Raw genomic sequence first — 57,671 nt, forward strand, 5'->3', positions numbered from 1 at the left:
TAACGTACGTAGTAGTGTGTTGTTTTTTTATTTTGTTTATTTTTTAGAATATTTACTCATTTTTGTGGACAGTATTTTTTTTGCGAGTTACTCTTGTATTAAGTGTATAAAGAAAATTGCATTTTACTGCTAGGGGGGAAGAGTGTGTTAGAAAGGATGTCTTTTTTTGCAAAATTGTGTAAGGTAGATGAAAATCCAGAGTTAGGAATGTGGTTACTTTATGGGACGATTATTATATTAAGTGCTCTCGTTTATAATTTAGGGTTTGCTAGAAAGTTGTCTGTACTAAAAAATATTGTGATATACATATCATTAGCAATTGGATGCACAGTATTAACCTTTTTTGCTGTGTTTTTACCTGTTGGAGAAGGGCTTGTTGTAGCGGCAATTGTACTTGGAATTTATAGAGTGCGTTTGCGTCAAGCGAAACAACAAAAAGCAGGCTGAGGAAGGGGAGTTTTCATGCGTTCAGTACAAGATGCACTATATAATTGGTTAACAATTAAAACAGTTGCGGAAGCACGCCCAGATGATAGTGCTGCAAAAGAAACATATTTGTTATTTCAAAATATGATATATGAAGAACATAAATTAAGAAATGTGGAAGTCGAAAAGAACGAGGAAATGTATTTAATTACATATGAAATGAATGGAGAACGGAAATCTGCAAGGTTCCCGTTAGAAGCCATTGATTGTTTTTTGGATCAGATGAATCGTGAACCAGAAAAATATAAATAAGTCCTTATCTATATGAGTAAGGACTTATTTACATTTTACCAATCATCTTCGATTTTTTTATCACGATATAATCGGAAATTACCACTTGCATGACGTTCCATTGTACGCTCTGCAATTCGTTCCGAACATTCCATGCACATATATGTATGAATAGGGCGATTACGCAGTTTTTTTGCCATAGGATTTTCATCATCTAACATATCTTTTTTATCACAAATCATACATTTGACTCTCATTTCGTCACCTCAATACGAATTCTATCAGTATAAGTATATCATGGAAGTATAATGTTTTTGAATAATAGTGGGAAAAAATAATATTTTCGCAATTCAAAAAATAAGTTATGATAAGGATATACCAAGTATGTTTGGAGGTGAAAATATGGCGAATGTAGTAGAGCCTACCTTAACAGAGGATTTAGTACAAACGTTGCGTAAAGAGTGTATTGTTATGATAGCAACGACAGATTTCGAAAAGCAAGTTCCTAACGTAAGTGCTATTTCTTGGGTGTATGCAGTGAGTGAAACTAGTATTCGATTTGCAGTAGATCAACGTTCACGTATTGTGGAAAATATACGTCATAATACAGGTGTGGTATTGACTATAATGGCGAATGAATCCGTATTTTCTATAAGTGGTGCAGGTGAAATTTTGACAGATAGAATGGAAGGTATTTCTCTAAAATTAACTGTAATAGAAGTAAAGGTGCAAGAAGTGCGTGATGTTATGTTTTATGGAGCAAAACTTGCAATTGAACCAACATATGAAAAAACATATGATCTTCGGGCAGCGAAAAAGCTGGATAACGAAGTGTTAGTAGGGATAAGAGAATTATAAAGATGCTAAATAAGAAATTCGTTTATTCACTTTTGTAGTCGGTTATTGTGATTTAACGTTAATAATTATAATAAAAAGTAATATATTGAATAGAAATGAATAAAGAATAAATAAAAGGTTTAATGACTATGATTTTCGATTCTACCTCGTTTACACGGTACATATAATTATAACAATGGTTCGTCCATATTTTATGGATGAAACCCTTGTTCTACAAATTTAAAAGTGGAGTCAGGGGGTAACAGGTTGGATAAAATTTATGTGTTAGATACGAATGTACTTTTGCAGGATCCTTTATCTATTTTTTCATTTGAAACCAATGAAGTAGTGATTCCAGCAGTTGTATTAGAAGAGGTTGATTCGAAAAAACGTTATATGGATGAAGTAGGACGAAACGCTCGTTATGTATCTAAGTTAATAGATAAATTTCGTGAAATAGGAAAGCTGCATGAAAGTATCCCGCTAGAAAACGGCGGAACATTTCGTATTGAATTGAACCATCGTTCATTTGTGCAACTACAAGATATTTTTGTAGAAAAAACAAATGATAATCGAATTTTAGCTGTAGCAAAAAATCTATCTTTAGAAGAACAGGAAAAAGAGGACGGGAAGTCTGTTATTTTAGTAAGTAAAGATGTACTCGTAAGAGTAAAAGCTGATGCAATTGGTTTGAAGGCTGAAGATTATTTAAGTGATCGCGTAATTGAAGTAGAAAATATATATTCTGGTTTTTTAGAAGGATATATATCAAAAGAACAATTGGATTATTTTTATGAGAAAGGTGAATTGCCTCTATCTGAAATTGCGAATCATCCTTTTTATCCAAATCAATTTGTAGTGATGAAAGATGCATTAGGGGGCTCTAGTTCTGCTCTTGGCATTGTGGATCACTTAGGTAAGAAGGTAAAGAAACTTATTTTTCACAATGAACAAGTGTGGGGGATACGACCACGAAACGTGCAGCAAATTATGGGATTAGAATTGTTGCTTCGTGAAGATATTCCGCTTGTAACGTTAACGGGGAAAGCCGGCACAGGAAAAACGTTACTTGCGTTAGCTTCGGGACTTATGCAAACAGAAGACTTAGGGTTATATAAAAAATTACTTGTGGCAAGACCAATTGTTCCAGTCGGAAAAGATATCGGTTATTTACCAGGAGAAAAAGAAGAAAAGTTAAGGCCATGGATGCAGCCAATTTTTGATAACCTAGAGTATTTATTTAATACGAAAAAGCCAGGAGAGTTAGATGCTATTTTAGCTGGAATGGGTTCGATTGAAGTAGAGGCCCTTACTTATATACGCGGGAGAAGTATTCCAGATCAGTTCATTATCATTGACGAAGCACAAAATTTAACAAAGCATGAAGTGAAGACGATATTAACTAGGGTAGGGGAAAAGAGTAAGATTGTATTGATGGGAGATCCTCAGCAAATTGATCACCCATATTTAGATGAATATAATAATGGCTTAACGTATGTTGTAGAGAAGTTTAAAGAACAGCGTATTAGTGGTCATGTGAAGTTTGTTAAAGGGGAGCGATCTAATTTAGCTCAACTAGCAGCAGATTTATTGTAAAAAGGAGTGAGCTTAAGCTCACTCCTTTTCTTTAAATAATTGTAAATTTACGGATGTTACGGATTGGATTTTGTTGATTAGATCCATCATTGAAATAGAGATGAACAGGCCCGTCTTCTTTTAATGGTTTTCCTTCTTTTGAAAAGCCTAGTATAGCATTTTTGACAGTTTCTAATGGAAGTGTCATTGTATGATCTACCGTTTCAATTTCAACTTGCGTAGCGTCCTCTAAAATTTCAGCGTTAGCAAGGAATGGATGAAATGGTATACCAAATGTTCCAGTAATCAGCTGTTCTTTTTTATATTTCTTCACACTTTGTTGTATTGGAGGAAAAGCGGCACCATCACGGATTTCGCGATCCCAATGTTCTGAAGTGTTTTTTAAATAAGTTTCTAGTTCAGACGTGTTTTCTCTAGTTTCATCAAAGTAAGTTGTCAAATCTACTTTTCGATCATCAAAGATCCAAACAGTTGGATCAATAGTGATTGGAAAACGTACTTTTCCGTTAATAAATAAAATTTCGCTCATTGTTGTTCCCCCATTTGTGTTATACTCCCACTTTTCAGTATAATAGTATTAGACACTGTTGTCACAAAAAATGTTTCTATTGCAATTTATTAAAACTATCGCTAATATTAATAGATAGGATAGAGGAGAGTAGGACGGAAACGGAGGGAATCAATTTGGCGTCTGAGACAGTAGCAAATCATCAGGAAAAGGCACTAGCCCTTCTACAAGCGGATGCAGAGAAGATTTTAAGACTTATTAAGGTGCAAATGGACCATCTTACAATGCCGCAATGTCCATTATATGAAGAAGTGTTAGACACACAAATGTTTGGACTATCCCGCGAGGTCGATTTTGCAGTTCGCCTTGGTCTTATTGCAGAAGAACAAGGGAAAGCAATGTTAGGTGAGCTCGAACGTGAGTTATCTGCACTTCATGAAGCATTTACAAACAAACAACAATAACGGGTTCAAATAAGGGGGCTCAAACTAAATTAGTTTGAGCTTTTTATTTGTATAATAAAGCAGGAAGAATCCATGTACATATGGAATACAACAATAATTAAATTGAAACAGAAAGAGGAAATGAAATGAAAAAAGTATGGAAATCAATGGATTATTCATTGTTACTTCCTCTTGTTATTTTATGTGTGCTGGGGGTAATAATGGTATATAGTTCGAGTTCCATTGTTGCGATTTCGAGATTTGATAAACCAGCAAATTTCTTTTTTAAAAGACAATTAATTACTTTAGTTGTTGGGACAATGGTATTAATAATTATTGCTACTATCCCATATAAAGTTTGGAGAAAACGAATTTTTTTGTTGGGGAGTTACGGTGCTAGTGTTGCCTTATTAGCTGCAGCTGCCTTTTTCACTAAGTCAGTAAACGGTGCAAACGGATGGATATTTGGAATACAGCCTGCAGAATTTGTTAAGATAACAGTTATTCTCGTCTTAGCTCATTTTTTTGCGAAAAGACAAGAAACGAATACACCTGTTTTCAAAGGGTCAGGTCCAGTACTTATTGGTGTTGGAATAATCATGTTTTTAATATTAAAGCAAAATGATTTAGGTACTGATTTGTTAATTGCAGGAACAGTAGGAATTATGTTTCTTTGTTCGGGAGTACAGGTTAACTTATGGATTAAACGAATTGCTTTAACTTCTATAGTATGGATTCCGGCACTATATCTTCTTGGTAATTATGCATTAAATCCATATCAAAAGGCACGTTTTTCTGTTTTCCTTGATCCGTTTAATGATCCTCAAAAGGATGGGTTTCAATTAGTGAATTCATTTATTGGAATCGCTTCTGGAGGGCTTAATGGTAGAGGATTAGGGAATAGTGTACAAAAATATGGTTATTTACCAGAACCGCAAACGGATTTTATAATGGCAATTATATCTGAAGAACTTGGTTTTATAGGTGTAGCTATCATTTTAATCTGTTTATTACTTATTATTATTCGGTCATTTAGAGTTGCGCAAAAGTGTACAGATCCATTTGGAAGTTTAATAGCTATCGGAATTGCAAGCTTGTTTGGAGTTCAAACGTTTATCAATGTCGGTGGTATGTCTGGAGTAATACCACTTACAGGAGTACCATTACCGTTTGTTAGTTACGGCGGAAGTTCTTTATTAGCTAATCTACTTGCAATGGGAATACTACTCAATATTGCTAGTCACGTGAAACGACAAGAGAAACAACAGAATGGTCTAATGAAAGAAAGAGAACAAAATGGACCACATCTTGTAGTTGTAAAATAAAAACACATTGTGCTTTAGAGCATGATGTGTTTTTTATTTTTAAGTAGTTTTAAATATGATGTACTAATTTCTCTTTCAGTCAAAAGATATATCACATTAAGTTAAATGTGATATACAATTAAGTTGTTAGAAAAGGAAGAGGTATGCTATACTATTTTTGTGAAACAAATTGCACAGAAAACTTATCATTTGTTAGAAAATAAGGTATGATGGATAAAAATAAAGTGAAGCTTTCTAAGTATAATATAATGTGGAAAGTGAAGAACTTCACGCTTTTTAAGGTGTGTATATATTTTATCTCTAGAGTGGTAGGAAAGTAGAGGGGGAAAATCATGACAAAGCTGCAACGTATTCAAAAAGTATTGGTAGCTAACCGTGGAGAGATTGCAATTCGTGTGTTTCGAGCTTGTTCGGAACTTGGATTAAAAACAGTTGCAATCTATTCTAAAGAGGATAGTGGTTCTTATCATCGCTATAAAGCCGATGAGTCCTATTTAGTTGGGGAAGGAAAAAAACCAATTGATGCTTATCTAGATATTGAAGGCATTATTGAGATTGCAAAAAGTAATCATGTAGATGCAATCCACCCTGGATATGGTTTCTTGTCAGAAAATATTCAATTCGCTAAACGTTGTGAAGAAGAAGGAATTATCTTTATCGGTCCGAAAAGTAAGCATTTAGATATGTTTGGAGATAAAGTGAAAGCAAGAACACAAGCGCAGCTAGCACAAATTCCAGTTATACCTGGTAGTGATGGTCCAGTAAATTCATTAGAAGAAGTCAAAAAATTTGCTGAAAAGTATGATTACCCGATTATTATTAAAGCATCCCTTGGGGGTGGCGGTCGTGGTATGCGTATTGTGCGTACTAGTGAGGAATTAGGAGAATCATATAATCGAGCGAAATCAGAAGCGAAAGCAGCTTTTGGTAATGATGAAGTTTACGTCGAAAAATTCGTTGAAAAACCTAAACATATAGAAGTACAAATTTTAGCAGATGAAGAAGGCAATGTTATTCATTTATACGAGCGTGACTGTTCTGTACAACGTCGTCATCAAAAAGTTGTAGAAATTGCACCGAGTGTATCCCTTTCAGATGATTTGCGTCAGCGTATTTGTGATGCTGCTGTGAAGTTAACGAAAAATGTAAACTATTTAAATGCAGGAACAGTAGAATTCCTTGTAAAAGATGATGAGTTTTACTTTATTGAAGTAAATCCACGTGTTCAAGTAGAACATACGATTACAGAAATGATTACGGGAGTAGATATTGTTCAATCACAAATTTTAATAGCGGATGGACATTCATTACATAGCAAAATGGTAGGTGTTCCGAAGCAAGAGGAAGTAGTTGTACATGGATTTGCAATTCAATCTCGTGTAACAACTGAAGATCCGCTAAATAATTTTATGCCGGATACAGGAAAAATTATGGCGTATCGATCAGGTGGTGGTTTTGGTGTGCGTCTTGATACAGGAAATAGCTTCCAAGGTGCAGTTATTACACCGTACTACGATTCTTTACTTGTAAAAGTTACAACTTGGGCACTTACTTTTGAGCAAGCTGCTGCAAAAATGGAACGTAACTTAAAAGAATTCCGTATTCGTGGTATTAAAACAAATATTCCATTCCTAGAGAATGTAGTAAAGCATAAAAACTTCTTATCAGGAGAATATGATACTTCATTTATCGATGCGTCACCTGAATTGTTCTTGTTCCCGAAACGTAAAGACCGTGGAACGAAAATGTTAAATTACATTGGTACAGTAACAGTAAATGGTTTCCCAGGAGTAGGGAAAAAAGAAAAACCAATATTCCCAGATGCTCGTATTCCATGTTTAAAACATTCAGAGCCAATCCAAAATGGAACGAAACAAATTTTGGACGAGCGTGGAGCGGACGGATTAGTAAAATGGGTACAGGATCAAAAACGTGTACTTTTAACGGATACAACATTCCGTGATGCACACCAGTCATTACTTGCAACTCGTATTCGTACAAAAGATTTACATCAAATTGCGGAGCCAACAGCGAGAATGTTACCGAACCTATTCTCAGCGGAAATGTGGGGCGGTGCAACGTTTGATGTTGCGTATCGTTTCTTAAAAGAAGATCCATGGGAACGATTACTAGATCTTCGTGAAAAAATGCCGAACGTGTTATTCCAAATGTTACTTCGTTCTTCAAACGCAGTTGGATACAAAAACTATCCAGATAATTTAATTCAAAAATTTGTGGAATGTTCTGCTCAAGCAGGCATTGATGTATTCCGTATTTTTGATAGCTTAAACTGGGTGGAAGGCATGAGAGTTGCAATTGACGCTGTACGAGACACTGGTAAAATTGCAGAAGCAACAATGTGCTACACAGGGGATATCCATGATCCACTGCGTAGTAAATATGATTTAAATTACTATAAAAATTTAGCAAAAGAGTTAGAAGCATCAGGAGCTCACATTTTAGGTATTAAAGATATGGCGGGCTTACTAAAACCAAATGCAGCATATGATTTAGTTTCTGCATTAAAAGAGACAGTGTCGATTCCAATTCATCTGCACACGCACGATACGAGTGGAAATGGTATATTAACGTATACGAAGGCAATTGAAGCGGGTGTTGATATCGTCGATGTAGCAGTGAGTTCTATGGCTGGTCAAACGTCACAACCAAGTGCGAACACGCTATACTATGCGTTAGGCGGAAACGAAAGACAACCAGATGTTAATATAGATTCTTTAGAAAAACTATCTCATTATTGGGAAGATGTACGCAAATACTATGCACCGTTTGAAAGTGGTATGAATGCGCCTCATACAGAGGTGTATATGCATGAAATGCCGGGTGGGCAGTATAGTAATCTTCAGCAACAAGCGAAGGCGGTTGGTTTAGGAGATCGATTCGATGAAGTGAAAGTAATGTACCGCCGTGTGAATGACATGTTTGGAGATATTGTAAAAGTAACGCCATCATCAAAAGTTGTTGGTGATATGGCATTATTTATGGTTCAAAACCATCTGACAGAACAAGATGTTTTAGAGCGTGGACATGCCATGGACTTCCCAGGGTCTGTTGTTGAAATGTTCTCTGGTGATTTAGGTCAACCGTACGGTGGTTTCCCGAAAGAATTACAAAAGATTATTTTAAAAGGGAAAGAGCCATTAACAGTAAGACCAGGTGAATTACTAGAGCCAGTAGATTTCGAAGCGTTAAAAGAAGAATTATTCCATAAACTTGGACGCGAAGTAACGATTTTTGATGTAGTGGCATATGCTTTATATCCAAAAGTATTTATGGATTATGAAAAAGTTGCTGAGCTTTATGGAAATGTATCTGTACTTGATACACCGACGTTCTTCTATGGTATGAGACTAGGTGAAGAAATTGATGTAGAAATTGAACAGGGTAAAACATTGATGGTTAAACTAGTATCAATTGGAGAACCTCAGTCGGATGGAAACCGCGTTCTTTACTTGGAATTTAACGGTCAACCACGTGAAATTATCGTGAAAGACGAGAGTGTAAAAGCAACAGTTGCACAACGTGTGAAAGGAAACCGTGAGAATCCAAATCATATTAGTGCAACGATGCCAGGAACGGTAATTAAAGTAGTTGTAAAAGAAGGCGACGAAGTGAAAAAAGGCGATTCTATGGCAATTACAGAAGCGATGAAAATGGAAACGACAGTTCAAGCGCCGTTCAATGGTAAAGTGAAGAAAGTATATGTTAACGATGGTGATGCAATTCAAACGGGTGATTTACTTATTGAATTAGATCACTAAAATAAGAAAAGAGCTGTGTAAATACAGCTCTTTTTTATTGCAAAAAATCCCTTGCCGAATTGGCAAGGGATTTTAGTTTTAAATTATTTTGTTTGTTTAGAAGTTGATTCGGCTTCTTTGGCATTCACTTTACTTCTTGTTCCTAACATAACTAAATAGCATAGTACGGCAAACAAGCAAGAAATGAATAGAGAATGTAACAATGCCATCGCTAAACTAGCGTTTGTAAATACAACTAAAACTCCTACTACAGCTTGAAGTGTAACGAGGATAAATGAAATGATCCATCCCCAATATACTACAGGTTGCTGCTTGTAATGGCGAATAGCGAGAATCATGGCGTATAGTATCCAAGCGAAAATTAACATCGCTGCAACTCTATGGCCCATTTGAACCCATTCATGTAGTTGAGTTGGCATAGGTCTGTTTTTGCTACATAAAGGAAAGTCTGGACAGGCTAAGCTAGCTCGTTCGTGACGTACTAAAGCACCTGTGTAGACGACGATATAACTGTAAATTGTTACACCATAAATATGAAATTTCATTTTTTTGTCCATAATAAGTGAACGTGCATCAAATTTTTGGTCAATTTCAAAGATAAGACACGTTAATAAAATGACAGAAGCAAATGAAATTAAGGAAATACCGAAATGGATAGCAAGTACAGCTGGCATTTGTCCCCAAACAACTGCTGCTGCTCCCATTAATGCTTGTGCAACTAAAAATACGAAGGATAAAATTGCTAACGTTTTTGTTTCACGCACATGTTTATAATATTTCCAGGACAAAATACAAAGGAGAGTGACAAGAATTCCAGCTGATCCTGATGTTAATCGGTGGCTAAGTTCAATAATAGTTTCCATTGATAAATTAGATGGAACAAATTCACCGTTACAAAGTGGCCATGATTTACCACAACCTTGACCAGAACCTGTTTTTGTAACTAAAGCGCCTCCTAATAAAACTATTAATAAATCAAGGCTTGTAATGACTGCTAACCATTTAATAAAGCGTTGCAATCTCTTTCACCATCTTTCTGCTATGAAGTTATTGCGAAATATTTTCATTCCATTATGTATAGAATAAAACGCGCTAGTTCCTATGATATATAAAAAATAATAAAATAGCAAAGAAATGGAGGGGGAAGGAAAGGGAGAGAAAATAGGTGTAAAAACAGGGTTTGAAAGGAAAAAATTAGGTGAAAAATAGGCTGTTTTGAAAAGAAATGGGGAGAATACGTGTTAAATAGGACAAAATAGTTTATTATAGAAGGTAACATCATGTTATGATAAGGACAAGTCAGAATGAAGTTTTTTATATCCGACACAAAAAGTTCATGTTTTCTTCACAAAATGTTCGGGAAATATGATTTAATATATTGGAGTATGGGCGTAGATTAGTAGTAGAATGGGTTAACAATGTTTCTACTGTAATAATATTGCTATATAGAAGCGAATTATTTCATTTGAAATAAGCGCAAAAAGAAAGATGAAAGTTTTAAGAGGGGGTTAGAGTGATGAACCATGCAACAAGTGAGCTGCATGATGAGTCCGCTGTTACAAGTGTACCGGAAACAACTCGGTTACAAGATTTATCAGCACTCGTTAAAATGGGGATTGTAAACTCAAATACACTTACTGTATTTACAGGATTTTGGTTGGCGTTACACTTTAATGGATTAAGTGTGATGGACAATCTGGATAAGCTATTTTTTACAATCGTTGGTTCAGGATTAATTATGGCGGGGGTATGTTGTTTAAATAACTACATCGATAGAGACATCGATCCGTTAATGGAAAGAACAAAGACTCGTCCAACGGTTACTGGAAAGTATAAACCAGGATTTGCACTTACATTTGGCCTAGTTATATTACTTCTTGGATTTGTATTCTTATTATTAACAACACCAATGGCAGTTTTAATGGGATTTATTGGTGCTTTCACATATGTTGTCCTATATACTTTATGGACAAAGAGAAAGTATACACTAAATACTGTTGTAGGTAGTATATCTGGAGCAGTTCCACCTTTAATTGGATGGGCAGCAATCGATCCATCTTTAGGTCATCCAATTGCTTGGATGTTATTTTTAATTATGTTTATTTGGCAAATCCCACATTTCCTTGCATTAGCGATGAAACGTGTTGATGAATATCGAAATGCAGGAATTCCAATGCTTCCTGTAGTTCATGGATTTGAAATTACGAAACGCCAAATTATGATTTGGACAGTATGTTTATTACCACTCCCATTTTATATGAGTGGACTAGGGATAACATTTATGGTAATTGCAACACTGCTTAACATCGGATGGATCGTTTTAGGATTTTATGGCTTCCGTAAGAAAGATGACATCAAATGGTCCGTGCAAATGTTTGTTTATTCCCTAAATTATTTAACAATCTTATTTGTATCAATGATTGTAGTTACATTCTTCTAAGACAACGACATAATTGGATTTCTTTACGTTGAGATTTACTTTACTTAACTATAAAGTACAATCTAATTCACAAGGAAAGTGGGGGTTGTTTGTATGAAGAAACAGTGGCGACTGCTTTCGTTCGTTTCACTGCTGGCTTTACTGTTAGGGGGATGCGGTAAAGCCTTTCAATCTACTTTAATTCCGCAAGGAGAAGTAGCAAAAATGCAATATGATTTACTTCTACTGGCTAGTGCAATCATGGTAGGAGTAGTACTAGTAGTTACTATTATTTTCTTGTATGTAATTGTGCGTTTCCGACAAAAGAAAGGTCAGGAAGATTATATTCCAGAGCAAGTTGAAGGGAATCACAAGCTAGAAATTATATGGACAGTTATTCCGATTATTCTTTTACTAATCTTAGCTGTTCCAACGGTTACATATACATTCAAACTTGCTGATGTAAGTGCGATGGAGAAAAAGAATATTGATAAAGATACTATCGTTGTTGATGTAACAGCGAATCTTTATTGGTGGGAATTTTCTTATAAATCAGAAAAGATAGTAACTTCGCAAGATTTGGTCATCCCCACAGGTAAGAAAGTGTATTTAAATTTGAAGGGTGCCGATATTAAACACTCATTTTGGGTTCCATCTTTAGCAGGGAAAATGGATACAAATACAGACAATGTGAACAAAATGTGGTTAAAGGCAGATAAATCGGGCACTTATAATGGTTTTTGTACAGAATTTTGCGGTCCATCACATTCTTTAATGCAATTTAAAGTGAAAGCTTTAGATGAAAGCGAGTACAAAAAATGGCTTGCTGATATGAAGAAGATTGATGGAAAGAAAGAAGTAGCTTCAACAAAGGCGCAAGAGGGCCAAGAAATATTTAATAAAAGCTGTATTGGTTGTCACGCAGTTGGATCTAATGATAGTAGACCACCTTCCGCTCGTATCGCACCAAATTTAGCAAACTTTGCGGATCGCGATATGGTTGCCGGTATTGCCGAAAACAATGAAGAAAACTTAAAAAAATGGCTGAAAGATCCTGAAAATATGAAGCCAGGAAACAAAATGACTGGCAAATATGGCAACTTAACGGATGATCAAATTGATGCATTAAATGCATACTTACAAACGTTAAAAGTTGAAAAGTAAAGAGGGACTATTCGCGAAGGGGAGGTTGAAAACGTGAGTTCTGTAGCAAAAAAACAGGGGATGGGTGCTGTCATATGGGATTATTTAACGACAGTAGACCATAAAAAGATTGCCATTCTCTATTTAATTGCAGGTGGATTGTTTTTTGTAATAGGCGGAATAGAAGCTCTATTTATTCGCCTTCAATTAGCGATTCCTAACAACGCTTTTCTTGTTGGGGATGCTTATAATCAAGTATTAACGATGCACGGTACAACAATGATTTTCCTCGCAGCTATGCCACTCGTGTTTGCATTTATGAACGCCGCTGTACCACTTCAAATTGGTGCACGTGATGTAGCGTTCCCGTTTTTGAATTCACTCGGATTTTGGTTATTTTTCTTTGGTGGAGTATTTTTAAATTTAAGTTGGTTTTTAGGTGGAGCACCTGATGCAGGATGGACATCTTATGCATCTTTAGCTTTAGCCTCTAAAGGTCATGGTGTTGATTTCTATGTACTCGGCTTGCAAATCTCAGGTATTGGTACATTAATTGGAGGAATTAACTTCCTTGTAACCATTATTAATATGCGCGCGCCAGGAATGACGTATATGCGTATGCCGATGTTTACATGGACAACATTTGTAACATCTTCGCTTATATTATTCGCTTTTCCGCCGTTAACTGTAGGATTAGGACTTTTAATGTTAGATCGTTTATTTGGAACAAGTTTCTTTAATCCGGCATTGGGCGGGAATACAATTATATGGGAGCATTTATTCTGGATTTTCGGTCATCCAGAAGTATACATTCTTATACTCCCAGCTTTCGGAATATTCTCAGAAATCTTCGCAACATTTTCGAAAAAACGATTGTTTGGTTATTCATCGATGGTGTTTGCGACTGTATTAATTGGATTTTTAGGATTTATGGTATGGGCGCACCATATGTTTACTGTTGGACTTGGTCCAGTTGCTAATGCTATTTTCTCAGTTGCAACAATGGCGATTGCGGTTCCGACTGGTATCAAAATATTCAACTGGCTCTTTACAATGTGGGGTGGAAGTATTCGTTTTACGACACCAATGATGTGGGCAGTAGCTTTCATTCCATCATTCGTAATGGGTGGAGTTACAGGGGTTATGCTAGCATCTGCACCAGCTGATTATCAATTTCATGATAACTATTTCGTAGTAGCGCATTTTCATTATGTAATCGTTGGCGGTGTTGTATTTGGTTTACTTGCAGGAGCTCATTATTATTGGCCACTGATGTTTAATAAAGTATTAAATGAAACATTAGGAAAGATAACGTTTTGGCTATTCTTTATCGGCTTCCATTTAACGTTCTTTATTCAGCATTTCCTTGGCTTGATTGGTATGCCACGCCGTTACTACACATATCTTGAAGGGCAAGGGTTGGAAATGGGGAATATGATTAGTTCTATCGGAGCGGTGTTTATGGCTCTTGGAACGATTGTTCTTCTATTCAATGTAATTAAAACGACAGTATCAAAAGAAAAAGCTGGTCGTGATCCGTGGGATGCACGTACATTAGAATGGACAATGCCAGCACCGACACCAGAATATAACTTTAAACAATTACCATTTGTTCGCGGATTAGATCCGTTTTGGATTGAAAAACGTGAAGGTAATAAAGAGATGACAGCAGCGGAACCAGTTGGTGATATTCATATGCCAAATCCTTCGTTTTCACCATTTGTTATTTCTTTCGGATTGTTTATAGCGGCATTTGGTGCGATGTATATGCAGGGCGGAAAAGATAAGTTCTGGTTATTAGTAGCAATTATTGGTTTAATCATTACATTTGGCGCAATGTTCCTACGTTCAGTAATTGATGATCATGGGTATCATATTCATAAAGAAGATTTAGAGGATAAGGGGGGCAAGGCATAATGCATGTAGATGAAAAGTTAACGAATGAAACATTTCCAGCAGAGCCTGAAAAAGCAACCCTTGAAGGGAAAAATAAGTTTGTCGGTTTTTGGTTATTTCTTGGAGGCGAAACAGTGTTGTTCGCTTCCTTATTCGGCACATATTTAGCGTTAAAGAATTCTACAAATGGTGGACCAACATCTCAAGAGATGTTCCAAATGCCACTCGTTTTCATTATGACGATGCTTTTATTAACGAGTAGCTTAACGAGTGTATATGCGATGTATCACATGAAAAACTTTAACTTTAAGAAAATGCAGCTTTGGTTACTAGTAACAGTATTGCTAGGTTTAGGGTTTTTAGGATTTGAGATATATGAGTTTTATCATTATACACATGAATTTAAGCATACTATGAGAAGTAGTGCGTTTGGCTCTGCGTTTTATGCTCTTGTTGGTACACATGGACTCCACGTATTGTTTGGGTTATGTTGGATTTTAACATTAATCTTTAGAAATGCGAAGAGAGGTCTAAATTTATACAATGCACCGAAGTTTTATGTTGCATCGATTTATTGGCACTTTATTGACGTAGTTTGGGTGTTTATTTTCACTGTAGTATATTTAATGGGAATGGTGGGATAAACAATGGCGATAAAGCAAACGAATAATCCTAAAGTTGATCTTGTTTATCGGAAGAGAAAAAGTGCGGAGGAAATGAGGCATCAAGTTATTACGTTTGCATTAATGATTTTTTTAACATTAGTTGCATTTGTAGCAGTGGCGTATCCAAAAACTTTTAGTCCGATTTTCTCTGTACCGTTTATTTTACTATTAGCAGTGGTACAAGTAATTTTTCAATTGTATTATTTTATGCATATGAGTCATAAAGGACATGAAGCAGCAAGTTTCTTTCTTTACTCTGGTCTGCTAATAGGGTTAATTACAATTTTAGCTTTTATGACAATCGTGTGGATTTGAAAAGTGAAAAATAAGGGAGCTTGTGTTGTCACAGCTCCCTCTTCATATTATGAGATAACCTTACGAAGGTAGGTGTGAAAATGAGTAACTTGTGGATATTTGGTTTTCAGGCTTTATGGAGTCCAATCTTTTTATTATTTATGCTTTCAATTCTTATTGGGTACTTCTTAATTATTGGGCCATATAGAATGCGATTTGAAAATGCGACGAAGGTAAGTAAGAAGCAAATTTTTTATTTTACGACTGGTATTGTTCTTTTGTATTTTGTAAAGGGAGGACCTATTGATTTAATTGGCCATATTATATTTAGTGCTCATATGTTTGAAATGGCAGTCATGTATATTGCAGTTCCACCGTTACTGTTGCTTGGTATACCAATTTGGTTATATCGTTACATTACTTCTTTTAAGTTCGTTCAAATTATATTAAAGGCATTTGCTAAACCACTTATTGCGTTGTTTGTATTTAACGGCCTGTTTTCTTTTTATCATTTACCAGTTGTTTTTGATACAGTAAAACAAAGTCAAATAGCTCATCCTATTTGTCTCGCTATATTGTTTTTTACAGCAATCATGATGTGGTGGCCGATGTTAAATCCATTACCAGAATATCAAACGTTAAGTGATATAAAGAAACTTGGTTATATGTTTGCTAACGGCATATTATTAACGCCTGCTTGTGCGTTAATCATTTTTGCGACAGCGCCGTTATTTGCAACGTATACGGATCCGGCTGCTTGGATGAAAGCGATGGAACTATGTGTACCAGCGGGCACTTTATCAGATTTAAATATAACGGGACCAGAATTTTTGCACTGGATGCCAGTCGTACAAGACCAGCAAACTGGTGGTATCATAATGAAAATTGTCCAGGAAATAGTGTACGGTACAATTATAGGCTATGTATTCTTTAGATGGGCACGTAGAGAACGTGAAAAGGATAAGGAGCAGTTGCAACAATTGCCACCGTATTTACAGACTAAGTAAAAAAGTGTATGGGATTCCATGCGCTTTTTCTTTTTAGTTTTAGTTACCTTTAAAAGATTGAATTTTCTAACTTTTTATGTTAAGTTAGTGTAGGCGTGTACTAAAAGTGGAGATAAAATTTACTACTAGCTTTCATGCGTAATAATTCCATATGTAGTGCAAGTTTTTTAGAGAGGTACAAATATATATTGTTATCTTTAATAAACACGAACTATTTTAAGGGGGAGTTTAAATGGGTAGTAGTGGAAGTATGGTAAAGCCGATTAGTGGTTTTTTGACAGCACTAATTCAATATCCAGTACCAGTAGTAGAATCGCGTGCAGACATTGATAAACAAATTCAACAAATCATAAAAACAATTCATTCGACCAAATCAGGTTACCCTGGTTTAGAATTGATAGTATTTCCTGAATATAGTACACAAGGGCTCAATACAAAAAAATGGACTACAGAAGAATTTTTATGCACAGTGCCTGGGCCAGAAACAGACTTATTTGCTGAGGCATGTAAAGAATCTAAAGTATATGGTGTTTTTTCAATAATGGAGAAAAATCCTGATGGTGGAGAGCCATATAATACAGCAGTTATTATTGATTCACAAGGTGAAATGATTTTGAAGTATCGTAAGCTAAATCCTTGGGTGCCAGTCGAGCCTTGGAAAGCTGGAGATTTAGGCTTACCTGTTTGTGATGGACCTGGAGGAAGTAAATTAGCTGTTTGTATTTGTCATGATGGCATGTTCCCTGAAGTAGCTCGTGAAGCAGCCTATAAAGGTGCAAATGTCTTAATTCGTATTTCTGGATATAGTACACAAGTTAGTGAACAATGGATGCTAACCAATCGCTCAAATGCATGGCAAAATTTAATGTATACATTGTCGGTAAACTTAGCGGGTTATGATGGTGTATTTTATTACTTTGGTGAAGGACAAGTATGTAACTTTGATGGGACTACTTTAGTACAGGGTCATCGAAATCCGTGGGAGATTGTTACTGCTGAAGTATATCCAGAACTAGCAGATCAAGCTAGATTAGGATGGGGATTGGAAAATAATATATATAATCTAGGTTCAAGAGGATATGTAGCAACTCCTGGTGGGGTGAAAGAAAATCCATATACGTTTGTAAAAGATTTAGCTGAAGGTAAATATAAGGTTCCTTGGGAAGATGAGATTAAAGTAAAAGATGGATCTATTTATGGATATCCAGTAAAAAAAACGATTCATTCTTAGGGAAGGGAAATAAAACAAGCGCATCATATTGATGCGCTTGTTTTTGTTAATCAATAATTTGAAATTCTTTTAACTCTTTTTCGACATTTTGTAGGAGTTGTTCGCTTTTTTGAAGTACATTCGTTGGGAAAGTCTCATCATCACCATATTCAACGCCGTGAGGATAATAATGTTTTCCTAATAAGGGGGGGAGTAGTTTTACTTCAGCGTGTCTACTGCCAATGTCACCTTCAACAGCAACTCCTTGCACTCGTAAATAATAAACATCCTTTAATATTTCAAATTTATAATCGTATGTAACTCGTTCATAATCCCACTGTCCGGCAAGTACGAAGTGGTTGTTTTCCATGATTTCAGTTAAAAGAGTTAATTCAACGACGGCTCCATTAAATTTCGTATTTGTAAATTGCATATAATACCTCCTTTTTTAATGTTACACCATTATTTTTATAATAGTATGAATAATAAGAAAGTGCAATTCATATTGAGAGAAAAGGGATAATCCAGACTTTTTTCACAAAAATATGATATAGTGAAAAGAGTACGGTACACACAAAAAGAAAGAAAAGGATTTGTGTATATCTCAATTTTATGTTTTGTTCAGGAGGTATATCGTTTGAAGAAATTATTGCGTATCGTAATGATTACATTTTTTATTTTAGCTGTTGATTTATACGGGAAATTACTCGTTTCACAATATATATTAACCCCATCTCAATCAAAGCAAGAAAATAAAATTGTGAAAAAGAAAAAGCAAATTAAGGAAGACTCCTCAGACACTGTTTTAAATATGATTGGTGAAGACTCTGAAAACCTATTAGCGAAGTGGGGAGAACCCTCTCGAATAGAGCCATCTGCATACGGATATGAATGGTGGGTATACAACCAGGATTTAACTCAGTATGTTCAATTTGGAGTTTCTGAACGTAAAGTTGTAACAGCATACGCAGCTGGTGAACAAGTTAAGGTTCCACCTTATTATATAAATGAAAAATATGAAGAAGTATATAAAAAAAGTCCACTTTCGCATGAAATTTCATTAAAAAGAGGGAAAAATAGTTATCAATTTGAGCTATCTGATACCGAAGTCATGGAACAACCGTTAATACCTGTAGAAGATGGATGGGCGCAATTGTATTTTGATCAATTTACACATGAGCTTGTTGGTGTTCGTTATATGGATGATGAAACTTTATTACGCCAAAGACCGTATCAGCTCGTTTATTCAGGTGAATTAATAGCAGAACAACCATTGACTCCAGAAAAAATAAAACAAGTAGAAAATGGGAATATGCAACAAATTTTTGATTTAACAAATATCATTCGAAGTCGTCATAAATTACCGTTATTAACATGGAATCAGGAAACAGCAGATGTTGCTGTTGGTCACAGTAAAGATATGAAAGACAATAATTATTTTTCTCATGACTCACCTACATTAGGTACGCTAGGAGATCGTTTGCAGCGCGGGAAAGTAGGATTTCAACTTGCTGGCGAGAACATAGCGGCGCAACATAGTGATGGAATTGCGGCAGTGCAAGGTTGGTTAAATAGTGAGGGGCATAGAAAGAATTTATTAAATGAACAATTTACAGGATTAGGTGTTGGTGTATACGATAAATTTTATACACAAAACTTTATTCGAAAATAAAGCGAAACTGTAAGCGGTGGGGTGTTACATTACCAAATTAGTTACTTCGTATTCACTGAATTGTAGGTGGGAATCTGACCGTATGCAAATAGCAGAAAAAAAGGTGCATGAATCGTCTAAAAATAGGCGAACCATGCGCCTTTTTTTTCTTACTATATAGTAGATATACATGGAGAGGTGAGGATTATGCCAACAACAAAAGGACCGTTACATCCATCGGTTCAACAGTTTAAAGAATTTGTAAACCATCACCCTAAAATGGTTCATGAGGTTAGAAGTGGTCATAAAACATGGCAACAATTTTATGAAGAATGGTACTTACTCGGTGAAGAAGATCCAATATGGGCAACTTATAGACCGGATGGAGCGCCTGCGTTTTCTTCGGTAAAAGAAAATAAAAAAGAAAAAGATAATCGAACTGAAGAGGAAAAAACTGCTGATGTGATGGGGCAAATGCTTTCTTTTTTTAAAAAGTTGGACGTGGAACAAATGCAGAACCATTTAGCCAATGTGACGAGTGCAATTGGGAGCGTGCAACAAGTTATTCAGCAATTTCAAGGTAACCGTACGCAGCAAGAGCAAAGTACTTCAGAAAATAACCCGTTTTTCTTTCAAAAGGATTAGGGGGAAAGATGATGAGAGCAGAAATTATGGAGTTTATAAAGGCTGATGAGGATTTATCTCGCTATATTAGAGAGCAACCGTACTGGTATAGAAAATTAACACGAAATCCTGAAGAAAAAGATGCTTTTGAGTTAGCGGCGATGCAACATTTCAAAAAAACGATACCAGATAAAGTGGAAAAGTTTCAAAATCAATTGGCCGTTGCTTCGATCATGATTGATATGTTTCAGTATATGAAGCAACAAAATGCAACCTAATTGGAAGTGAAAAATATGTCCGTCATGCAGAACTTTTGTTACAATAGAAGTTGATTATTTAAAAAGGAGTTGCAGCATGACGGAAATTTGTTTAGTACGACATGGACAAACTGATTGGAATTTTCAAGAAATTATTCAGGGGCGAGAAGATATTCCGCTTAATGAAGTTGGTAAGAAGCAAGCGAGTCAAAGTGCAGCTGCTTTACAAGAAGAAACGTGGGATATCATTATAAGTAGCCCGTTAATTAGAGCGCAAGAAACGGCTAATGAAATCGCAACGGCAGTTGGATTACAATCGATTTTATTAGATGAGCGATTTGTTGAACGGAATTTTGGAGAAGCTTCAGGGAAGCCGGTTGCGGCTGTTAGAGAGTTGATTGCTGAGGGGAAAGTAGAAGGTATGGAGCGAGATGAAGAGATTGTAGCTCGTTGCTTTGCTGCTTTAGAAGATGTTGCGACAACTCATTTTGGCAAACGTATTATTATTGTTGCTCACTCACACGCGATAAAAGCGATTTTACATGCCATTGAACCAGATGAAATTACATTTAAGACACCATTAAAAAATGCGTGTATTAGTTATGTGAAACAAAATAGTGGAAAATGGGATGTTCTTAAATATAATATAGCGGAACATATTAATGTATAAGTGTGTACGGATATAGTGTAAAAATAGTTACGTTATATCTTTCTTTTGAGTAAGTCACTTCAATTAGTAGTTCTAATCTAAATGTGGTATGATGGATACTCGGAGGTGTCTCTCATGATTGTAGCGACGCTAGAAAGCGTATTAATATTAGATAAGGCAGAGCAGCTTGCAAAAGCGATTATCTGTTCAGATATAGCAGAAGATTATCGTAAGTATTATAGAGAATTACATGAAGATATGGAACTTCAGGCGCTAATTCAGCAATTTACAGCGATGAAAGAAAGGTATGAGGAAGTACAGCGTTTTGGAAAATACCATCCTGACTATACTACCGTGTCGATGAAAATGAGAGAATTAAAGCGTTCTGTGGACTTACATGATAAGGTTGCAGCTTTTAAAAGAGCAGAAACTGCTTTGCAGAAGTTATTAGACGAAGTTAGTGTAGCAATCGGTTCGGAAGTGTCTTCTTCCATTAAAGTGCCAACAGGAAATCCGTTCTTTGATGCTGGTGGCTGTGGTGGAGGTTGTGGTACTGGCGGAGGTTGTGGTTGTAAAAAAACGGGGTGATGTGCCCCGTTTTTTAGAAGTTGGAAGAAAACGTATACAGAGTTTGTCCTGTAATGTTATAAATTTCTGATTGGTTTTCATAGAATATAAAATATATGTTTTTAAAAGGAGAAGATGGAGAAGATTATGTTCGGGCAACGACAAAGTATGATTGTTTATTTACATTCATTGAAACATGCCAAGATTTTAAGGAAATATGGTAACATACATTACATATCAAAACGATTAAAATATGCTGTAGTATATTGTGATATGGAACAAATTGAGCATATGATGCATAAGTTGAACAAACTTCCTTTTGTGAAAAAGATAGAACAGTCGTATCGCCCGTATTTAAAAACGGAATTTGAAAATTCCCGTCCTGATCGAGCAAAAGAATACGATTATAGCTAATAGAAAAAATCCCCTGCTAAATTTAGCCGGGGATTTTTCACTTGAAATAACACGTTATTTCATCGGAGGAATGAAATTGTTCATTCGTAAAATACCAATTAAATGATTAAAAAATAGTTCTTTTTCTGGGAAAGTTGTAGATGGTTTTACAGTAAAGGTAGCCACTTTTTTCCCGAGTTGTTCTGCCGTTTCTTCAAATAAAATGACACGTTTACTTTTTTTATTTTCAAATACAGGAATGCCTTCACGACATATGTATAATGGTTGGAAATCACCAGTAGTAGTTGGTTTTAATATTACAACAAGCGAACACACTTTTTTATCGTTTTTTATCGTTTCAAATTGTAACATATGTGCTATACGTTCTTGATTTGTTTTGGCAATTTCAAGTAATTCATATAAATCAGAGTAGCCTTCTCCAAGTTCTATAAAGCGTTGAATCATATCTTTTCCTCCTCTTTCTTTTACTGTACCATTTCACTTTTTAAATGAAAAGCACACAAAGAAAAAAAACCCTGCATAGCAGGGCCCTTCTTATACTAGCATGTACTAGTAAGAAGGCAAAGGGAGAGGAGAAACCGGAGGAAGAACTTATGGGGAAACGTAAGTCTTCTCCGCGGTTGGCAACAACATCGAAGGTGATGTTGTTATAATTATTTATGTCCAATCTAAATGAAGATATACATAATGAAATTAAATTTTATGTTGGGCTTTTTATTTTTCTTTTTTTTATTTTGTGATAGGATAAAAAAGATAAAGTGGAACTAATATACATATTGGGTTCATATTAGTGAATGATGAGATGAATACATAAAAATAACGAGAGGTTATTTGAGGCCGAGTTTTTCTATAGTTAGGTGAATGTGGTTTGTTAACGGTTACCGAAGTGGGAATGGCTTTCTATAATCGCTCGATAGATTGAAATAAAGGTAGTGACAACAGATGAGAGTAGTTTCAGGAAAATGTAAAGGACACCCACTTAAAGCGGTTCCTGGTAATACAACACGTCCAACGACAGATAAAGTAAAAGAATCTATTTTTAATATGATAGGTCCTTATTTTGATGGTGGTATCGCCCTTGATTTATTTGGTGGTAGTGGTGGTCTTGGAATTGAGGCTTTGAGCAGGGGGATCGATAAAGTAATTTTTGTTGATCGGGATAGTAAAGCAATAAAAGTAATTCATCAAAATTTAGAAAGTTGTAGAGTACAGGAACAAGCTGAAGTATATCGAAATGATGCTGAACGTGCAGTAAAGGCGTTAATAAAACGTGAAATGTCATTCGATCTTATATTAATAGATCCTCCATATAAAGAGCAAAAAATTGTATCTTTAATTAGTGTAATGGATCAACATGGATTGCTACATAGTGATGGATTAATTATGGCAGAGCATGGTAATGATGTAGTTTTACCTAATTCAATAGGAAGGCTTGTAAAAGTACGAGCTGAGAATTATGGGATTACTGCAATATCGATTTATAAGTATGAAGGTGAGGGGACAGAATGACAAGTATAGCTATTTCTTCAGGAAGTTTTGATCCAATTACCCTTGGGCATCTGGATATTATTAAAAGGGGAGCAAAAGTATTTGATGAGGTGTACGTAGTCGTTTTAAACAATTCATCAAAAAAACCATTCTTTTCAGTTGAAGAGCGATTAGAACTAATTCGAGAAGCGACAAAGGATATCCCGAATGTAAAGGTAGATTCGCATAGTGGGCTATTAGTAGAGTATGCAAAAATGCGTAATGCAAATGCAATATTACGTGGTTTACGAGCAGTTTCTGATTTTGAATATGAGATGCAAATTACTTCTATGAATCGAAAATTAGATGAAAATATTGAAACATTTTTTATTATGACAAACAACCAATATTCATTTTTAAGCTCGAGTATTGTAAAAGAAGTTGCGAGGTATGGAGGAAGTGTAGTGGATCTTGTACCTCCTATTGTAGAGCGTGCTTTAAAAGAAAAGTTTCAAACCCCGTTAAAGTGAACGGGGTTTTTCTTTATACGTGCGCAAAAATAATAAAATAACATATAAGTATAGACAAAATAATGTAAAAATTGGTCCATAATGTATAAAAGATGTCCAAATTTCATGTAGTATAGAAGGATGCTCGGATAAAAATACAGGAATATCTTTTGGCATAGGTGAGAAAGAACTCACTTTCTCATAAAATGGTGTCCAAAATACAAATGTAAAAATAGGGGCAAGAATACTTTGAATAATTCGTGCGAAAAAATAGGGTTTAAATCGGATATCTGTTTCAGCTAATATGCTAGCAACTTGTGCCTGAATAGAAAGACCGCTAAATGCTAAAATGAAGCTTGTTACCATAGCTTGTTGTAAGAGCGGTGTTTCATTTATTTGACTAATCATTTGGCTTCCGAGTGTCATTTCGAAAATACCTGATAATATAGGTATACTAAAATCTGTACTTAGTTGGAAGAATGATAAAATATGTTGCATAATAAAAGAAAGAGCTGCTGTAATGTGGAATACAGTAATCATTTTATTTAACACAGAGAATAAAATAATAAATCCGCCAATCATAAGTAATGTTTGAATAGAAGAAACAATGGCATCCCCAAGTAATTTACCAATTGGTCTTTTTTCTTGTAAGCGTGTCTCGTGAAGAATTAAAAAAGGGTTTTGAAAGCGACGTTTTTTTGTAGTGTGTGTATTATTTTTGTAAGCGGTATTATCGCCGTAAAAACGCATAATTAATCCGACAGCAAAGTTACTGAAATAATGGGCAGCGGCTAATATAATTCCTAATTTCGGATTATTAAAAAAACCGATAGACACAGCACCGAAAATAAAAAGTGGATTAGAAGAATTTGTGAAAGAAACGAGGCGCTCCGCTTCAATCTGAGTTAAAAGATTGCTTTTTCGTAGTCTAGCGCTTAATTTGGCGCCTGCAGGGAAACCAGAAGCCATTCCCATCGCCCAAACAAATCCGCCTATCCCTGGAACGCGAAAAAGTGGGCGCATGAGTGGTTCTAATATAACGCCAATAAATTTTACAACACCAATACTAATTAGAAGTTCCGCAATGATGAAAAACGGTAGTAGTGAAGGGAATACAACTTCCCACCATATATTTAACCCGCGAATAGAAGCTTGCAAAGCGGCTTGGGGGTGGAGTACAAGAGAAAAGGTTAAAAATAGCGTTGATATGGTAAGGAAAGCGGTTTTCCATTTTTCATACATGTAAGTAAATCCCCCTTTGTCCCAAAAAACGTTCATTTCAGTATACGTGGATACGTAGTGAATTTAGACCATAAGTATGAAAAAGGAATGAAAAAAATTAAAGGGTGAGAAAAATGAAAGAACCAAAGATTGGTTTAGCACTTGGGTCTGGAGGAGCGAAAGGGTTTGCTCATATTGGTGTAATAAAGGTTTTAAGGGAAGCTGGTATCCCTATTCACATGATTGCAGGAAGTAGTATGGGGGCGCTAATAGGTACGTTTTATGCGGCAAGTAGTAACGTTGAAAGATTGTATAAATTGGCATCTGTTTTTAAGCGGAAGTATTATTTAGATTTCACGGTACCGAAAATGGGATTTATTGCTGGAAAACGTGTCAAAGATATGATTAAAATGTTTACATATAATAAAAATTTAGAAGAGTTAGATATCCCGACGGCTGTTGTGGCTACTGACATATTGAAGGGGGAAAAAGTGGTTTTTACAAGTGGGCCAGTTGCAGATGCGGTGAGGGCTAGCATATCTGTTCCTGGAGTGTTTGTACCAGAAAAAATAGATGGAAGATTATTAGTGGATGGTGGAGTCATTGATCGCATCCCAGTATCGGTTGTGAAAGAGTTAGGGGCCGATATTGTTATCGCTGTTGATGTATCTCCAATTAAGGTGAATGGCGATGTTACGTCCATTTATGACGTAATCATGCAAAGTATTGAAATTATGCAGCATGAGCTTGTAATGAATCGGCAAATTGCATCGGATTTAATGATGCGACCAGCTGTAGAGCAATTTAGTTCACGTGCTTTTACAAACATTGAAGACATTATTCGAGTTGGAGAAGTAGAAGCAGAAAAACATATTTCAAATATTTATTTATTAATTGAGCAGTGGAAGGAGAAACATAATGTTTAAGCGTTTTCGGTTTATATATGCAATCTTAATAGGGGTTATATTGGCGATGTTACTTGTTTACGTACGTTTACCGTATTATATAACAAAACCAGGAATGGCTGCCAAATTAGAGCCTTATGTTCAAGTTGAGGGTGGAACGAAAGAATCTGGTGATTTTATGCTTGTTACGGTTTCAATGGGACCAGCAAATGTGGTGAATTTAATAGCGGCACAGTTTAATAAATATACACATATTTCGAAAGCGGAAGAAATATTGCAAAAAGGTGAGAGTGATGAAGAATATCAATTTCGCCAAAATTATGCGATGAAAGATTCGCAAAATGCAGCAATTTATAATGCATATAAACGTGCAAATCGCTCAGTATCTTTTGAAAATAAAGGTGTATTAGTTGCTGGTGTGGCAAAAGGAATGCCGTCAGAAGGAAAGCTTAAGCTTGGTGATGTTATTATAGCTGTTGACGGAAAAACATTTGAAAAGACGGAGCAATTTATTGAATATATGACAGGGAAAAAAGAAAACGATGCTGTAAGTATTGAGTACATGAGAAATGGAAAACAATTGAAAGAGAATTTAAATGTAAAGACGATTCCTAATGGGAATGGACGTGTCGGTATAGGTGTTTCTATCGTTACGGAAAGAGAATTAGTGGTCGATCCGAAAGTGAAAATTAATTCTCATGAAATTGGTGGACCATCCGCAGGTTTAATGTTCACATTAGAAATATATAATCAACTTGTGGAAGAAGACTTAACGAAAGGACATGAAATAGCTGGAACAGGTACAATTAATGAAAAAGGAGAAGTGGGCCCAATTGGTGGTATAAATCAAAAAGTGGTGGCTGCTAGCGATGCGGGGGCTGAAGTGTTCTTTGCGCCAAATGAAAAAGGTGCGGAGAAATCGAACTATAAAGATGCACTTGAGACTGCAAAGGATATTAAAACAAAAATGAAAATTGTACCAGTAGATACGCTGGATGATGCGTTAACATATTTAGAAAAGATGGATAAGGAAAAAACCTCTCTGAAATAGAGAGGTTTTTTATAGGAATTTTGTAGTTGTTTCATCATAGCGAATAGGATGGTGTGTTATATCCTGTTTTAATAGTTGTGTGCGTAACGGTTCGTGCATGATGGAGAAATATACAGAGTTTGCTTTTTTCTCTATATCTAAAGCGGCATGGTCGAATGTTTTTGTATGAGTAAGGATTGGAAGTTCGATTTTTTTCTTGTTTTTTGAAAGGTAAGTTTGTCCTTTTTGTGACATGCCTAGCAGGCGAATATATGGTGCGTGTTGTTTTATATTTGCGCTACGTATTTCTTCTTTTGTTGTGTTTGTTAAAATGTGTGTACAAGCTCTTTGTAATCTAGTCCATGTATAACGTTTTGTTTTTAATGCTTCCATGAATGAATAGAAGGAGGAACTGTTTTGTATTTTTGATAAAATACGATGCTCTAAACCTTCTTCTATTTCATATATATGTCGTAAGTCCCCTGGAGACATTGTCATGAGTCTATATTTAAAAAATGAAAAGTATTGTTCCCAATTATGTAATATCCCGTAGTTTTGTTTGTAATTTGCTAAAAGCGAAGTGGTTGCCTGTGGGAGAAAAGGTTTAATTGTTGTAAATGATCCTTCTTCGCTAAAGAGTTGTTTTCGGATGCTTGTTGCGCTTGCAATATGTTGGTCATTAAATGTTTCATCATGATAATGAGAGGCAAATCTTTTTATAGTTTGAGCTTGTATAGAGCTATTTTGTGACAGAATTGCTTTCATATATTGGAAGCCTAAAATATTATTTGGTTGTGACATATCTATGTTTTTTTCAGATGTTAAAATGTGTGAGAAAGCATCCGATGTTGCTTTTGCATAACTATTACCAGCGTCCATGAATTGTTTTACAAGGTAGTTAAAAGTCTCTTCTTCGTTTTTTTGTACGGAGATGGTATTATAAAAATTTTCGATTTGTCCATCCTCACTACCGAAACAAATTTCAGAAACACGTAGGGCATTTAAAATGGAAATAGCACCATTTGCGAAGGTTTCAGCCTTTTGTGTTGCAAAGACGTATGGAAGCTCTACAACAAGGTCTACGCCGTTTGCTAAGGCCATTTTAGTGCGATACCATTTGGAAATGAGTGCGGGCTCACCACGCTGTAAAAAAGGACCACTCATAACGGCAATTATTATATCAGATTGTGTTAACTTTTTTGTCTGTTGCACATGATAAAGATGACCGTTATGAAAAGGGTTATATTCAACAACAATACCACCAGCTTTTATGGTAATCTCTCCTTTCGATGTAGCATCTTTTTGAAAAACGTGATACTCTATATATTATTTACTATGATGACTTCATTATAGTGTAAAGAAAAAACATTGACAAATATAAAATGGCTAGCTATAATTTTGTTTGTTGCCTTGAGGTGATATGATATGAAATGGTCCATCCATCAATTGAATAAATTGAGAAATAAAGGATTGACATTGGATGAGATGGTAGATGTAAGTGAGCTAAAAGAGGTCGAGAAAGATATTCGTGAAATTAATCCTGTTCATGTAACGGGAAGAGTTGATTTTGGCTCCGGTAAGTTTACGTTTCATCTACATATAACTGGAAGCATGGTTTTACCATGTTCTCGCTCTTTAGTAGATGTGACATTACCATTTGACATTAAAACAACTGAGGTGTTCCAAACTTCACAAGAAGAATTTGAAACTGAAGCTGAAATTCATTCTTTAGAAGGAGAAGTACTTGACTTACTGCCCGTAATCAAGGAAAATATACTTTTGGAGATTCCAATGCAAATTTTCAGTGATGATGTTTCTGGTGGAGCACCGACGCAAGGTCAAGACTGGCAAGTGATTTCGGAAGAAGACAAAGAAAAGACTGTTGATCCAAGATTGGCAGGACTTGCAAAGTTTTTTGACAAATAATCGGAAGACTGGTTCAGGCCTTCATATGAAAATAACTATTTCTTTTAAGGAGGTGGGAAGAATGGCTGTACCTTTTAGAAGAACTTCTAAAACAGTAAAAAGAAAGCGTCGTACGCATTTCAAATTATCAGTACCTGGTATGGTAGAGTGCCCAAGCTGTGGTGAAGCGAAATTAGCTCACCGTGTATGTAAAGCATGCGGTACTTACAAAGGTAAAGAAGTAATCAGCAAGTAATTGCGGGAAAATAAACGCAGAAGATATCTTCTGCGTTTATTTTTTTTGTCTTAATCTTTAGTTGTTGTATTCTATCTTTTCTAGTAACTGCATATGCTTAATAAAAAATGCATAGGGAGGACTAGAGAGATGGCGACAACAAGACAAGATGCTTGGACTGATGATGAAGATTTGCTTCTGGCAGAAGTAGTACTCCGGCATATTCGAGAAGGTGGAACACAACTTTCTGCCTTTAAGGAAGTGGGGAAAAATTTATCTCGTACACCAGCAGCATGTGGGTTTAGATGGAATTCTTACGTAAGAAAGCAATATAAAGAACGTATTGAGGAAGCAAAGCAACTTCGTAAAGTAGAAAATTATGAAGTGAAAGAGACAAAGGTGTTAGAACCTACGTCAATTACGTTGAATGATGTTATTGATTTCTTGCAAAATTATAAAGATGAAAACTCTTTAACGGTGTTGCAACAACAAGTTGAATCATTACAAACAGAAAGAGAGCGTCTTCTGGAGCGATTATCAGTATATGAAGAAGAGTATAGAACACTACTTGATTATATCGATCAAAAAAGAAGTGTAATGGTAGCGGAAAGAAACAATGCTCGCTCGAATGAGAAGTTAGAGAAGCTTAAGAAATAAAAAACAGCTGTTATACAGCTGTTTTTTTATTTCTTAAGCCGATTCTTCGTTTGTAACCGCATTCAAATTTGCTTCTGGCTGCCAAATATAAAAATCTCCATCAGTTACTGATACGGGGTTGAAATTTAATTTATCCCAAAAACCAGCTGAATGAATACGTGCTATCGTTTTAATAGGAAATTGCATTTGTTTCGCATGATTTACAAGCATTTGCCCGAATCCTTGTTTTTGAAAAGTTGGTAATACTTCAAGTTTATAAAGTTCTAGGTAGGGACCTGTAATTTCGAATGGTTCTCCACCGTTTCTTTTCATATATAGACTCATACGTGCGATTAGTGATCCGCCATAATAAATACCGTAAAATGGAGATTCACTGTCGTTTTCAATAATGTTTGCTTGTAATTCTTCCAGCATAGATAGTTCCTGGGCTCCGCACCCTTTAAATTTTTTGAATTCATCTAACGTTTTATAATTGATGAGCAAGCGCTCAACTTTTGGGAATCCCATTACATCACATCCTTTTCTTGTCTCGTTGAATGCAGAAAAGTAAAAATATTTATAATAATAGTATAACTCATTTTTTTATTTTTATGAAGAAGATAGTATATTTCTTTTTTTATTTTTTTGAGGATTTGCTAAACTAAGAGTAGAAGCGTATTAATAGGTGGTACATACATAGTGAAAAATGAGAGTATATTTGTTGGGCAGAGGACAGCGGAATTATAGGGCGTACTCAGGTGCTTTAAAAAGATATAAAGGGGGGAAGGCAAGGGCACTTAGTGTGAATTCCTTGTGTAAAAATGAAAATTGGAATTGTCGGACCAGGTGCTATTGGTCTATTGTATACATTTTATTTACAAAAAAATAACCAAGATGTTACGTTGTTTACAAGAACAGCTAAGCAAGCTGAAGAATTAAATGAAACAGGTGTAACTTGTATTAGAGATGGAAGATGTGAAACAGTATATCCATCTGTTTTACCGATAGAAAGTATGGTAGCGCAAAATTTAGATTATATATTTATTGCTGTGAAGCAATATCATATAGATGACGTACTACCGTTTGTGGAAGGGGCATCATCATTAATCTTTTTGCAAAACGGAATGTCGCATCTTCAAAAGATGCTGAACATAGGGAGTAAAAATATAGCTGTTGGTATTGTAGAACATGGTGCGAAAAAAGAGGGAGGGCATATCGTTCATCATACTGGGATAGGAATAACAAAATTTGGAGTGGTTTGTGGTCAATCTATACATTTGAAAAAAATATTCAATTATTTTCCTTTTGCTTATTTTCCAGTTCAAATAGAAACGGATTGGGAAGAGATTATGCATAAAAAATTAGTAGTAAATGTATGTATCAATCCGTTGACAGCACTATTGGGAGTTAAGAATGGTGAATTAATCACGAATCGTTTTTTTTATCAAATGATGGAGCAAGTGTTTCAGGAGGCAGCATTTCTTATTAGAGGAGAAAAAGAAATGGTATGGCAAATGGTACGAAATGTGTGTGAAGGAACGTCTCGTAATACATCTTCTATGCTAGCGGATGTAAGAGCGAGTAGACAGACGGAAATTAATGCGATTGTTGGATATGTATTAGAAGAAGCTAAGAAACAGCAACGACCAGTTCCGACACTTCAATTTTTGTTCGATGCAATAAAAGGTTTAGAAACAAGAGTATAAGTGTTATTCTTTGCTTTTACGTGAAACATTGACTACAATGTGGATTGGTGAGAGAACTGGATACGAAAGGAAGAATTATATGGAGATAAAAGAAATCTCTGTTCCGCAACAAGGTATTGTAGCGGACTATATGAACGGTAAAAAAGAGATACAGTCATGTTTTGATTATATGTTAACAGAAGATGCTTTTAAACAACGTTTACATGATTTGCGTGAAAGGGAGTTTTTCCGCCAAGATTTAGTAGCGCATTTATTAGAATATAATACAAAATTACAAGCGGGAGAATCTACACTTCAAAATGTAAAAGCGCTTGGAGATGAAAATACATATGTTGTTATAGCTGGACAACAAGCGGGGTTATTAACTGGACCGCTTTATACAATTCATAAAGTTATTTCAATTTTGCAGCTTGCAAAGGAAAAGGAAGAAAGTTTAGGAGTTAAAGTTGTCCCTGTCTTCTGGATTGCGGGTGAAGACCATGATATGGATGAGATTAATCATACTTTTGTAGCGAAAAATAAAAAGATGAAAAAAACTATTTTTTATGACCGTAATCCGAAAAAGGCAAGTGCTTCTGAGTCTGAACTTTCTGTTGAAGATTGTAGAAATTGGATTGAAGAGATTTTTAAAACATACCCAGAAACAAATTTTACAAAAGATGTATTAAAATTTGTTGATGATGCTTTGAAAAAATCGAATACGTATGTAGATTTCTTTGCTCATCTTATTACGAAAATCTTTGCTAATTCTGGTTTAATCCTTGTTGATTCACATCATCCTGAATTAAGAAAGTTAGAAATTCCATTTTTCAAGCGAATTATAAGTAAGTATAAAGAGGTACAAGAGGGCCTTCGTAATCAGCAGGAAGTAATTAAAGAACTAGGATACAAACCGATTATTGAAACGAAGTCTCATGCAGTGCATATATTCATGGAAATAGATAATGAACGAGTATTGCTTGAAGAGCATCAAGGTAAGTTTGTTGGAAAGGATGGGGCGCATTCCTTTTCATACGAAGAGTTGATTGAAGAGATGGAGAGAAATCCGGCACGTTTTAGTAATAATGTTGTAACACGTCCTCTTATGCAAGAGTATGTATTTCCTACGCTCGCATTTATTGGAGGTCCAGGGGAATTAGCTTATTGGAGTGAATTACAACAAGTATTCCATACTGTCGGTTTTCAAATGCCACCTGTCGTTCCTCGTCTTACAATTACTTATGTGGAGAGAGATATAGCGACAGATTTATTCGATCTGCAATTGAGAGAAATTGATCCGTTTTTAAATGATGTCGATAAACTGCGTGAAAACTGGTTGTCTAATCAAATAGAGGAACCGATTGATGATCATTTTGAAAAGGCGAAAAAAGAAATTGCCGATATTCATACATCTTTACAGCAATTTGTAAAGAAAATAGAGCCAGGGTTAGGTGCGTTTGCAGGGAAAAACGAATTGAAAATTAATGAACAAATTGAACTGTTGGAAAGAATGTTGAAAAGAAATGTTGAGAAAAAGTATGAGGTTCAGCTAAATAAATTCCGCCGTATACAATTCGCACTTCGTCCATTAGGTGCACCGCAAGAACGTGTGTGGAATGTATGTTATTATTTAAATCAGTTTGGTTTAGATTTCGTTAATCGTGTAATGGAAAACCCTTTTTCTTGGGATGGAAAACATCATGTTATAAAACTATAAAATCTTGCTCTTTGGAGCAGGATTTTATTTTTATTCCGTTGAATTTACTGTGAAGTGATTTTTTTCTGAATTATCAATCAAAAAATGTTAGATATGGCAATTGTGTTGGATACTTAAATATATGACAAAATAGCACAAAATGTAAACGTATTATTCGCTTTTTCGACAGTTTTTTATTTAAATTCCCGCAAAAGATGATAAAATTTAGTATATAATAAAAGAAAATAGCGATTTGTATAGTATGTTGCCTTTGTTGGTAAGTTAAATGAGTCGTTCTTTCGTATTATTTCATTCTCTAAGCGTGAAATATGTGTTTAGAGGAAGGGATACATTCAACATAATTAATTGGAAAAAGAGTAGGTGCAACAATGTTTAAACACGTAACAGTGCTTTTAAAGGAAACAGTAGACGGCTTAGATATAAAGCCAGATGGTACATATGTAGATTGTACACTGGGGGGAGGAGGACATAGTTCTTATTTATTATCCCAATTAACTGAAGGTGGAAAATTAATAGCGTTTGATCAAGATGAGATAGCGATTCAAAACGCGAAAGAAAAGTTCTCTTCATACGGTGAACAGTTTATAACAGTAAAGAGTAACTTCCGTTATTTAGCTGAAAAACTGCAGGAAATAGGTATAACAGAAGTAGATGGTATTTTATTTGATTTAGGTGTTTCATCCCCACAATTAGATACACCAGAACGAGGCTTTAGTTATCATCATGATGCACCGCTAGATATGCGGATGGATCAAGATGCCCCATTAACAGCGTATGATGTTGTAAATAGCTGGTCATATGAACAACTTGTAAGGATTTTCTTCCAATACGGTGAAGAGAAATTTTCAAAACAAATTGCAAGAAAAATTGAAGCTTATCGTGAGAATAAAGCTATTGAAACGACAGGAGAATTAGTAGAGCTAATTAAAGAAGGTATTCCGGCTCCAGCTCGTAGAACGGGTGGGCATCCTGCTAAGCGAGTGTTTCAGGCAATTCGTATAGCTGTAAATGATGAATTAAAAGTATTTGAAGAAGCATTGGAATCTGCTATTGAGATGGTTAAGCCAGGTGGAAGGGTTAGTGTTATAACATTCCATTCATTAGAAGATCGTATTTGTAAAACAACGTTTAAGCGAAATAGTACAACGCCACAATTGCCGCCAGGATTACCGATTATTCCTGATGAATTTAAGCCGAAATTAAAGCTTATTACAAGAAAACCGATTTTACCTTCTGATATAGAGCTAGAAGAAAATAATCGTGCGCGTTCTGCGAAGTTGAGAATCGCTGAAAAACGATAAAAGGGAGAGAGAGGTATGACTAATTTAGCTGTAAAGTACAAACAACAAGCGCAAGAAGAGGTGCAAATTCAAACGCCCCCACAGCAGATGGCTAAGCCGAAGGTTAAAGCGAAAATTACAAGAATCGAAAAACTGTTGTATGTAGCGTTTATTGGCTTTTTATTGTATGCCTGTGTCGCGTTTATTGGAAATAAAGCAGGCCTTTATCAAGTTAATGTAGAAGCAGCGACGATAGAAGAAAAAATTGTACAGCAGCAAAAAGAAAATCAAGAATTACAAGCTGAAGTAGAGAAGTTAAGTCGCTATGAACGAATCGCTGAAGTTGCAAAAAAACACGGGCTAGAAATTAATGCGAATAATGTGAAAGGCCTCAAATAAGGCAATAGGTGTGAAGGAACGATGAAGAAGAATATGACTAAATTTCATACCAATAAGGGAGCAGGTTATTTTATGATATTTTTCCTCCTGCTCTTTTTGCTGTTATTAGCCCGATTTTTTTACATACAATCAACAGGAACAGTTCATAATCAGGATTTAGATGCACTTGCTAAACAAAAGCATAGTAAAAAAGGAGTTCTTGAAGCGAACCGAGGAACCATTTATGATCAAAACGGTCATGTGTTAGCGCAAGACGCAAAATCTTACAAAATGGTAGCTGCACTAAAAGGTGCTAACTCAGTTGAGAATAAAGAAGATACTGCAAAGAAAATTGCAGGAGTACTTGGAAAAGGCGAAGAGGATATTTTAGCTTCTTTAAATAAGGAAGGTAGAAGTCAAGTCGAATTTGGAACGTTAGGCAAGGATTTGACGAAAGAAAAGAAGGAACAAATAGAAGCGTTGAAGTTGCCGGGGATATCTTTTATTACAGAAAATGCAAGGGTGTATCCAAACGGTGATTTTGCATCTTACGTTATAGGTCATGCAAAACCAAATGAGAATGGAACCTCGGTAGGTCAATTTGGCATAGAGAAAAGCTTGGATAAATACTTAAGTGCCTCGAACGGAGAAGTAGCATATACAGGTGATCGTAAAGGTGTGTCCCTTGATGGGGGAAAAGTTAATGTAAAGGCACCTAAAAATGGAGATAACGCTTATTTAACAATCGATCAACGTGTCCAAAGTTATTTAGAAGACGCGATGAAAGCAGCAAGTAAGCAATATGAGCCAGAAAGTTTAATAGGGATTGTTGCAGATCCGAAAACTGGGAAAATATTAGCGATGTCTACTAAACCTAGTTATGACCCTAATGATCGTCAAATTAAATATTTCTTCAATGACGCGATTGCCAATGCATTTGAACCTGGATCAACAATGAAAATTTTCACGTTAGCGGCAGCTATTAATGAAGGTGTGTACAAAGGCCAAGATTATTATCAGTCCGGGACATATCAAGTCGGAAATAGGAAAATAAAAGATCATAACGGTGGTGCTGGTTGGGGCTCTATCACGTTTGATGAAGGGGTAGAGCGTTCTTCAAACGTAGCGTTTGCAATTTTAGGAGATCAAAAACTTGGTCCAGAACGTTTCCGAAAATATATTCATAGTTTTGGATTAGATGAAAAAACGAACATTGATTTATCAGGTGAAGGATCGAATACAATTTTATTTGATCAGCAAATACAACAAGTGACAACAGCTTTTGGACAAGGTTCCACTGTAACACCAATTCAGCTTGTACAAGCTGCAACGGCCATTGCAAATGATGGGAAAATGATGAAACCTTATGCAATTGATAAAATTGTAGATCCGATAACAGACAAAGTAAAATTAGAACATAAGCCAGAAGAAGTAGGAAAACCTGTTACAAAGGAAACAGCAGCGCAAGTAAGACAATTATTAGAACGTGTTGTTACATCTCCGAAAGGTACAGGGACAGCTTATAAAATTGATGGATATTCAGTTGGTGGTAAAACAGGTACAGCGCAAATTCCGGATGGAAAAGGCGGCTATATGACAGGGAGACAGAATTATATATTCTCATTCTTAGGTATGGCACCAATGGACGATCCACAACTTGTTGTGTATGTAGCTGTTAAACAGCCGAAATTAAAAGATGATGAGAACGGTGCACAACCGTTAGCTGATATTTTTAAATATGTAACAAAAAATAGTTTAGAGTATTTAAAGATTAAGCCAAATGAAGTGAAAGATCCGAAAAAACATCTGAAAGAACAACAAACTACTGTTCCGGATGTAAATGGTAAAACGATGGCTGAAGCGGGGAAAGCGATTGATAAAGCAAAACTTCGTCCAATCGTACTAGGTGAAGGGAAAGTACAGCAACAAGTACCAAAAGCGACTGAACAAACATTAAAAGGCGACCGAGTCTTCTTGGTAGGAGATAAGCCTACAATGCCAAATATACAAGGATGGGCACTGCGTGATGTTATGAATTTAGCGAAGACATTACAGCTTAACTTGAAACCTTCTGGTACAGGATACGTAACAGAACAAAGTGTGGCGGAAGGAACATTATTACAACCTGGTACAGAATTAGGTGTCACACTCGTACCGCCACTCGAACCACAGCAAGAAGCAGAAAAGCCGTAATGGTAAAAGAGAATAAGTTCTAATTAAATAAGTACAAGCATATATTGGAACAAGCTAGGCGTAAGGGAGGCTTGTTCCGATATGCGTGTATCAAATGTAACAGTTAGAAAACGACTTATTTTTATACTTATATCAGGTATACTTATTTTCACGATTATCGATATTCGTCTTGGATATGTGCAATTTTTTCTTGGGAATATGTTAACGGATCGTGCGAAAGATTCATGGAGTCGTAATATTACTTTTGAACCCGAACGTGGGAAAATTTTAGACCGAAATGGTGTGGAACTTGCCACGAATAAAAGTGCTCCAACTGTCTTTGTTGTACCGAGGCAAATTGAAAAACCAGCAGAGACTGCAGAGAAGTTAGCTGCAGTATTAGGTGTGGAAAAAGATGAGATTTATAAAAGGATTACAAAAAAAGAATCGATTGTAAGGTTAGATAAAGGCGGAAGGAAAATATCACATGACAAAGCGAAAGAAGTACGAGGATTAAGTCTGAAGGGCGTGTATATCGCAGAGGATTCTATCCGGTACTATCCATTTGGAAACTTTTTATCACATGTATTAGGTTTTGCAGGTAGCGATAACCAAGGTCTTATGGGACTAGAAAAATATTATGATAAAGAGCTAAATGGGGACAAAGGTCATGTGCGTTTTTTTGCAGATGCGAAAGGACAAAGGATGCCTAATGTTGGTGATGATTTCAAAAAGCCAGAAGCCGGTTTAAATTTAGGATTAACAATCGATGCGCGTATTACAAGGATTATGGAAAGAGAAATGAATATTGCGGAGTCAACTTATAATCCTGACGGTATGATTGCGATTGCAATGAACCCTAAAAATGGTGAAGTTTTAGGGATGTCTAGTCGACCGAGTTTTGACCCAGCGGATTTTCAAAGTGTCTCTCCAGAAGTGTATAACAGAAATCTACCTGTATGGAGTACGTATGAGCCTGGTTCAACATTTAAGATCATTACATTAGCTGCAGCATTGAATGAAAATTTAGTAGACTTAGAGAAGGATACGTTTTATGATGATGGAGCAGCTGAAGTAGGTGGAGCTAGATTGAAATGCTGGAAAGCAGGAGGTCATGGCAGTCAAACGTTTTTAGAAGTCGTTCAAAACTCATGTAACCCGGGATTTATTGAACTTGGTGATCGCCTTGGTAAAGACCGATTATTTAAATACATTCGTAATTTTGGTTTTGGGCAGAAGACTGGAATTGACTTGCAAGGTGAAGGCAGTGGGATTTTATTTAATTTAGATAAAGTTGGTCCAGTAGAGCAAGCAACAACTTCATTCGGCCAAGGAGTTTCTGTTACGCCGATTCAACAAGTAGCAGCTGTAGCGGCGGCTGTAAATGGTGGAACATTGTATCAGCCGTATATAGCTAAGGAGTTTATTGATCCGAAAAATAATCAAGTTGTTAGTAAAAAGACACCTGTTGAGAAAAGAAAAGTTATTTCCAAGGAAACTTCAGAAAAAGTTCGTTATGCATTAGAGAATGTTGTAGCGAAAGGTTCTGGTAAAGGTGCTTATATTGATGGATATCGCGTAGGTGGAAAAACGGGTACTGCTCAAAAGGTGAAGGATGGTAAATATTTAGAGAATAATTATATAGTATCTTTTATCGGATTTGCTCCAGCGGATGATCCAGAGATTGTTGTGTATGTAGCTGTTGATAATCCAAAAGGGGTTACACAGTTTGGTGGAGTGGTAGCAGCTCCGATTGTCGGGAATATCCTTCGAGATGCACTTCCTGTTATGGGAGTGAAACCGAGAAAAGAACAAGTTGAGAAAGAATATAAATGGGGCGATACACCAACTGTGGAAGTTCCGAATTTAATTGGAATGAAAAAGAAAGACTTACAAACACAACTCGTCGATTTGAAGCTTGATATAAGTGGAGATGGAGAGAAAGTAATTAAACAATCACCAGAAGCGGGAGCTAAAGTAAAAGAAGGCTCAAAAATTAGAATTTACTTCGGGAATTAAAGGTAACATAGTACGTTTTATGGTACAATTGGTGGAAGTGAGTTCTTTATAGAACAGTTACTTAATTTGAGACAGTAAGTGTCTCATTCATAAATAGGTCAGTAGCACTTACCTCCTTATATAGGAGGTAATGTGTTGCTTACTGAAAAAAGATAAATAAACAATGTAGAGAGGGTTTAGTGAAATGAAGTTGCATACACTTGTATCATGTTTGCATGATTTTCCAGTTGTTCCAAAAGAAAATCCAGAAATCACATCTATAGAAGCTGATTCACGTAAAGTGAAAGAGGGAAGCTTATTTGTATGTATGAAAGGATATACGGTTGATAGCCATGATTTTGCTAAGCAAGCAGCGGCACAAGGAGCGGCTGCTATTGTTGCGGAAAGACCAATTGATGTTGACGTTCCAGTTGTACTTGTGAAAAATACTTTTCGTTCGTTAGCGGTTTTAGCTGATTATTTTTATGGTCAACCGACACACAAGTTACATTTAATCGGAATTACAGGTACAAATGGAAAGACAACAACATCGCATATTATGGATGAGATTATGCGAGCACATGGTCATAAAACAGGGCTAATTGGAACGATTAATATGAAAATCGGTGATGAAACATTTGAGGTGAAAAATACAACACCAGATGCACTAACACTTCAACAGACGTTTTCAAAAATGGTTGAACAAGGTGTGGACAGCACGGTAATGGAAGTTTCGTCACATGCGTTAGATCTTGGTCGTGTACACGGATGTGATTACGATGTAGCGGTGTTTACGAATTTAACACAAGATCATTTAGACTATCATAAAACGATGGAAGAATATAAACATGCAAAAGGGTTACTATTTGCACAGCTTGGCAATAGTTATAATCATAATCGTGAAAAGTACGCTGTGCTGAATAGCGATGATAATGTAACAGAAGAGTATATGAGAAGTACTGCAGCAACAGTTGTAACATATGGTATTGATACAACAAGTGACATTATGGCAAAAAATATCGTTATGACGAGTGGCGGGACTACATTTACGCTTGTCACACCATATGAAAGTGTAAATGTTACGATGAAATTAATAGGTAAATTTAATGTATATAACGTACTTGCAGCAACAGCAGCAGGACTTGTTTCGGGTGTGAAATTAGAAACAATCATTGCTGTTATAAAAGAACTAGCTGGGGTTCCAGGGCGTTTTGAAGTTGTTGATGGAGGACAAAATTATACAGTTATTGTTGATTACGCACATACGCCGGATAGTTTAGAAAATGTATTAAAAACTGCAAAACAATTTGCAAAAGGTGATGTGTATTGTATCGTTGGTTGTGGCGGCGATAGGGACCGAACGAAGAGACCGATAATGGCAAGTGTTGCAACAAAATATGCAACTCATGCAATTTACACATCAGATAATCCAAGAAGTGAAGATCCAGCGGCTATTTTAGATGATATGGTACATGGTGCAAGTGGGAAAAATTATGAAGTGATTATTGATAGAAAAGAAGCGATACACCATGCAATCACTAAAGCGAAAGCAGATGATATCATTATTATTGCTGGTAAGGGTCATGAAACGTATCAAATTATTGGTAAAGAAGTTCATCATTTTGATGATCGTGAAGTTGCTAAAGAAGCAATTAAGGGGCGTTTAAGCAACGAAGAGTAACAACGTGAGAGGAGGACTACATGTGCTTGAGCAAGGTTTATTAGTAACGGCTGGGGTAGCATTCTTAATTTCTGTTGCCCTTTCGCCATTGTTTATTCCATTTTTAAGAAAATTAAAGTTCGGACAGAGTATTCGTGATGAAGGACCAAAGTCACATCAAAAAAAATCAGGGACACCAACAATGGGTGGTATCGTCATATACGTATCTATGATGGTAACTTCACTTATTATGGCGATTAAGTTTAATTATTTAGGTGCAGAGGTTTCGTTATTACTATTAGTGACGTTTGGTTACGGATTGATTGGATTTTTAGATGACTACATAAAGGTAGTTAAGAAGAGAAATCTTGGTTTAACATCAAAACAAAAATTAGTAGGTCAGCTTGTTATTGCTATTGCATTCTTTTTAATTGGAAAAGGGCAAGCGTTCCACACATACATCATGATTCCGGGAACGGATGTTAAGTTTGAATTAGGTTGGGCGTATTTCGTACTTGTACTATTTATGCTTATTGGTGGATCAAATGCAGTTAACTTAACTGACGGTTTAGATGGTTTATTATCAGGAACAGCTGCTATTGCATTTGGAGCATTTAGTATTATTGCTGTGGCACAAGAGCAATTTGGAGTGGCGATATTCTGTATGGCAGTTGTAGGAGCTGTACTTGGATTTTTAGTATTCAATGCGAATCCAGCAAAAGTGTTTATGGGAGATACAGGTTCATTAGCTTTAGGTGGAGCCATTGCAGCTGTAGCGATTTTATTAAAACAAGAATTGCTACTTGTAATTATCGGCGGAGTATTCGTAATGGAAACTTTATCGGTTATCATTCAGGTCATTTCATTTAAAACAACAGGAAAACGTGTCTTTAAAATGAGTCCATTACACCATCATTATGAATTATGTGGTTGGTCAGAGTGGCGTGTTGTTGTGACGTTTTGGTCTGCAGGATTTTTATTAGCTGTGTTAGGAATTTATATCGGGGTGTGGATGTAATTGAAAACTGTAACTGAATTTCAAAATAAGAATATTCTTGTATTAGGCATTGCAAAAAGTGGTTATGCAGCAGCTACATTGTTACAAAAGTTAGGGGCAAATGTTATTGTAAATGACGGAAAGCCTTTAGCAGAGAATGTACTTGCTGCAGAATTACAAGCAAAAGGAATGGACGTTGTATGCGGTGGTCATCCTTTAGAATTATTAGAGAGAAATATTTCTCTTGTAGTAAAAAATCCAGGAATCCCGTATTCTAATCCAATATTAGTTGCTGCGAAAGAAAAGCAAATTCCGATTGTTACGGAAGTTGAATTAGCATATCGTATTTCAGAAGCACCATTTGTTGGGATTACGGGGTCTAACGGTAAAACGACGACGACAATGCTGACATTTGAAATGCTAAAAGAAGGACAAAAGCATCCTGTAATTGCAGGGAACATTGGCACTGTAGCGTGTGAAGTAGCACAGGATGCAAACGAAAATGAAGTTGTAGTTACAGAACTTTCATCATTTCAATTGATGGGAGTAGAATTGTTCCAACCTAAAATTGCTGCGTTTTTAAATTTATTTGAGGCCCACTTAGATTATCATGGGACGAAGAAAGAATATGGTTTAGCGAAAGCAAATATTTTTAAAAACCAAACAGAAAATGATTATAGTGTAATAAATGCGGATGATGCAGATGTGATGGCTTTGTCTGCGTATTCTAAAGGTCAAAAAATCCTGTTTTCGACAACGAAAGAAATTGAAGATGGCGCGTGTATAAAAGATAACGCTCTTTATTTCAAAGGTGAAAAAGTTGTTGAAGTAAGCGATATCGTTTTACCTGGTCAACATAATTTAGAAAATATTTTAGCTGCGATGAGTATTGCGAAATTATTAGGTACTTCTAATGAAGCAATTACGGTCGTGTTAAAACGTTTTACGGGTGTAAAACATCGTTTAGAATATGTAACAACGATTAACAACCGTAAGTTTTATAATGATTCAAAAGCAACGAATATGTTAGCGACTGAGAAAGCACTATCTGCGTTTACACAACCGATTGTGTTACTAGCAGGTGGGCTTGATCGCGGAAATGAATTCGATGATTTAATTCCGTATTTCAAAAATGTAAAAGCGATTGTAACATTTGGACAAACAGCTCCTAAACTAGTAAGAGCGGCAGAAAAAGCGGGATTAGATATAATTGAAAGTGTCGATACTTTAGATGAAGCAGTGGTGAAAGCTTATGCTCATTCTAAAGATGGCGATGTTGTTCTTCTTTCTCCAGCGTGTGCAAGCTGGGATCAATTTAAAACATTTGAAGAAAGAGGAGACATTTTTATACAAGCTGTGCATAAACTTATATAAAGTAAATCAAAACATCAGTAGGCTAACACCTACTGATGTTTTGTTACATAGGGCAAAAGGTTCTGCCTAAAGAGGTGGTGTTTGTGGGTAATGAAGAAAACGCCTGATTTTATTCTCATCATCGTAACACTTTCATTGTTGACAATCGGAATGATTATGGTTTATAGTGCGAGTGCAGTTTGGGCCTCTTATAAAATGGGGGACTCATTCTTTTTTGCAAAAAGACAATTACTGTTTGCGGGTCTGGGTGTAGTAGCTATGTTTTTTATTATGAAAATTGATTATTGGGTGTGGCGTACGTATTCAAAAGTGATTTTGCTAGTTTGCTTCATTCTTCTTATTCTCGTTCTTATTCCTGGAGTAGGTCTTGTTCGAGGAGGAGCACGAAGTTGGATTGGAATCGGAGCATTTTCGATTCAACCGTCAGAATTTATGAAGTTTGCGATGATTATTTTCTTGGCAAAGTTTTTAGCAGAACGGCAAAAATTGATTACATCTTTTAAACGTGGTTTATTACCGGCCCTTAGTTTTGTGTTTCTTGCTTTTGGGATGATTATGTTACAGCCAGACCTTGGGACAGGAACGGTAATGGTTGGGACATGTATCATTATGATATTCATTTCGGGAGCGAGAGTCTTTCACTTTGCAATGTTTGGTTTGATTGGTGTAGCAGGATTTGTAGGGTTAATTGCATCAGCACCGTATCGAATGAAACGCATTACATCATATTTAGATCCGTGGTCAGATCCGCTCGGGAGTGGATTTCAAATTATCCAATCATTACTTGCAATTGGACCTGGTGGATTATTTGGGCTTGGACTTGGACAAAGTAGACAAAAATTTCTTTATTTACCTGAACCACAAACTGACTTTATATTTGCGATCTTATCCGAGGAATTAGGTTTTATTGGTGGTTCATTTGTGTTATTATTATTTAGTCTATTATTATGGCGCGGGATTCGTATCGCATTAGGAGCGCCAGATTTATATGGTACGTTTTTAGCAGTAGGTATTGTGGCGATGATTGCGATTCAAGTAATGATTAATGTTGGTGTTGTAACAGGACTGATGCCTGTTACGGGTATTACCTTACCGTTTTTAAGTTATGGTGGATCAAGTTTGACATTAATGTTAATGGCAGTAGGTGTATTATTAAATATAAGTCGCCATTCTCGCTACTAAACCCTGTTTATAAGACAGGGTTTTTCGTATGTGTGTAAAAATGCAATATGTATATAGAAATAAGTATAATGGAAATAAGAAAAGAGAAGCGGAGGAGTTAGTAGTGCGTGTATTAGTGAGTGGTGGGGGTACTGGTGGTCATATTTATCCAGCTCTTGCTTTAATTAGAGAAATAAAAAAGTTAAATCCAGAAGCGAGATTTTTATATATTGGTACGGAAAATGGACTAGAGAGTACAATCGTTCCAAAAGCAGGTATACCATTTCAATCTATTGTTATAAGTGGATTTAAACGAAAAATATCATTAGATAATGTGAAAACAGTAATGCGTTTTCTAAAAGGTGTACAGGATAGTAAACGATACATTCGTCGTTTTAATCCGGATATCGTAATTGGAACGGGTGGATATGTATGTGGACCAGTTGTATACGCTGCAGCCAAATTAGGTATTCCAACTATTGTACATGAACAAAATAGTGTACCAGGTGTAACGAACAAGTTTTTAAGCCGTTATGTTGATAAAGTTGCTGTTTGTTTTGAAGCAGCTATAGAGCATTTTCCAGAGTCAAAAGTGGTAATGACAGGTAATCCACGAGCATCAGAGGTAATGGATCAAAATGGAATGAAGGGGAAACGTTCAGTTGGGCTTTCTCTTCCTAAAAAGTCTGTACTTATATTTGGTGGAAGTCGTGGGGCTAGACCGATTAACGATGCCTTCGTTGAAGCAATTGAACAGTTTGGGAACAAAAGCTACGAAATACTATATGTAACGGGTGAAGTACATTATGATAAAGTGATGGAAGCCGTGAAGCAAAAAGGGAACCCAAGCAATGTTATTATTAAGCCGTTCATTCATAATATGCCAGAGGTACTAACTGGTGTAGACCTTGTTGTTTCAAGGGCTGGGGCAACAACACTTGCAGAATTAACAGCGTTAGGAAAACCAAGTGTGTTAATACCGAGTCCGTATGTAACAAATAATCACCAGGAAAAGAATGCACGTTCAGTTGTTGATAAAGGAGCGGCAAAAATGTTACTTGAAAAAGATTTAACAGCTGAAACGCTTATTCGTGATATTGATGAGATTTTATTGAATGCACAAACATTACAAAATATGAAGCTAGCGGCTAAGCAACTAGGTATTCCAGATGCAGCAAATAAGCTGTATGAAGTAATGAATAAGCTTGTAAAAAAATAAAGTGAGGCTTTAATCAGTGGGGAGTGATTCTCTCTCGTTGATTATTATCTTTCACTAATAGGATGTTTACTGACATCCTGATTCCGCCTAATTTCTTTGTTATCGCCGAATTTTGATTTAGGAGCTGTACTGCCCGTAAATAGAGGGATAACGTTAGGTGAACGCCCTGCATATTATTGTCATAAGGAGACTTAATATGGGGGAGATTGTCTATGGAACAATTAGTAAATGAGCTTATAGAAGCAGACGTTGGTCGTGTTTTAGTTAACGAGCCGTTAGCACGTTATACAACTATGAAAATAGGTGGACCAGCGGATATTTTAATTGTGCCAAAGCATGTAGCCGGCATTGAAAAAACATTACAGTTAGTAAAGCAATACAAAACGAAGTGGACTGTAATTGGTCGCGGTTCAAACCTTCTTGTATCTGATCAAGGCATAGAAGGTGTTGTTATTCGTTTAGGAGAAGGATTAGATCACTTAGAGGTCGAAAAACATAAGGTAAGAGTTGGTAGTGGATATCCTCTTATTAAATTGTCAACTTTACTTAGTCGTCAAGGGTTAGCTGGATTGGAGTTTGCGAGCGGTATTCCAGGAAGTGTCGGTGGTGCAGTATACATGAATGCAGGTGCACATAAATCGGATATATCGAGTGTATTATCGAAGGCTCTCATTCTGTTTGAAGACGGTACAATTGACTGGTTAACGAATAAAGAACTGGAGTTTTCTTATCGGGCATCTGTATTGCAAACGAAACGTCCTGGTATTGTTTTAGAGGCGGTGTTTCAATTACAGGCGGGAAAACGTGAAGAAATTGTACGTAGTATGCAAAATAATAAAGATTACCGCCGTGAAACGCAACCATGGAATCACCCGTGTGCAGGAAGTGTATTTCGGAATCCAATCCCACATTTTGCAGGAGATTTAGTAGAAAAAGCAGGGCTTCGTGGTTATAGGATTGGTGGAGCTCAAATTTCTGAAATGCATGGCAATTTTATTGTTAATACCGGGGGAGCTTCAGCGCAAGATGTATTGTCTTTAATTGAATTAATAAAACATACAATTAAGGATAAATTTGATGTAGATATGCACACAGAAGTAGAAATCATTGGAAGATAACGGTTATTCGTTCCGCTCATTATCATTTATGTTATAATAAGAAGATAAGAACGGCATGAGGAACATGCCGTTCTTTATGTTACATAGGGGGATCGTACATGAATAATAGTAAAGTGATTAAACTACAAGATCGTGTACCAAAATTGAAAAATCAAAAGAAAAAAAACAAAAAAATGTTAATCATCGATTGATTTTATACATATCAATTTTATTTTTATTAGTGCTCTTTTTAATTTATTTTCGGTCTCCGCTTAGTAATATAAAAAAGATTAGTGTGTTTGGAAATCACTATATGACGGATGAGCAAGTAATGAAGGATTCAGGCGTGACATATGATACAAGTTATTTCCGAGTGACAGCACATAAAGCTGAAGAAAACTTAACGAAGCGAAAAGAAATTAAAGCAGTAAATGTAAAAAAACGTTTTCCAAACAAGATTGATATTCATATCGAAGAATATTTAACGATTGGTTATATAAATAAAGAGGGAAAATTACAACCGTTGTTAGAAAATGGAAAAACGCTTGATGTACTACCTAATGGAAAACTTCCTGTTGCAGCACCGATTTTTGAACCTTTTAAAGAAGAGAAAATGAAGGAGTTAATCGCTGAACTAGAAAAATTAACACCAGCTATTTTAAAATCTATTTCGGAGATTCGCTATTCACCAACGAATGCGAATGAAGATCATCTTACTTTATATATGAATGAAGGTTATGAAGTGAGCACTACGATTCAAAATTTCGCAAAACGTATGGAAGCCTATCCACTTATTTTAAAAACAATTGAGCCAGGTAAGAAGGTATTAATTGACTTAGAAGTAGGTGCATATACGAAAGAATTAGGTGCGGAAGAAAAAAAAGAATAGAATGGTAGTTTTCGTTGCTTATAGCAGAAAAAACGAAACGAATGTTCTATTATATATATACGAATTTAGAAGAATGGTTCATTTGATGAAAAATATGTAAAAATTCTTAGATTCATACTAGTATTGGTACAAGTTTCACTTTTCTATGAGTACATCTTAGTGTAGACTTATACTTGGCGGTAAACTTTACACTCGAAATAGAATTATTTCAAGATAAGCAGTTATTCATAGTTTACTGCGATATTCTTAATTGAATGCTAAATAAAAATAAGAAAAATATAGGGTTAAAAAAGGGAAACGTATAAAGACGTTGAATATTTTTCTTATAAATAGTAAAGTTGCGATTGTTGTTCCATATATTGAGTTGTATGGTATAAATAAAGAAGGAGGTGCCAAAGAATGAACAGCAATGAAATATATGTTAGTCTTGACATCGGTACATCCAATGTTAAAGTCATCATTGGTGAAATGGTTAATGACAGCTTAAACATTATTGGTGTTGGAAATGTAAAATCAAATGGTTTAAAGAAGGGATCGATAGTTGATATAGACGAGACTGTTCGATCAATTAAAAAAGCAATTGAACAAGCTGAGCGCATGGTGGGAATCCACATTGAGCAAGTTGTAGTAGGTGTCAATGCAAACCAGGTACAGCTACTTCCTTGTCACGGAGTAGTCGCTGTTTCAAATGAAGATCGTGAAATCGGGAATGAAGATGTCTTACGCGTTCTAGATGCAGCACAAGTTGTGTCAATTGCTCCAGAACGTGAGTTTATTGATGTGGTACCTCGACAGTTCATCGTAGACGGTCTTGACGAGATTAACGATCCACGCGGGATGATCGGTGTAAGATTAGAAATGGAAGGTACACTTATTACAGGCTCGAGAACTTTACTACATAACCTACTTCGTTGTGTAGAAAAAGCAGGTCTTGAAATTGTTGATATTTGTCTTCAACCTTTAGCGGCTGCAACAGTTGCTATATCTTCAGATGAAAAAAATAGAGGAGTAGCCCTTGTTGATATGGGGGGAGGATCTACAACTTTATCTATTTTTAAAGATGGAGAGTTACAAGCGACGAGCGTATTACCATTAGGTGGAGACCATATAACGAAAGATATTGCGATTGGGTTGAAAACTTCAACAGAAAATGCAGATCAAATTAAGTTGAAATATGGACATGCTTTTTATGATACAGCATCTGAAGAAGAGATGTTTACGGTTCCTATTATGGGAAGTGATCAAACAGAACAATATTCTCAGTTAGAATTATCGGATATAATAGAGGCTCGTGTAGAGGAAATTTTAATGTTTGTTCAAGATGAAGTGCGTAAGTTAGGAGTAAAGCAAGTGGCTTCTGGTTATGTACTAACTGGCGGAATTGCTTCTATGCCAGGTGTTCTTGATCTTGCATATGATATTTTACATGAAAATGTTCGTGTAGCAACTCCTGATTATATTGGTGTGCGTGAGCCTCAATATACAAGTGGAGTTGGATTAATTAAACATTCTTATCAAAAAGCTAAATTACGTGGGAAAAATGTGCAGGAAAAGCAAGAGCATTTTGAACCAGTACCAGCACCAGCACCAACGCCGGTACAACAGCAACCCGCGAAACAAAAAACTCGTAATCAAAACAATAATAATCAAAATGATGACCGCATGATGTCAAAAGTAAAACGTGTATTCCGTTATTTATGGGATTAAAATTGGACACGAAAAATGAGGTTCTAGGGGGATTTCGACATGTTAGAGTTTGATACTACTCAAGATCAATTAGCGAATATAAAAGTTATCGGTGTCGGCGGTGGCGGAAACAATGCTGTAAACCGTATGATTGAACACGGTGTACAAGGTGTAGACTTTATCGCTGTGAACACTGATGCACAAGCATTAAATCTATCAAAAGCTGAAACAAAAATGCAAATTGGTGGAAAATTAACGCGTGGACTTGGTGCAGGCGCAAACCCTGAAGTAGGGAAAAAAGCTGCAGAAGAAAGTAAAGAACAGATCCAAGAAGCACTTCGTGGTGCGGATATGGTCTTCGTAACTGCCGGTATGGGCGGTGGAACTGGAACTGGTGCAGCTCCAGTTGTTGCTCAAGTTGCAAAAGAATTAGGTGCTTTAACAGTTGGTGTTGTAACACGTCCATTTACTTTTGAAGGACGTAAGCGTGCGACGCAAGCAGCATCTGGTATTGCAGCATTTAAAGAAAATGTAGATACTCTTATTGTAATTCCAAACGATCGCTTATTAGAGATTGTTGATAAAAATACGCCAATGTTAGAAGCATTCCGTGAAGCTGATAACGTATTACGTCAAGGTGTTCAAGGTATTTCGGATTTAATTGCAACGCCAGGTTTAATTAACTTAGACTTTGCAGACGTAAAGACAATTATGTCTAATAGAGGTTCTGCTTTAATGGGTATTGGTTCTGGTAACGGGGAAAATCGTGCTGCAGAAGCTGCGAAAAAAGCGATTTCTAGTCCATTACTAGAAACATCTATTGATGGAGCTCAAGGTGTTATCATGAACATTACGGGTGGCGCTAACTTAAGCTTATATGAAGTACAAGAAGCGGCAGATATCGTAGCTTCAGCTTCAGATCCAGAAGTAAATATGATCTTCGGTTCTGTTATTAACGAAGGATTAAAAGATGATATCGTTGTAACTGTAATTGCAACTGGTTTTGATGATAGCATTGCAACTCAACCACCAAAACCAATTATTCGTCCGAATGCGAACCACACGCAACAACAGCAACAACCAGTAGCTCAACCTTCAAAACAACGTGAAGTAAAACGTGAAATGAAGCGTGAAGAGCCAGTTGTACATGAGCGTCATTCAGATTCAGATGATATCGATATTCCAGCATTTTTACGTAACCGTCGTAGACGATAAAAAAAGGAGCTTTCATGCTCCTTTTTTGTTTTTTAAATGGAAAAGACCTGCTAAGCAGGTCTTTTTTTTATTTGGTATATTTTGTTGGTGAAAATAAGAGTATATCATTCTATGAATTTGTACTTTTATTTTTTACCGACAGATTATGTCTAGAAATCACAAAATAACAAAAAAACACCTCCGCAAATTGACACACTTTCCTATTGGATATGCATTATACTAGTCTCAACTTGAAAAAAGAGGTGAATTGTTTGGTTGTTTACGCCGACGTTGTTTGGTTGTTAAACGCCTGCATTGATTTTCTTTTGCTTTTATTAACAGCTACCGTGTTAAAAAAGAAAATCAAAAAATGGAGGCTTGTGTTAGGGGCATTTATAGGTTCAACTATTGTTATTTTTGCCTTTACTCCTTTTGCTTCTATGATGACACATCCAATTATGAAACTACTGTACTCGTTACTTATTGTGTATACAGCATTTGGGTTTACAACATTTAGAAATTATGCACAAACTGTTTTTACTTTTTACTTTGTAACCTTTATGGTTGGCGGAGGATTAATTGGAACTCATTTCTTTTTGCAAACGAATGAAATGGTAAATGGATTGGTTCAATCTCAGTCAATTTCTTACGGTGATCCAATTAGTTGGTTATTTGTTATTTTTGGTTTTCCAGTAATTTATTATTTTTCTAAAAAGCGTATTGAAAGTGTAGAGGTCACGAAAATACACTATGATCAAATTGTGAAAGTAAAAAATTCAATTAGCAGAAGAAGAACTAGAACTGGCAGGTCTTATTGACAGTGGGAACCAACTTTATGACCCATTAACAAAAACACCCGTTATGATTATGCATGTTTCATCATTAGAACATTGCTTACCATCTTGGTTAACAGAACAAATTTATTCCAAAACAGAAATTCCTCAAATACCAGAAAATGATTCTGGTTGGGCGACAAAATTACGCTTAATTCCTTTCCGTGCAGTAGGAGCAGAGAGTCAATTTTTGTGGGCAATTAAGCCTGATAGTGTGCAAGTTGACCATGAAGGTAGTTCTATTGTTGTAAACAAAGTATTAATTGGATTAAATACACAACAGCTTTCTACTAATGGGGAGTATCAATGTATTGTGCATCCAAAAATGTTGATTTCACAAAAAATGGTAATCGCTTAATAATGAGAGGCGGGATAATATGATGAAATTAAAATTTTATTTAGTATACCTTTGGTATAAAGTATTGCTGAAATTAGGAATTAAGACCGATGAAATTTATTATATTGGTGGAAGTGAAGCGTTGCCACCACCGTTAACAAAAGAAGAAGAGGAAGTTCTTTTGAATAAATTGCCAAAAGGAGATCAGGCAGCAAGGTCATTACTTATTGAACGTAACTTAAGGCTCGTTGTATATATAGCAAGAAAGTTTGAAAATACAGGGATAAATATTGAAGATTTGATTAGTATAGGAACAATCGGCCTTATTAAAGCGGTAAATACATTTAATCCAGAAAAGAAAATAAAATTAGCAACATATGCATCGCGTTGTATAGAAAATGAAATTTTAATGCATTTACGTCGAAATAACAAAAATCGTTCGGAAGTTTCTTTTGATGAACCACTAAACATTGATTGGGATGGGAATGAATTGTTATTGTCTGACGTGTTAGGTACAGATGATGATATTATTACAAAAGATTTAGAAGCTACTGTAGATCGTCACCTTTTAATGAAAGCATTACACCAATTAAATGATCGTGAAAAACAAATTATGGAACTTCGGTTTGGGCTTGCTGGAGGAGAGGAAAAGACGCAAAAAGATGTGGCTGATATGCTTGGGATTTCACAGTCATACATTTCGCGTTTAGAAAAAAGAATTATAAAAAGATTACGAAAAGAATTTAATAAAATGGTGTAAAGAATAAGACCAGCCGTTATGTAGGCTGGTCTTATTCTATTTAGTTGTATTAGGAAAGATAATTTAAATAACAAATCGTGAAAAAACCACATGCATAAAATCCCCTTCAAAGGAAATACTTTACACTGTACAGCAACTCCCGATAGGAGGGAACACTTTGACGAGAAACAAAGTAGAAATTTGCGGTGTTGATACAGCTAAACTTCCAGTATTAAAAAATGAAGAGATGCGTAAATTATTTCGTGAAATGCAAAGTGGAGAGATAAGCGCAAGAGAAAAATTAGTGAATGGAAACTTACGTCTTGTACTGAGCGTCATCCAAAGATTTAATAACAGAGGAGAATATGTTGACGATTTATTTCAAGTTGGTTGCATCGGACTTATGAAATCAATTGATAATTTTGATTTAGGCCAAAATGTAAAATTTTCAACGTATGCTGTGCCGATGATTATTGGGGAAATACGCAGATATTTGCGTGATAATAATCCGATTCGCGTATCGCGCTCATTGCGAGATATTGCGTATAAAGCTTTGCAAGTAAGAGAAAAGTTGATTGCAGAAAATTCAAAAGAACCAACAGCAATGGATATTGCAAAAGTGCTAGAAGTAACTCATGAAGAGATAGTATTTGCTTTAGATGCAATTCAAGATCCAGTTTCATTATTTGAACCGATTTATAATGATGGGGGAGATCCTATCTTTGTTATGGACCAGTTAAGTGATGAAAAACAAAAGGACGAGCAGTGGGTTGAAGAATTAGCATTGAAAGAAGGAATGAAGCGTTTAAATGATAGAGAGAAAATGATTATTAGAAAACGTTTCTTCCAAGGAAAGACACAGATGGAAGTTGCAGAAGAAATTGGGATTTCCCAAGCGCAAGTATCACGTTTAGAGAAGTCAGCCATTAAACAAATGAATAAAACGATTCAAGGATAAGGTCTCACCAATTATGGTGAGACCTTTTTATATGTAATATGGTTTGTGCTCATAGTAGGGGATTAGTGTTCATATAATTTCGTATAGGTGGCTTCCTGTAAATATGAGAAACAGTTTCCAATTTGTCATATAAGGGAGAGGATGAAAATGGCGATACGAATTTCAGAGTTACAGATGAAGGATGTTATAAATATTTCAGATGGAAAAAGGATTGGGAATATTGGAGATATTGAAATTGATATGAACACAGGGAAAATTTGTTCTGTTATTATTTCCAAACAGACACGTATGCTAGGTATTTTTGGAAAAGATGTTGAGATTGTAATTCCTTGGAAGGAAATTGTGAAAATTGGGGAAGATGTCATACTTGTAAGAGTAAATCCTGTTAATTCTGTAACAGAATCAATACAAACACCGACAATTTCATAAAGAATATTACAAATTCCTCTTTTTTTTCTGTTAGGATTATGAAAAAATAAAAGTATGGTAAAATAGACAGGAAGTACCATGCTTTTTTCTGTTATTTTAATTAAAAGGAGCCGCTTTATTATGAGAGAACCATTTAAATATGTGGACGGTATACTGTATTTACAAGAGTGGAAAGAACTTGGAAACATTACTGCTGGATTTACGACAAAAGATGGTGGGATAAGTACGGGCTCCTTTCATGCGATGAATTTAGGATTACATGTGAATGATATCGTGGAGAACGTTCATGAAAACAGACGCATTTTAGCAAATAAGTTACAAAAACCATTAGAAAATTGGATTTGCTCTGAACAAGTTCATGCTCATCATGTTGAAAAAGTAGGGCAACAGGAAAAGGGAAGTGGTGTCTATTCATATGAGGACGGCATTTCAAAAACAGATGGCATTTATACGAGTAATGAAGATGTTCTGTTAACGTCTTGTTACGCGGATTGTGTTCCGCTCTATTTTTATGCACCATCACATGGTATGATAGGACTTGCGCATGCTGGATGGAAAGGCACTGTACAAGAGATTGCAAAGGAAATGATTCAAAAGTGGAATGCAGAAGGTATTTCAAGTGATGAAATTCATGTTGCAATTGGGCCGTCGATCGGATCTTGTTGTTATGTTGTGGATGATCGTGTATTAACAGCAGCACAGGAAGTAGTTAGGGGTGCTGTTCCTAATCAAAAAATTTCTGACGGGCAGTACGCAATTAATTTAAAAGAAATTAATCGTATATTATGTGTACAAGCAGGCATAAAAGAAGAGCATATTGTAATGTCATCTCTTTGTACAAGCTGTGAAGAGCAACTATTTTTCTCTCATCGTCGTGATCAAGGTAAGACAGGAAGAATGTTGAGTTTCATAGGTTTTAAGGAGGAAGAAAGCAAGTGACAGTACAAGAAAATTTAGTAATTGTAAACGAAGCTATTAAAGAATCTTGCGCTCGAGCTGGACGTTCGTTGCAAGATATTAAACTTGTTGCAGTTACAAAAACTGTAGGGATTGAAAAAACAAACGAAGTAATTGAAGCTGGAGTTATCGATTTAGGTGAAAATAGAAATGAAGGTTTCTTACAGAAATACGAGCATTTCGGTTCAAAAGTTAATTGGCACTTTATTGGCTCATTACAAACGAGAAAAGTAAAAGAAATCATTAATGAAATTGATTATTTACATTCGTTAGATCGTCTTTCACTGGCGAAAGAAATTCAGAAACGTGCTGATAAGAAAGTGAAATGCTTTATTCAAGTGAAAACCTCATCTGAAGAATCGAAGCAAGGATTGGCAATAGAAGAGGTTGTTTCTTTTATTCAAAGTTTGCAAGAATTCGATAAAATTGAAGTGGTTGGACTAATGACGATGGCTCCATTTACAGAAGAAGAGGAAGAAATCAGACGCTGTTTTAAGGAATTACGTATGCTGCAAACAGAGGTGCAGGAGCTAGAGTTATTACATGCGCCATGTAAAGAATTATCAATGGGAATGTCCAACGATTACAAGATTGCAATTGAAGAAGGGGCTACATATATTCGTTTGGGAACGATTTTAGTAGGAAAAGCGTAAAAGGAAGGAGAATCTTATTATGAGTTGGTCAAAAGTAAAATACTTCTTTTTTGATACACCGGAAGAAAAAGAAGCAGCTCAATATGGTTATGAAAAGGAGCAAACAGACATGAAAAAGCAGCAAGATCCACCAGAACAACAAGACGTTACGTTTCCGAAAGCGCAACCGAAGCAAAACGTTGTGAGTATTGAAACAGCAAAACAATCTTCAAAAGTTGTTTTATTAGAACCACGCACATATTCGGAAGCACAAGGGATTGCGGACCACTTAAAAGGTAGACGAGCTGTTGTAATTAATTTGCAGAGAATGTCTACTGATCAAGCGGTACGTATCGTTGACTTTTTAAGTGGTACTGTATACGCTATAGGCGGGGATATTCAAAAAATAGGGCCGAAAACATTTATGTGTACACCTGAAAATGTAGATATTGTTGGTGCGATTTCAGAGTTATTCGGTGAAGAAGAAGAAACAAATATAAAGAGGTGGTAATACGCCATGACAACAGTTTTTATAGTGTTAAGTTATGCTATCGAGATTTACTCGTGGGCACTTATTATTTACATTCTCCTATCATGGTTTCCTGGTGCAAAGGAATCATCTTTTGGAGAGTTCCTGGCACGTATTTGTGAACCGTATTTAGAACCATTCCGCCGCTTTATTCCGCCGCTTGGAATGATTGATATTTCTCCAATCGTTGCGATCTTTGCGTTGAAACTTGCTAAAACTGGTTTGTTCAGTTTATTAAGCTATTTCTTATAGTAAGAAGGTAAATACATGAGCATCTACGAACATTTTAGGCCTGATGAGGAGGTCTTTGTGGATAAAGTGCTAGAGTGGAAGCGAGCGGCGGAGTACCATCAAGTGAAGTTAACGGATTTTCTCGATCCTAGGCAACAACAAATTGTTTCTATGGTAATAGGACAAGGTGATGTTGCTGTGCAATTTGGTGGTGCAACGCCTAATGCAGAGCGTAAAAGAGCACTTATTTATCCAGACTATCTAGAATTAAATGAAGAAGAATTTCAAGTAGAAGTATTAGAAATTGACTATCCTTCCAAGTTTTATACGCTAGAACATAGGCAAATATTAGGTACATTTATGTCTCTTGGTTTAACAAGAGAAAAATGTGGTGATATTTTGCTGCAAGAAAATCGTGCCCAAATTGTAGTTGCGAAAGAAATTGTATCGTATATTGAGATGAACTTACAATCAATAGGGAAAGTAAAAGTCTCTTTAGCGTCAGTGCAAGGAGAACAAATTCTACAGATACATGAAACGTGGGGAGAGAAATCTGGAACGGTTTCTTCACTTCGTTTAGATGTTATGTTAGCTGAAATGTTACATTTATCTAGACAGAAAGTACAACCTTTCATAAAAAATGGTTTAGTAAAAGTCAATTGGAAAACAGTGGAGCAAACTTCTTATGAATGTTATCCAGGAGATGTTTTTTCTGTTAGAGGATATGGCCGAAGTAAATTATTTTCTGTAGAAGGTAGAACAAAACGCGACAAATGGAGAATTTTGTATGGTATACTAAAATGATTGGTTTTTTAGAAGGAAATCCTCCTATTTTGTCGAAGAAAAGATATAATTGAAAGAGGAAATTTAGATAACTACTTGGAGGTGGCGTTGTGCCGTTAACACCATTAGATATTCATAACAAAGAATTTGGTCGCGGATTCCGTGGCTATGATGAAGATCAAGTAAATGAGTTTCTTGATCAAATTATCAAAGATTATGAATTGGTCATTCGTGAGAAAAAAGCTTTAGAAGAAAAAGTTGCGCAGTTAGAAGGGAAGTTAGATCATTTCTCTAATATTGAAGATACGTTAAACAAATCTATCGTTGTTGCACAAGAAGCAGCGGAAGAAGTAAAACGTAATGCGCAAAAAGAAGCGAAATTAATTGTGCGTGAAGCTGAAAAGAATGCTGATCGTATTATTAACGAAGCATTAGTAAAATCAAGAAAAGTTGCTTTTGATATTGAAGAGCTAAAGAAACAAGCGAAAGTATTCCGAACTCGTTTCCGTATGTTATTAGAAACACAGCTTGAGATGTTAAACAACGATGATTGGGATAAACTAATTGAATTAGAAGACGAAGTAGATGAACTGTTGAAAAAAGAAGAAACAGTGTAAGCTTGACGTTTTTCTCATTATTACATATAATTTTAAACAACATATTTATTAAGAAAAACGAAGATAGGGATAAGTACCTTTTCAAACCTTATATAGCGAACTGAGGATGGTGTAAGCTCAGGATAAGGAGATAGTGGGAATATCACCCTGGAGTTCCGCGCTGAACAAATAGAGTAAGCGTAGGCGTGTATTCGCGTTAAGAATATAAAG

Annotated in this window: 58 protein-coding genes, 2 pseudogenes and 1 other annotated feature (1 of these 61 cut by a window edge); of the genes and pseudogenes, 52 read left to right on the forward strand and 8 right to left on the reverse strand. The window is 35.8% G+C overall.

Annotated elements, in window-relative coordinates; all coding sequences use genetic code 11:
• Positions 1-144: 144 nt before the first annotated feature.
• Both HMPREF1014_RS04685 and HMPREF1014_RS04690 read left to right on the forward strand, forming a co-directional pair.
• Positions 145-447 carry a YlaH-like family protein gene (locus HMPREF1014_RS04685; RefSeq protein ID WP_000893664.1) on the forward strand — a complete coding sequence of 101 codons (303 nt, stop codon included), beginning with the start codon at positions 145-147 and terminating at the stop codon, positions 445-447.
• Between the two features lie 15 nt (positions 448-462).
• A complete protein-coding gene (locus HMPREF1014_RS04690) occupies positions 463-738 on the forward strand; it encodes a hypothetical protein (protein ID WP_001258147.1) in 276 nt (91 codons plus the stop codon).
• Between the two features lie 35 nt (positions 739-773).
• Here HMPREF1014_RS04690 and HMPREF1014_RS04695 read toward each other — a convergent pair whose 3' ends face one another.
• Complete coding sequence (locus HMPREF1014_RS04695) at positions 774-974, reverse strand: YlaI family protein (RefSeq protein ID WP_002082250.1); 201 nt, start codon at positions 972-974, stop codon at positions 774-776.
• Between the two features lie 145 nt (positions 975-1,119).
• Between HMPREF1014_RS04695 and HMPREF1014_RS04700 the strand changes: the two genes are divergently transcribed.
• Together HMPREF1014_RS04700 and HMPREF1014_RS04705 are read left to right on the forward strand one after the other, a co-directional pair.
• Positions 1,120-1,575 carry a pyridoxamine 5'-phosphate oxidase family protein gene (locus HMPREF1014_RS04700; protein ID WP_000024593.1) on the forward strand — a complete coding sequence of 152 codons (456 nt, stop codon included), beginning with the start codon at positions 1,120-1,122 and terminating at the stop codon, positions 1,573-1,575.
• 246 nt (positions 1,576-1,821) lie between these two features.
• Positions 1,822-3,150 carry a PhoH family protein gene (locus HMPREF1014_RS04705; protein WP_000358083.1) on the forward strand — a complete coding sequence of 443 codons (1,329 nt, stop codon included), beginning with the start codon at positions 1,822-1,824 and terminating at the stop codon, positions 3,148-3,150.
• A 31-nt stretch (positions 3,151-3,181) separates the two neighbouring features.
• On the opposite strand, the gene HMPREF1014_RS04710 is transcribed toward HMPREF1014_RS04705, so the two are convergent.
• On the reverse strand, positions 3,182-3,679 hold the full coding sequence (locus tag HMPREF1014_RS04710) for a molybdopterin-binding protein (protein WP_001289809.1): 498 nt from the start codon (positions 3,677-3,679) through the stop codon (positions 3,182-3,184).
• A 155-nt stretch (positions 3,680-3,834) separates the two neighbouring features.
• Between HMPREF1014_RS04710 and HMPREF1014_RS04715 the strand changes: the two genes are divergently transcribed.
• From HMPREF1014_RS04715 to pyc, 3 genes are all read left to right on the forward strand, one after another.
• Positions 3,835-4,122 carry an Fpa/YlaN family protein gene (locus HMPREF1014_RS04715; protein WP_000135694.1) on the forward strand — a complete coding sequence of 96 codons (288 nt, stop codon included), beginning with the start codon at positions 3,835-3,837 and terminating at the stop codon, positions 4,120-4,122.
• 125 nt (positions 4,123-4,247) lie between these two features.
• Positions 4,248-5,426 (forward strand): FtsW/RodA/SpoVE family cell cycle protein, encoded by a 1,179-nt coding sequence (locus tag HMPREF1014_RS04720; protein ID WP_000758406.1) that lies wholly within the window; start codon positions 4,248-4,250, stop codon positions 5,424-5,426.
• Positions 5,427-5,758: 332 nt separating this feature from the next.
• Complete coding sequence (pyc, locus tag HMPREF1014_RS04725; protein WP_000164092.1) at positions 5,759-9,205, forward strand: pyruvate carboxylase; 3,447 nt, start codon at positions 5,759-5,761, stop codon at positions 9,203-9,205.
• An 83-nt stretch (positions 9,206-9,288) separates the two neighbouring features.
• Here the strand turns inward: pyc and ctaA are convergent, their stop codons facing one another.
• Positions 9,289-10,224, reverse strand: a complete 936-nt coding sequence (ctaA, locus tag HMPREF1014_RS04730) for a heme A synthase (RefSeq protein WP_001188744.1) — start codon at positions 10,222-10,224, stop codon at positions 9,289-9,291.
• A gap of 497 nt (positions 10,225-10,721) precedes the next feature.
• Here ctaA and ctaB point away from each other — a divergent pair, with 497 nt between their 5' ends.
• The 7 genes from ctaB to HMPREF1014_RS04765 all read left to right on the forward strand — a co-directional run bounded on the left by ctaB (position 10,722) and on the right by HMPREF1014_RS04765 (position 17,860).
• Positions 10,722-11,645 (forward strand): protoheme IX farnesyltransferase, encoded by a 924-nt coding sequence (gene ctaB, locus HMPREF1014_RS04735; RefSeq protein ID WP_001015061.1) that lies wholly within the window; start codon positions 10,722-10,724, stop codon positions 11,643-11,645.
• A gap of 93 nt (positions 11,646-11,738) precedes the next feature.
• Complete coding sequence (coxB, locus tag HMPREF1014_RS04740; protein WP_000745268.1) at positions 11,739-12,788, forward strand: cytochrome c oxidase subunit II; 1,050 nt, start codon at positions 11,739-11,741, stop codon at positions 12,786-12,788.
• Positions 12,789-12,848: 60 nt separating this feature from the next.
• Positions 12,849-14,684 carry a cytochrome c oxidase subunit I gene (gene ctaD / locus HMPREF1014_RS04745; protein ID WP_153579316.1) on the forward strand — a complete coding sequence of 612 codons (1,836 nt, stop codon included), beginning with the start codon at positions 12,849-12,851 and terminating at the stop codon, positions 14,682-14,684.
• Positions 14,684-15,307: a cytochrome c oxidase subunit III gene (gene ctaE / locus HMPREF1014_RS04750; RefSeq protein ID WP_000557861.1), complete on the forward strand. Its 624-nt coding sequence runs from the start codon at positions 14,684-14,686 to the stop codon at positions 15,305-15,307. The genes ctaD and ctaE overlap by 1 nt, the downstream gene beginning before the upstream one ends.
• Positions 15,308-15,310: 3 nt before the next feature.
• Entirely contained in the window at positions 15,311-15,643 is a 333-nt protein-coding gene (gene ctaF, locus HMPREF1014_RS04755) for a cytochrome c oxidase subunit IVB (protein WP_000985706.1), read from the forward strand.
• Positions 15,644-15,723: 80 nt separating this feature from the next.
• Positions 15,724-16,629 carry a cytochrome c oxidase assembly factor CtaG gene (gene ctaG / locus HMPREF1014_RS04760; RefSeq protein ID WP_000069023.1) on the forward strand — a complete coding sequence of 302 codons (906 nt, stop codon included), beginning with the start codon at positions 15,724-15,726 and terminating at the stop codon, positions 16,627-16,629.
• 232 nt (positions 16,630-16,861) lie between these two features.
• Complete coding sequence (locus HMPREF1014_RS04765) at positions 16,862-17,860, forward strand: formamidase (protein WP_000535807.1); 999 nt, start codon at positions 16,862-16,864, stop codon at positions 17,858-17,860.
• Between the two features lie 46 nt (positions 17,861-17,906).
• On the opposite strand, the gene HMPREF1014_RS04770 is transcribed toward HMPREF1014_RS04765, so the two are convergent.
• A complete protein-coding gene (locus HMPREF1014_RS04770) occupies positions 17,907-18,272 on the reverse strand; it encodes a YugN family protein (protein ID WP_001160947.1) in 366 nt (121 codons plus the stop codon).
• 204 nt (positions 18,273-18,476) lie between these two features.
• Between HMPREF1014_RS04770 and HMPREF1014_RS04775 the strand changes: the two genes are divergently transcribed.
• The 6 genes from HMPREF1014_RS04775 (at position 18,477) to HMPREF1014_RS04800 (ending at position 22,001) form a co-directional block, all read left to right on the forward strand.
• Positions 18,477-19,511 carry a CAP domain-containing protein gene (locus tag HMPREF1014_RS04775; protein ID WP_000735368.1) on the forward strand — a complete coding sequence of 345 codons (1,035 nt, stop codon included), beginning with the start codon at positions 18,477-18,479 and terminating at the stop codon, positions 19,509-19,511.
• Positions 19,512-19,697: 186 nt separating this feature from the next.
• Positions 19,698-20,135, forward strand: coding sequence for a YlbD family protein (locus HMPREF1014_RS04780; protein ID WP_001143346.1), 438 nt, complete (start codon positions 19,698-19,700; stop codon positions 20,133-20,135).
• A gap of 11 nt (positions 20,136-20,146) precedes the next feature.
• Positions 20,147-20,392 carry a YlbE-like family protein gene (locus tag HMPREF1014_RS04785; RefSeq protein ID WP_001200988.1) on the forward strand — a complete coding sequence of 82 codons (246 nt, stop codon included), beginning with the start codon at positions 20,147-20,149 and terminating at the stop codon, positions 20,390-20,392.
• A 76-nt stretch (positions 20,393-20,468) separates the two neighbouring features.
• Positions 20,469-21,041, forward strand: a complete 573-nt coding sequence (locus HMPREF1014_RS04790; protein ID WP_000134947.1) for a histidine phosphatase family protein — start codon at positions 20,469-20,471, stop codon at positions 21,039-21,041.
• A 114-nt stretch (positions 21,042-21,155) separates the two neighbouring features.
• Positions 21,156-21,608 (forward strand): YlbF/YmcA family competence regulator, encoded by a 453-nt coding sequence (locus HMPREF1014_RS04795; RefSeq protein WP_000634362.1) that lies wholly within the window; start codon positions 21,156-21,158, stop codon positions 21,606-21,608.
• A 126-nt stretch (positions 21,609-21,734) separates the two neighbouring features.
• Entirely contained in the window at positions 21,735-22,001 is a 267-nt protein-coding gene (locus HMPREF1014_RS04800; RefSeq protein WP_002082261.1) for a YlbG family protein, read from the forward strand.
• A gap of 54 nt (positions 22,002-22,055) precedes the next feature.
• On the opposite strand, the gene HMPREF1014_RS04805 is transcribed toward HMPREF1014_RS04800, so the two are convergent.
• The gene (locus HMPREF1014_RS04805) at positions 22,056-22,445 is read right to left on the reverse strand and encodes a DUF7147 family protein (protein WP_000616017.1); all 390 of its coding nucleotides are present in this window, start codon (positions 22,443-22,445) and stop codon (positions 22,056-22,058) included.
• 498 nt (positions 22,446-22,943) lie between these two features.
• On the opposite strand from HMPREF1014_RS04805, the gene rsmD reads away from it, so the two are divergent.
• Together rsmD and coaD are read left to right on the forward strand one after the other, a co-directional pair.
• A complete protein-coding gene (gene rsmD, locus HMPREF1014_RS04810; RefSeq protein WP_001266981.1) occupies positions 22,944-23,510 on the forward strand; it encodes a 16S rRNA (guanine(966)-N(2))-methyltransferase RsmD in 567 nt (188 codons plus the stop codon).
• Positions 23,507-23,998, forward strand: coding sequence for a pantetheine-phosphate adenylyltransferase (gene coaD / locus HMPREF1014_RS04815; protein WP_000200601.1), 492 nt, complete (start codon positions 23,507-23,509; stop codon positions 23,996-23,998). The genes rsmD and coaD overlap by 4 nt, the downstream gene beginning before the upstream one ends.
• Here coaD and ylbJ read toward each other — a convergent pair.
• The gene (gene ylbJ / locus HMPREF1014_RS04820; RefSeq protein ID WP_000273083.1) at positions 23,990-25,219 is read right to left on the reverse strand and encodes a sporulation integral membrane protein YlbJ; all 1,230 of its coding nucleotides are present in this window, start codon (positions 25,217-25,219) and stop codon (positions 23,990-23,992) included. The two genes, coaD and ylbJ, sit on opposite strands and share 9 nt — an antisense overlap.
• Before the next feature lie 113 nt (positions 25,220-25,332).
• On the opposite strand from ylbJ, the gene HMPREF1014_RS04825 reads away from it, so the two are divergent.
• Both HMPREF1014_RS04825 and HMPREF1014_RS04830 read left to right on the forward strand, forming a co-directional pair.
• On the forward strand, positions 25,333-26,124 hold the full coding sequence (locus tag HMPREF1014_RS04825) for a patatin-like phospholipase family protein (protein WP_000662588.1): 792 nt from the start codon (positions 25,333-25,335) through the stop codon (positions 26,122-26,124).
• Positions 26,117-27,154 carry a SepM family pheromone-processing serine protease gene (locus tag HMPREF1014_RS04830; protein ID WP_000476280.1) on the forward strand — a complete coding sequence of 346 codons (1,038 nt, stop codon included), beginning with the start codon at positions 26,117-26,119 and terminating at the stop codon, positions 27,152-27,154. Before HMPREF1014_RS04825 ends, HMPREF1014_RS04830 begins: the two co-directional genes overlap by 8 nt.
• Before the next feature lie 9 nt (positions 27,155-27,163).
• On the opposite strand, the gene HMPREF1014_RS04835 is transcribed toward HMPREF1014_RS04830, so the two are convergent.
• Positions 27,164-28,345, reverse strand: a complete 1,182-nt coding sequence (locus HMPREF1014_RS04835; protein WP_009326554.1) for a nucleotidyltransferase — start codon at positions 28,343-28,345, stop codon at positions 27,164-27,166.
• Positions 28,346-28,558: 213 nt separating this feature from the next.
• On the opposite strand from HMPREF1014_RS04835, the gene HMPREF1014_RS04840 reads away from it, so the two are divergent.
• The 3 genes from HMPREF1014_RS04840 (at position 28,559) to HMPREF1014_RS04850 (ending at position 29,930) form a co-directional block, all read left to right on the forward strand.
• Complete coding sequence (locus tag HMPREF1014_RS04840) at positions 28,559-29,059, forward strand: YceD family protein (RefSeq protein WP_000872149.1); 501 nt, start codon at positions 28,559-28,561, stop codon at positions 29,057-29,059.
• 61 nt (positions 29,060-29,120) lie between these two features.
• Positions 29,121-29,294 carry a 50S ribosomal protein L32 gene (gene rpmF, locus HMPREF1014_RS04845; RefSeq protein WP_001984764.1) on the forward strand — a complete coding sequence of 58 codons (174 nt, stop codon included), beginning with the start codon at positions 29,121-29,123 and terminating at the stop codon, positions 29,292-29,294.
• 129 nt (positions 29,295-29,423) lie between these two features.
• Complete coding sequence (locus HMPREF1014_RS04850) at positions 29,424-29,930, forward strand: RsfA family transcriptional regulator (protein WP_000246468.1); 507 nt, start codon at positions 29,424-29,426, stop codon at positions 29,928-29,930.
• Positions 29,931-29,963: 33 nt separating this feature from the next.
• On the opposite strand, the gene HMPREF1014_RS04855 is transcribed toward HMPREF1014_RS04850, so the two are convergent.
• Complete coding sequence (locus HMPREF1014_RS04855; RefSeq protein ID WP_000506695.1) at positions 29,964-30,437, reverse strand: N-acetyltransferase; 474 nt, start codon at positions 30,435-30,437, stop codon at positions 29,964-29,966.
• Between the two features lie 293 nt (positions 30,438-30,730).
• Here HMPREF1014_RS04855 and panE point away from each other — a divergent pair, with 293 nt between their 5' ends.
• The 25 genes and pseudogenes from panE to divIVA all read left to right on the forward strand — a co-directional run bounded on the left by panE (position 30,731) and on the right by divIVA (position 57,461).
• Entirely contained in the window at positions 30,731-31,615 is an 885-nt protein-coding gene (gene panE, locus HMPREF1014_RS04860) for a 2-dehydropantoate 2-reductase (protein WP_000690047.1), read from the forward strand.
• A gap of 79 nt (positions 31,616-31,694) precedes the next feature.
• Entirely contained in the window at positions 31,695-33,311 is a 1,617-nt protein-coding gene (bshC, locus tag HMPREF1014_RS04865; protein WP_000403028.1) for a bacillithiol biosynthesis cysteine-adding enzyme BshC, read from the forward strand.
• Positions 33,312-33,679: 368 nt separating this feature from the next.
• Positions 33,680-34,612 (forward strand): 16S rRNA (cytosine(1402)-N(4))-methyltransferase RsmH, encoded by a 933-nt coding sequence (gene rsmH / locus HMPREF1014_RS04870; RefSeq protein ID WP_000472508.1) that lies wholly within the window; start codon positions 33,680-33,682, stop codon positions 34,610-34,612.
• 15 nt (positions 34,613-34,627) lie between these two features.
• The gene (ftsL, locus tag HMPREF1014_RS04875; RefSeq protein WP_000182804.1) at positions 34,628-34,990 is read left to right on the forward strand and encodes a cell division protein FtsL; all 363 of its coding nucleotides are present in this window, start codon (positions 34,628-34,630) and stop codon (positions 34,988-34,990) included.
• A gap of 21 nt (positions 34,991-35,011) precedes the next feature.
• Positions 35,012-37,162, forward strand: coding sequence for a penicillin-binding transpeptidase domain-containing protein (locus HMPREF1014_RS04880; RefSeq protein WP_000739953.1), 2,151 nt, complete (start codon positions 35,012-35,014; stop codon positions 37,160-37,162).
• An 81-nt stretch (positions 37,163-37,243) separates the two neighbouring features.
• Complete coding sequence (locus HMPREF1014_RS04885) at positions 37,244-39,160, forward strand: stage V sporulation protein D (RefSeq protein ID WP_001266237.1); 1,917 nt, start codon at positions 37,244-37,246, stop codon at positions 39,158-39,160.
• A 184-nt stretch (positions 39,161-39,344) separates the two neighbouring features.
• The gene (gene murE / locus HMPREF1014_RS04890) at positions 39,345-40,820 is read left to right on the forward strand and encodes a UDP-N-acetylmuramoyl-L-alanyl-D-glutamate--2,6-diaminopimelate ligase (protein ID WP_000766316.1); all 1,476 of its coding nucleotides are present in this window, start codon (positions 39,345-39,347) and stop codon (positions 40,818-40,820) included.
• Between the two features lie 22 nt (positions 40,821-40,842).
• Entirely contained in the window at positions 40,843-41,817 is a 975-nt protein-coding gene (gene mraY, locus HMPREF1014_RS04895; RefSeq protein ID WP_000893060.1) for a phospho-N-acetylmuramoyl-pentapeptide-transferase, read from the forward strand.
• Positions 41,818-43,170, forward strand: coding sequence for a UDP-N-acetylmuramoyl-L-alanine--D-glutamate ligase (gene murD / locus HMPREF1014_RS04900; protein ID WP_000860127.1), 1,353 nt, complete (start codon positions 41,818-41,820; stop codon positions 43,168-43,170).
• A 90-nt stretch (positions 43,171-43,260) separates the two neighbouring features.
• Positions 43,261-44,352, forward strand: a complete 1,092-nt coding sequence (spoVE, locus tag HMPREF1014_RS04905; RefSeq protein ID WP_000753520.1) for a stage V sporulation protein E — start codon at positions 43,261-43,263, stop codon at positions 44,350-44,352.
• Between the two features lie 103 nt (positions 44,353-44,455).
• Complete coding sequence (gene murG / locus HMPREF1014_RS04910) at positions 44,456-45,550, forward strand: undecaprenyldiphospho-muramoylpentapeptide beta-N-acetylglucosaminyltransferase (protein ID WP_021728036.1); 1,095 nt, start codon at positions 44,456-44,458, stop codon at positions 45,548-45,550.
• A 212-nt stretch (positions 45,551-45,762) separates the two neighbouring features.
• Positions 45,763-46,668 carry a UDP-N-acetylmuramate dehydrogenase gene (gene murB / locus HMPREF1014_RS04915; protein WP_000437024.1) on the forward strand — a complete coding sequence of 302 codons (906 nt, stop codon included), beginning with the start codon at positions 45,763-45,765 and terminating at the stop codon, positions 46,666-46,668.
• A 98-nt stretch (positions 46,669-46,766) separates the two neighbouring features.
• Positions 46,767-47,536: pseudogene (divIB, locus tag HMPREF1014_RS04920) on the forward strand (cell division protein DivIB).
• Positions 47,537-47,935: 399 nt separating this feature from the next.
• The gene (gene ftsA / locus HMPREF1014_RS04925; protein WP_001087557.1) at positions 47,936-49,243 is read left to right on the forward strand and encodes a cell division protein FtsA; all 1,308 of its coding nucleotides are present in this window, start codon (positions 47,936-47,938) and stop codon (positions 49,241-49,243) included.
• Positions 49,244-49,282: 39 nt separating this feature from the next.
• Positions 49,283-50,437 (forward strand): cell division protein FtsZ, encoded by a 1,155-nt coding sequence (gene ftsZ, locus HMPREF1014_RS04930; RefSeq protein WP_000888984.1) that lies wholly within the window; start codon positions 49,283-49,285, stop codon positions 50,435-50,437.
• 251 nt (positions 50,438-50,688) lie between these two features.
• Positions 50,689-51,607: pseudogene (spoIIGA, locus tag HMPREF1014_RS04935) on the forward strand (sigma-E processing peptidase SpoIIGA).
• Between the two features lie 19 nt (positions 51,608-51,626).
• Positions 51,627-52,346: an RNA polymerase sporulation sigma factor SigE gene (gene sigE, locus HMPREF1014_RS04940; RefSeq protein WP_000976948.1), complete on the forward strand. Its 720-nt coding sequence runs from the start codon at positions 51,627-51,629 to the stop codon at positions 52,344-52,346.
• Between the two features lie 157 nt (positions 52,347-52,503).
• On the forward strand, positions 52,504-53,283 hold the full coding sequence (gene sigG, locus HMPREF1014_RS04945; RefSeq protein WP_000197755.1) for an RNA polymerase sporulation sigma factor SigG: 780 nt from the start codon (positions 52,504-52,506) through the stop codon (positions 53,281-53,283).
• Between the two features lie 147 nt (positions 53,284-53,430).
• Complete coding sequence (locus HMPREF1014_RS04950; protein ID WP_001007674.1) at positions 53,431-53,712, forward strand: YlmC/YmxH family sporulation protein; 282 nt, start codon at positions 53,431-53,433, stop codon at positions 53,710-53,712.
• 120 nt (positions 53,713-53,832) lie between these two features.
• Positions 53,833-54,651 (forward strand): peptidoglycan editing factor PgeF, encoded by an 819-nt coding sequence (gene pgeF / locus HMPREF1014_RS04955; RefSeq protein ID WP_001209025.1) that lies wholly within the window; start codon positions 53,833-53,835, stop codon positions 54,649-54,651.
• Positions 54,648-55,322: a YggS family pyridoxal phosphate-dependent enzyme gene (locus HMPREF1014_RS04960; protein ID WP_000218007.1), complete on the forward strand. Its 675-nt coding sequence runs from the start codon at positions 54,648-54,650 to the stop codon at positions 55,320-55,322. Before pgeF ends, HMPREF1014_RS04960 begins: the two co-directional genes overlap by 4 nt.
• Before the next feature lie 19 nt (positions 55,323-55,341).
• Positions 55,342-55,812, forward strand: a complete 471-nt coding sequence (locus HMPREF1014_RS04965; RefSeq protein WP_000119129.1) for a cell division protein SepF — start codon at positions 55,342-55,344, stop codon at positions 55,810-55,812.
• Between the two features lie 6 nt (positions 55,813-55,818).
• On the forward strand, positions 55,819-56,082 hold the full coding sequence (locus HMPREF1014_RS04970) for a YggT family protein (protein ID WP_000214233.1): 264 nt from the start codon (positions 55,819-55,821) through the stop codon (positions 56,080-56,082).
• A gap of 15 nt (positions 56,083-56,097) precedes the next feature.
• The gene (locus HMPREF1014_RS04975) at positions 56,098-56,865 is read left to right on the forward strand and encodes a YlmH family RNA-binding protein (RefSeq protein ID WP_002098127.1); all 768 of its coding nucleotides are present in this window, start codon (positions 56,098-56,100) and stop codon (positions 56,863-56,865) included.
• An 89-nt stretch (positions 56,866-56,954) separates the two neighbouring features.
• Entirely contained in the window at positions 56,955-57,461 is a 507-nt protein-coding gene (gene divIVA, locus HMPREF1014_RS04980; RefSeq protein ID WP_001131611.1) for a septum site-determining protein DivIVA, read from the forward strand.
• A gap of 51 nt (positions 57,462-57,512) precedes the next feature.
• Positions 57,513-57,671 (forward strand) — a binding site (T-box leader); it runs 65 nt beyond the window's last position.

Origin of the sequence: Bacillus sp. 7_6_55CFAA_CT2, assembly GCF_000238655.1 — a bacterium.
In the GTDB taxonomy this organism is placed as follows: Bacteria; Bacillota; Bacilli; order Bacillales; family Bacillaceae_G; genus Bacillus_A; species Bacillus_A cereus.

Coding starts and splice junctions, on each gene's coding strand:
- HMPREF1014_RS04850 (WP_000246468.1), top strand. CDS start 29,424: ATGGCGACAACAAGACAAGATGCTTGGACTGATGATGAAGATTTGCTT.
- HMPREF1014_RS04695 (WP_002082250.1), bottom strand. CDS start 974: ATGAGAGTCAAATGTATGATTTGTGATAAAAAAGATATGTTAGATGAT.
- coaD (WP_000200601.1), top strand. CDS start 23,507: ATGACAAGTATAGCTATTTCTTCAGGAAGTTTTGATCCAATTACCCTT.
- panE (WP_000690047.1), top strand. CDS start 30,731: ATGAAAATTGGAATTGTCGGACCAGGTGCTATTGGTCTATTGTATACA.
- murE (WP_000766316.1), top strand. CDS start 39,345: ATGAAGTTGCATACACTTGTATCATGTTTGCATGATTTTCCAGTTGTT.
- HMPREF1014_RS04770 (WP_001160947.1), bottom strand. CDS start 18,272: ATGCAATTTACAAATACGAAATTTAATGGAGCCGTCGTTGAATTAACT.
- ylbJ (WP_000273083.1), bottom strand. CDS start 25,219: ATGTATGAAAAATGGAAAACCGCTTTCCTTACCATATCAACGCTATTT.
- murB (WP_000437024.1), top strand. CDS start 45,763: ATGGAACAATTAGTAAATGAGCTTATAGAAGCAGACGTTGGTCGTGTT.
- HMPREF1014_RS04880 (WP_000739953.1), top strand. CDS start 35,012: ATGAAGAAGAATATGACTAAATTTCATACCAATAAGGGAGCAGGTTAT.
- HMPREF1014_RS04785 (WP_001200988.1), top strand. CDS start 20,147: ATGAGAGCAGAAATTATGGAGTTTATAAAGGCTGATGAGGATTTATCT.
- HMPREF1014_RS04975 (WP_002098127.1), top strand. CDS start 56,098: ATGAGCATCTACGAACATTTTAGGCCTGATGAGGAGGTCTTTGTGGAT.
- spoVE (WP_000753520.1), top strand. CDS start 43,261: ATGAAGAAAACGCCTGATTTTATTCTCATCATCGTAACACTTTCATTG.
- coxB (WP_000745268.1), top strand. CDS start 11,739: ATGAAGAAACAGTGGCGACTGCTTTCGTTCGTTTCACTGCTGGCTTTA.
- HMPREF1014_RS04855 (WP_000506695.1), bottom strand. CDS start 30,437: ATGGGATTCCCAAAAGTTGAGCGCTTGCTCATCAATTATAAAACGTTA.
- HMPREF1014_RS04765 (WP_000535807.1), top strand. CDS start 16,862: ATGGGTAGTAGTGGAAGTATGGTAAAGCCGATTAGTGGTTTTTTGACA.
- HMPREF1014_RS04700 (WP_000024593.1), top strand. CDS start 1,120: ATGGCGAATGTAGTAGAGCCTACCTTAACAGAGGATTTAGTACAAACG.
- HMPREF1014_RS04720 (WP_000758406.1), top strand. CDS start 4,248: ATGAAAAAAGTATGGAAATCAATGGATTATTCATTGTTACTTCCTCTT.
- pgeF (WP_001209025.1), top strand. CDS start 53,833: ATGAGAGAACCATTTAAATATGTGGACGGTATACTGTATTTACAAGAG.
- HMPREF1014_RS04840 (WP_000872149.1), top strand. CDS start 28,559: ATGAAATGGTCCATCCATCAATTGAATAAATTGAGAAATAAAGGATTG.
- ctaD (WP_153579316.1), top strand. CDS start 12,849: ATGGGTGCTGTCATATGGGATTATTTAACGACAGTAGACCATAAAAAG.
- HMPREF1014_RS04690 (WP_001258147.1), top strand. CDS start 463: ATGCGTTCAGTACAAGATGCACTATATAATTGGTTAACAATTAAAACA.
- ctaB (WP_001015061.1), top strand. CDS start 10,722: ATGAACCATGCAACAAGTGAGCTGCATGATGAGTCCGCTGTTACAAGT.
- HMPREF1014_RS04965 (WP_000119129.1), top strand. CDS start 55,342: ATGAGTTGGTCAAAAGTAAAATACTTCTTTTTTGATACACCGGAAGAA.
- rsmH (WP_000472508.1), top strand. CDS start 33,680: ATGTTTAAACACGTAACAGTGCTTTTAAAGGAAACAGTAGACGGCTTA.
- ftsZ (WP_000888984.1), top strand. CDS start 49,283: ATGTTAGAGTTTGATACTACTCAAGATCAATTAGCGAATATAAAAGTT.
- HMPREF1014_RS04780 (WP_001143346.1), top strand. CDS start 19,698: ATGCCAACAACAAAAGGACCGTTACATCCATCGGTTCAACAGTTTAAA.
- HMPREF1014_RS04790 (WP_000134947.1), top strand. CDS start 20,469: ATGACGGAAATTTGTTTAGTACGACATGGACAAACTGATTGGAATTTT.
- ftsA (WP_001087557.1), top strand. CDS start 47,936: ATGAACAGCAATGAAATATATGTTAGTCTTGACATCGGTACATCCAAT.
- HMPREF1014_RS04795 (WP_000634362.1), top strand. CDS start 21,156: ATGATTGTAGCGACGCTAGAAAGCGTATTAATATTAGATAAGGCAGAG.
- sigE (WP_000976948.1), top strand. CDS start 51,627: ATGATGAAATTAAAATTTTATTTAGTATACCTTTGGTATAAAGTATTG.
- HMPREF1014_RS04710 (WP_001289809.1), bottom strand. CDS start 3,679: ATGAGCGAAATTTTATTTATTAACGGAAAAGTACGTTTTCCAATCACT.
- HMPREF1014_RS04830 (WP_000476280.1), top strand. CDS start 26,117: ATGTTTAAGCGTTTTCGGTTTATATATGCAATCTTAATAGGGGTTATA.
- ctaG (WP_000069023.1), top strand. CDS start 15,724: ATGAGTAACTTGTGGATATTTGGTTTTCAGGCTTTATGGAGTCCAATC.
- rsmD (WP_001266981.1), top strand. CDS start 22,944: ATGAGAGTAGTTTCAGGAAAATGTAAAGGACACCCACTTAAAGCGGTT.
- HMPREF1014_RS04805 (WP_000616017.1), bottom strand. CDS start 22,445: ATGATTCAACGCTTTATAGAACTTGGAGAAGGCTACTCTGATTTATAT.
- HMPREF1014_RS04825 (WP_000662588.1), top strand. CDS start 25,333: ATGAAAGAACCAAAGATTGGTTTAGCACTTGGGTCTGGAGGAGCGAAA.
- HMPREF1014_RS04885 (WP_001266237.1), top strand. CDS start 37,244: ATGCGTGTATCAAATGTAACAGTTAGAAAACGACTTATTTTTATACTT.
- pyc (WP_000164092.1), top strand. CDS start 5,759: ATGACAAAGCTGCAACGTATTCAAAAAGTATTGGTAGCTAACCGTGGA.
- ftsL (WP_000182804.1), top strand. CDS start 34,628: ATGACTAATTTAGCTGTAAAGTACAAACAACAAGCGCAAGAAGAGGTG.
- ctaE (WP_000557861.1), top strand. CDS start 14,684: ATGCATGTAGATGAAAAGTTAACGAATGAAACATTTCCAGCAGAGCCT.
- ctaF (WP_000985706.1), top strand. CDS start 15,311: ATGGCGATAAAGCAAACGAATAATCCTAAAGTTGATCTTGTTTATCGG.
- bshC (WP_000403028.1), top strand. CDS start 31,695: ATGGAGATAAAAGAAATCTCTGTTCCGCAACAAGGTATTGTAGCGGAC.
- HMPREF1014_RS04800 (WP_002082261.1), top strand. CDS start 21,735: ATGTTCGGGCAACGACAAAGTATGATTGTTTATTTACATTCATTGAAA.
- HMPREF1014_RS04950 (WP_001007674.1), top strand. CDS start 53,431: ATGGCGATACGAATTTCAGAGTTACAGATGAAGGATGTTATAAATATT.
- rpmF (WP_001984764.1), top strand. CDS start 29,121: ATGGCTGTACCTTTTAGAAGAACTTCTAAAACAGTAAAAAGAAAGCGT.
- HMPREF1014_RS04970 (WP_000214233.1), top strand. CDS start 55,819: ATGACAACAGTTTTTATAGTGTTAAGTTATGCTATCGAGATTTACTCG.